51 protein-coding genes and 1 other RNA gene (2 of these 52 cut by a window edge) are annotated in these 56353 nt (G+C 69.0%); 34 read left to right on the top strand and 18 right to left on the bottom strand.

The annotated features are described in order from the left end of the window. The 3 genes from JL101_RS19245 to JL101_RS36540 all read right to left on the bottom strand — a co-directional run. Nucleotides 1–221, bottom strand: the 5' portion of a protein-coding gene (locus tag JL101_RS19245) for an HNH endonuclease (RefSeq protein ID WP_228434976.1). It extends 7 nt beyond the left edge of the window; only the first 221 of its 228 coding nucleotides appear in the window; its start codon is at nucleotides 219–221; its stop codon lies off the left edge, out of view. A 124-nt stretch (nucleotides 222–345) separates the two neighbouring features. Continuing rightward, entirely contained in the window at nucleotides 346–1128 is a 783-nt protein-coding gene (locus JL101_RS19250) for a 3-hydroxybutyrate dehydrogenase (protein WP_201078417.1), read from the bottom strand. Between the two features lie 106 nt (nucleotides 1129–1234). Beyond that, nucleotides 1235–4501, bottom strand: a complete 3267-nt coding sequence (locus JL101_RS36540; RefSeq protein ID WP_203097773.1) for an AsmA family protein — start codon at nucleotides 4499–4501, stop codon at nucleotides 1235–1237. Nucleotides 4502–4761: 260 nt separating this feature from the next. Here JL101_RS36540 and JL101_RS19265 point away from each other — a divergent pair, with 260 nt between their 5' ends. Both JL101_RS19265 and JL101_RS19270 read left to right on the top strand, forming a co-directional pair. Next, entirely contained in the window at nucleotides 4762–4944 is a 183-nt protein-coding gene (locus tag JL101_RS19265) for a DUF4169 family protein (RefSeq protein WP_203097772.1), read from the top strand. A gap of 120 nt (nucleotides 4945–5064) precedes the next feature. Continuing rightward, nucleotides 5065–5868, top strand: a complete 804-nt coding sequence (locus JL101_RS19270; RefSeq protein WP_203097771.1) for a DUF2189 domain-containing protein — start codon at nucleotides 5065–5067, stop codon at nucleotides 5866–5868. A gap of 13 nt (nucleotides 5869–5881) precedes the next feature. Here the strand turns inward: JL101_RS19270 and JL101_RS19275 are convergent, their stop codons facing one another. The 3 genes from JL101_RS19275 to JL101_RS19285 all read right to left on the bottom strand — a co-directional run bounded on the left by JL101_RS19275 (nucleotide 5882) and on the right by JL101_RS19285 (nucleotide 7804). Beyond that, on the bottom strand, nucleotides 5882–6997 hold the full coding sequence (locus JL101_RS19275; RefSeq protein ID WP_203097770.1) for a 5-(carboxyamino)imidazole ribonucleotide synthase: 1116 nt from the start codon (nucleotides 6995–6997) through the stop codon (nucleotides 5882–5884). Then, on the bottom strand, nucleotides 6994–7461 hold the full coding sequence (purE, locus tag JL101_RS19280) for a 5-(carboxyamino)imidazole ribonucleotide mutase (protein ID WP_203097846.1): 468 nt from the start codon (nucleotides 7459–7461) through the stop codon (nucleotides 6994–6996). The genes JL101_RS19275 and purE overlap by 4 nt, the downstream gene beginning before the upstream one ends. Before the next feature lie 142 nt (nucleotides 7462–7603). Next, nucleotides 7604–7804, bottom strand: a complete 201-nt coding sequence (locus JL101_RS19285) for a YdcH family protein (RefSeq protein ID WP_158046558.1) — start codon at nucleotides 7802–7804, stop codon at nucleotides 7604–7606. A 197-nt stretch (nucleotides 7805–8001) separates the two neighbouring features. Here JL101_RS19285 and JL101_RS19290 point away from each other — a divergent pair, with 197 nt between their 5' ends. The 5 genes from JL101_RS19290 (at nucleotide 8002) to JL101_RS19310 (ending at nucleotide 10714) form a co-directional block, all read left to right on the top strand. Continuing rightward, nucleotides 8002–9087: an ATP-dependent 6-phosphofructokinase gene (locus JL101_RS19290; protein WP_203097769.1), complete on the top strand. Its 1086-nt coding sequence runs from the start codon at nucleotides 8002–8004 to the stop codon at nucleotides 9085–9087. After that, complete coding sequence (locus JL101_RS19295; protein ID WP_228434978.1) at nucleotides 9077–9619, top strand: TIGR02444 family protein; 543 nt, start codon at nucleotides 9077–9079, stop codon at nucleotides 9617–9619. Before JL101_RS19290 ends, JL101_RS19295 begins: the two co-directional genes overlap by 11 nt. Nucleotides 9620–9725: 106 nt before the next feature. Next, nucleotides 9726–10028 carry a hypothetical protein gene (locus JL101_RS19300; protein ID WP_203097768.1) on the top strand — a complete coding sequence of 101 codons (303 nt, stop codon included), beginning with the start codon at nucleotides 9726–9728 and terminating at the stop codon, nucleotides 10026–10028. A gap of 75 nt (nucleotides 10029–10103) precedes the next feature. Next, nucleotides 10104–10361 (top strand): type II toxin-antitoxin system VapB family antitoxin, encoded by a 258-nt coding sequence (locus JL101_RS19305; RefSeq protein ID WP_203097767.1) that lies wholly within the window; start codon nucleotides 10104–10106, stop codon nucleotides 10359–10361. Continuing rightward, on the top strand, nucleotides 10358–10714 hold the full coding sequence (locus JL101_RS19310; protein ID WP_228434980.1) for a type II toxin-antitoxin system VapC family toxin: 357 nt from the start codon (nucleotides 10358–10360) through the stop codon (nucleotides 10712–10714). The genes JL101_RS19305 and JL101_RS19310 overlap by 4 nt, the downstream gene beginning before the upstream one ends. Nucleotides 10715–10776: 62 nt before the next feature. Here JL101_RS19310 and JL101_RS19315 read toward each other — a convergent pair whose 3' ends face one another. The 3 genes from JL101_RS19315 to JL101_RS19325 form a co-directional block, all read right to left on the bottom strand. Beyond that, nucleotides 10777–11403 carry a UbiX family flavin prenyltransferase gene (locus tag JL101_RS19315; protein WP_203097766.1) on the bottom strand — a complete coding sequence of 209 codons (627 nt, stop codon included), beginning with the start codon at nucleotides 11401–11403 and terminating at the stop codon, nucleotides 10777–10779. Nucleotides 11404–11409: 6 nt separating this feature from the next. Continuing rightward, a complete protein-coding gene (locus JL101_RS19320) occupies nucleotides 11410–12114 on the bottom strand; it encodes a DUF1013 domain-containing protein (RefSeq protein ID WP_203097765.1) in 705 nt (234 codons plus the stop codon). A 159-nt stretch (nucleotides 12115–12273) separates the two neighbouring features. After that, nucleotides 12274–13281, bottom strand: coding sequence for an NAD(P)H-quinone oxidoreductase (locus JL101_RS19325; RefSeq protein ID WP_203097764.1), 1008 nt, complete (start codon nucleotides 13279–13281; stop codon nucleotides 12274–12276). Between the two features lie 156 nt (nucleotides 13282–13437). On the opposite strand from JL101_RS19325, the gene JL101_RS19330 reads away from it, so the two are divergent. After that, on the top strand, nucleotides 13438–13620 hold the full coding sequence (locus JL101_RS19330; RefSeq protein ID WP_203097763.1) for a DUF1192 domain-containing protein: 183 nt from the start codon (nucleotides 13438–13440) through the stop codon (nucleotides 13618–13620). Nucleotides 13621–13650: 30 nt separating this feature from the next. Here JL101_RS19330 and JL101_RS19335 read toward each other — a convergent pair whose 3' ends face one another. The 3 genes from JL101_RS19335 to fumC all read right to left on the bottom strand — a co-directional run bounded on the left by JL101_RS19335 (nucleotide 13651) and on the right by fumC (nucleotide 16113). Then, nucleotides 13651–14367, bottom strand: a complete 717-nt coding sequence (locus tag JL101_RS19335; RefSeq protein WP_203097762.1) for a DUF599 domain-containing protein — start codon at nucleotides 14365–14367, stop codon at nucleotides 13651–13653. Between the two features lie 17 nt (nucleotides 14368–14384). After that, nucleotides 14385–14615, bottom strand: coding sequence for a ribbon-helix-helix domain-containing protein (locus JL101_RS19340; protein ID WP_203097761.1), 231 nt, complete (start codon nucleotides 14613–14615; stop codon nucleotides 14385–14387). Nucleotides 14616–14712: 97 nt separating this feature from the next. Further along, on the bottom strand, nucleotides 14713–16113 hold the full coding sequence (gene fumC / locus JL101_RS19345; RefSeq protein WP_203097760.1) for a class II fumarate hydratase: 1401 nt from the start codon (nucleotides 16111–16113) through the stop codon (nucleotides 14713–14715). Nucleotides 16114–16449: 336 nt separating this feature from the next. On the opposite strand from fumC, the gene JL101_RS19350 reads away from it, so the two are divergent. Then, on the top strand, nucleotides 16450–19956 hold the full coding sequence (locus JL101_RS19350; RefSeq protein WP_203097759.1) for a PAS domain S-box protein: 3507 nt from the start codon (nucleotides 16450–16452) through the stop codon (nucleotides 19954–19956). 48 nt (nucleotides 19957–20004) lie between these two features. Here the strand turns inward: JL101_RS19350 and JL101_RS19355 are convergent, their stop codons facing one another. From JL101_RS19355 to JL101_RS19370, 4 genes are all read right to left on the bottom strand, one after another. Continuing rightward, nucleotides 20005–21411 (bottom strand): FAD-linked oxidase C-terminal domain-containing protein, encoded by a 1407-nt coding sequence (locus tag JL101_RS19355; RefSeq protein ID WP_203097758.1) that lies wholly within the window; start codon nucleotides 21409–21411, stop codon nucleotides 20005–20007. A gap of 94 nt (nucleotides 21412–21505) precedes the next feature. Next, nucleotides 21506–21823 (bottom strand): c-type cytochrome, encoded by a 318-nt coding sequence (locus JL101_RS19360; protein ID WP_203097757.1) that lies wholly within the window; start codon nucleotides 21821–21823, stop codon nucleotides 21506–21508. A 66-nt stretch (nucleotides 21824–21889) separates the two neighbouring features. Beyond that, nucleotides 21890–23140, bottom strand: coding sequence for a PQQ-dependent sugar dehydrogenase (locus JL101_RS19365; RefSeq protein ID WP_203097756.1), 1251 nt, complete (start codon nucleotides 23138–23140; stop codon nucleotides 21890–21892). A gap of 135 nt (nucleotides 23141–23275) precedes the next feature. Further along, nucleotides 23276–26878: a hydantoinase B/oxoprolinase family protein gene (locus JL101_RS19370; protein ID WP_203097755.1), complete on the bottom strand. Its 3603-nt coding sequence runs from the start codon at nucleotides 26876–26878 to the stop codon at nucleotides 23276–23278. A 101-nt stretch (nucleotides 26879–26979) separates the two neighbouring features. On the opposite strand from JL101_RS19370, the gene JL101_RS19375 reads away from it, so the two are divergent. Together JL101_RS19375 and JL101_RS19380 are read left to right on the top strand one after the other, a co-directional pair. Next, entirely contained in the window at nucleotides 26980–27783 is an 804-nt protein-coding gene (locus tag JL101_RS19375) for a DUF3750 domain-containing protein (RefSeq protein ID WP_203097754.1), read from the top strand. 179 nt (nucleotides 27784–27962) lie between these two features. Next, complete coding sequence (locus JL101_RS19380) at nucleotides 27963–28343, top strand: REP-associated tyrosine transposase (RefSeq protein ID WP_203097753.1); 381 nt, start codon at nucleotides 27963–27965, stop codon at nucleotides 28341–28343. Between the two features lie 93 nt (nucleotides 28344–28436). Here JL101_RS19380 and JL101_RS19385 read toward each other — a convergent pair whose 3' ends face one another. Next, complete coding sequence (locus JL101_RS19385) at nucleotides 28437–29003, bottom strand: GNAT family N-acetyltransferase (RefSeq protein ID WP_203097752.1); 567 nt, start codon at nucleotides 29001–29003, stop codon at nucleotides 28437–28439. 261 nt (nucleotides 29004–29264) lie between these two features. Between JL101_RS19385 and JL101_RS19390 the strand changes: the two genes are divergently transcribed. The 23 genes from JL101_RS19390 (at nucleotide 29265) to JL101_RS19500 (ending at nucleotide 56317) form a co-directional block, all read left to right on the top strand. Then, on the top strand, nucleotides 29265–30005 hold the full coding sequence (locus tag JL101_RS19390) for a TerB family tellurite resistance protein (protein WP_201078381.1): 741 nt from the start codon (nucleotides 29265–29267) through the stop codon (nucleotides 30003–30005). Nucleotides 30006–30064: 59 nt separating this feature from the next. Then, a complete protein-coding gene (locus tag JL101_RS19395) occupies nucleotides 30065–31888 on the top strand; it encodes an ATP-binding cassette domain-containing protein (RefSeq protein ID WP_203097751.1) in 1824 nt (607 codons plus the stop codon). After that, nucleotides 31885–32760 carry a DMT family transporter gene (locus JL101_RS19400; protein WP_203097750.1) on the top strand — a complete coding sequence of 292 codons (876 nt, stop codon included), beginning with the start codon at nucleotides 31885–31887 and terminating at the stop codon, nucleotides 32758–32760. The genes JL101_RS19395 and JL101_RS19400 overlap by 4 nt, the downstream gene beginning before the upstream one ends. Next, nucleotides 32757–33467, top strand: coding sequence for an N-acetylmuramoyl-L-alanine amidase (locus JL101_RS19405; protein WP_203097749.1), 711 nt, complete (start codon nucleotides 32757–32759; stop codon nucleotides 33465–33467). Before JL101_RS19400 ends, JL101_RS19405 begins: the two co-directional genes overlap by 4 nt. Nucleotides 33468–33539: 72 nt before the next feature. Next, nucleotides 33540–33957, top strand: an RNA gene (gene rnpB, locus JL101_RS19410) — RNase P RNA component class A. 513 nt (nucleotides 33958–34470) lie between these two features. After that, nucleotides 34471–34971, top strand: a complete 501-nt coding sequence (locus JL101_RS19415; RefSeq protein ID WP_202684650.1) for a division/cell wall cluster transcriptional repressor MraZ — start codon at nucleotides 34471–34473, stop codon at nucleotides 34969–34971. Nucleotides 34972–34980: 9 nt separating this feature from the next. Then, nucleotides 34981–35940 carry a 16S rRNA (cytosine(1402)-N(4))-methyltransferase RsmH gene (gene rsmH / locus JL101_RS19420; RefSeq protein WP_203097748.1) on the top strand — a complete coding sequence of 320 codons (960 nt, stop codon included), beginning with the start codon at nucleotides 34981–34983 and terminating at the stop codon, nucleotides 35938–35940. After that, a complete protein-coding gene (gene ftsL / locus JL101_RS19425) occupies nucleotides 35937–36353 on the top strand; it encodes a cell division protein FtsL (protein WP_203097747.1) in 417 nt (138 codons plus the stop codon). Before rsmH ends, ftsL begins: the two co-directional genes overlap by 4 nt. Then, complete coding sequence (locus tag JL101_RS19430; protein ID WP_203097746.1) at nucleotides 36350–38098, top strand: peptidoglycan D,D-transpeptidase FtsI family protein; 1749 nt, start codon at nucleotides 36350–36352, stop codon at nucleotides 38096–38098. The genes ftsL and JL101_RS19430 overlap by 4 nt, the downstream gene beginning before the upstream one ends. Then, nucleotides 38085–39554, top strand: coding sequence for a UDP-N-acetylmuramoyl-L-alanyl-D-glutamate--2,6-diaminopimelate ligase (locus JL101_RS19435; protein WP_203097745.1), 1470 nt, complete (start codon nucleotides 38085–38087; stop codon nucleotides 39552–39554). Before JL101_RS19430 ends, JL101_RS19435 begins: the two co-directional genes overlap by 14 nt. Further along, nucleotides 39554–41059 carry a UDP-N-acetylmuramoylalanyl-D-glutamyl-2,6-diaminopimelate--D-alanyl-D-alanine ligase gene (locus tag JL101_RS19440; RefSeq protein WP_203097744.1) on the top strand — a complete coding sequence of 502 codons (1506 nt, stop codon included), beginning with the start codon at nucleotides 39554–39556 and terminating at the stop codon, nucleotides 41057–41059. The genes JL101_RS19435 and JL101_RS19440 overlap by 1 nt, the downstream gene beginning before the upstream one ends. Before the next feature lie 12 nt (nucleotides 41060–41071). Further along, the gene (gene mraY, locus JL101_RS19445) at nucleotides 41072–42157 is read left to right on the top strand and encodes a phospho-N-acetylmuramoyl-pentapeptide-transferase (RefSeq protein WP_203097743.1); all 1086 of its coding nucleotides are present in this window, start codon (nucleotides 41072–41074) and stop codon (nucleotides 42155–42157) included. Between the two features lie 4 nt (nucleotides 42158–42161). Then, on the top strand, nucleotides 42162–43547 hold the full coding sequence (gene murD / locus JL101_RS19450) for a UDP-N-acetylmuramoyl-L-alanine--D-glutamate ligase (RefSeq protein ID WP_203097742.1): 1386 nt from the start codon (nucleotides 42162–42164) through the stop codon (nucleotides 43545–43547). Further along, entirely contained in the window at nucleotides 43544–44668 is a 1125-nt protein-coding gene (gene ftsW / locus JL101_RS19455) for a putative lipid II flippase FtsW (RefSeq protein WP_203097741.1), read from the top strand. The genes murD and ftsW overlap by 4 nt, the downstream gene beginning before the upstream one ends. Next, a complete protein-coding gene (gene murG / locus JL101_RS19460) occupies nucleotides 44665–45837 on the top strand; it encodes an undecaprenyldiphospho-muramoylpentapeptide beta-N-acetylglucosaminyltransferase (protein ID WP_203097740.1) in 1173 nt (390 codons plus the stop codon). The genes ftsW and murG overlap by 4 nt, the downstream gene beginning before the upstream one ends. Beyond that, the gene (murC, locus tag JL101_RS19465; protein ID WP_203097739.1) at nucleotides 45837–47267 is read left to right on the top strand and encodes a UDP-N-acetylmuramate--L-alanine ligase; all 1431 of its coding nucleotides are present in this window, start codon (nucleotides 45837–45839) and stop codon (nucleotides 47265–47267) included. The genes murG and murC overlap by 1 nt, the downstream gene beginning before the upstream one ends. Continuing rightward, nucleotides 47264–48238: a UDP-N-acetylmuramate dehydrogenase gene (gene murB, locus JL101_RS19470; protein ID WP_203097738.1), complete on the top strand. Its 975-nt coding sequence runs from the start codon at nucleotides 47264–47266 to the stop codon at nucleotides 48236–48238. The genes murC and murB overlap by 4 nt, the downstream gene beginning before the upstream one ends. Continuing rightward, nucleotides 48235–49164, top strand: coding sequence for a D-alanine--D-alanine ligase (locus JL101_RS19475; protein WP_203097737.1), 930 nt, complete (start codon nucleotides 48235–48237; stop codon nucleotides 49162–49164). Before murB ends, JL101_RS19475 begins: the two co-directional genes overlap by 4 nt. Continuing rightward, nucleotides 49152–50060: a cell division protein FtsQ/DivIB gene (locus JL101_RS19480; protein WP_203097736.1), complete on the top strand. Its 909-nt coding sequence runs from the start codon at nucleotides 49152–49154 to the stop codon at nucleotides 50058–50060. Before JL101_RS19475 ends, JL101_RS19480 begins: the two co-directional genes overlap by 13 nt. Nucleotides 50061–50195: 135 nt before the next feature. Next, nucleotides 50196–51464, top strand: a complete 1269-nt coding sequence (ftsA, locus tag JL101_RS19485) for a cell division protein FtsA (protein ID WP_201078363.1) — start codon at nucleotides 50196–50198, stop codon at nucleotides 51462–51464. Nucleotides 51465–51653: 189 nt separating this feature from the next. Next, nucleotides 51654–53462, top strand: coding sequence for a cell division protein FtsZ (gene ftsZ, locus JL101_RS19490; protein WP_203097735.1), 1809 nt, complete (start codon nucleotides 51654–51656; stop codon nucleotides 53460–53462). A gap of 296 nt (nucleotides 53463–53758) precedes the next feature. Beyond that, complete coding sequence (gene lpxC / locus JL101_RS19495) at nucleotides 53759–54703, top strand: UDP-3-O-acyl-N-acetylglucosamine deacetylase (protein ID WP_203097734.1); 945 nt, start codon at nucleotides 53759–53761, stop codon at nucleotides 54701–54703. Nucleotides 54704–54805: 102 nt separating this feature from the next. Next, complete coding sequence (locus JL101_RS19500) at nucleotides 54806–56317, top strand: class I SAM-dependent methyltransferase (RefSeq protein WP_203097733.1); 1512 nt, start codon at nucleotides 54806–54808, stop codon at nucleotides 56315–56317. 9 nt (nucleotides 56318–56326) lie between these two features. On the opposite strand, the gene JL101_RS19505 is transcribed toward JL101_RS19500, so the two are convergent. Then, nucleotides 56327–56353, bottom strand: partial view of a bifunctional riboflavin kinase/FAD synthetase gene (locus JL101_RS19505; protein ID WP_203097732.1) — the 3' portion only. The gene runs 918 nt beyond the window's last position; the window shows 27 of its 945 coding nt (coding positions 919–945); the start codon falls outside the window, past its right edge; the stop codon is at nucleotides 56327–56329.

Here is a 56353-nt window from a genome sequence, read left to right on the forward strand (position 1 = left end):
CGCCCGGCCCGGTGTCTCGTCATGAAGGTCGGCGGCTTGCGGGCCACCCATCGGACGAAGCGGGCGATCTCCGGATGCTCCCGCAGCCGTTCGACCGTATGGTAGTGGTCGCGCAGTTCCTTCTCGCTCAGCACCATGTGGATCTTGGCGTGGCAGATCCTGTGCAGGGCCACCGTCTCGGTTCCCTTGTAGGTGCGCGGCACGAGATGGTGGAGGTTCACGCTGGGTCCGGGAACCAGCGGACGGCCGCAGAGAGGGCAGTCGCCCCCGGCATCATTTCCCTCCGTCACCGCGGCCGGGCGAAGGCGCCATGGGCGCCCCCTCCCCCAGCGCGGGCAGGACAGGCTATTGCGCCGTCCACCCGCCGTCCATCGACAGGGAGGTGCCCGTCATGTTGGCGGCGGCATCGGAACACAGGAACACCGCGAGTTCGCCCAGTTGCTCCGGGGTCACGAACCGCTTCGACGGCTGCTTCTCCCCCAGGAGGTCGCGCGCCGCCTCCTCGCCGGTCAGGCCCTTGCGCTCGGCCAGGGCGTCGATCTGTTTCTGGACCAGCGGCGTCAGGACCCAGCCCGGGCAGATCGAGTTGGAGGTGATGCCGGTCTCCGCGTTCTCCAGCGCGATCACCTTGCTGAGCCCGATGACGCCGTGCTTGGCGGCGACATAGGCCGACTTGTTGACGCTGGCGACCAGACCGTGGGCCGACGCGATGTTGATGATGCGGCCCCACCCGCGTTGCTTCATCTGCGGCAGGGCGTAGTGGGCACCGTAGAAGACGGCGGACAGGTTGATCGCGATGACGGCCTCCCAGCGCTCGGCGGGAAACTCCTCCACCGGGGCGGTGAACTGGATGCCGGCATTGTTGACCAGGATGTCGACCTTGCCGAGTTCGGCGGTGGCATGGTCGATCAGCCCCTTGATCTGGTCGGGCTTGCTCATGTCGGCGCCATCATAGCCGACCTTGACGCCGAACCGGTCGGCGATGCCCTTCGTCAGCGAGGCGATGGCGTCGGCATCGCCGAAGCCGTTCAGCATCACGTCGGCTCCCTTGGCCGCCAGGGCCTCGGCGATGCCGAGGCCGATGCCGCTGGTGGAGCCGGTGACGACGGCGGTCTTGCCTTTAAGCATTCTTGATCTCCTTCGAGGGCGAGGCTGCGACAGGAGTGATAGACGCTGGTGCGGAACAGGCCAAGCACTTCGCTGTGCGCCCCGCCTAAACCTCCGCGGCGAAGGATCAGCGGGCGGGTGCCGGCTCCACCGGGACGACCACCGCGCCGGGCGGCAGCGGGCGGGCGTCGGCCGCCTTGCGCCGGCTCGACTCCGCGGCCCGGCTCTCCAGCACTTCGGCCAAATCCCCGGTCTCCAGCGTACGGCGCGGGCGGTCCAGGGGACCGGCGAGCGTCAGGCCGAAAGCCGGCAGCTCGGGATCGGCGAGCAGCTTGACGCCCAGGCCCAGGTCGAGCGACCAGTCGGCCAGGCTGGCCGAGCCGCCGGCGGTGATGTCGGCGTTCGGCGCCGTCATGGCGAGATCGTCCGACCGGACCACGCCCTGGTCGATCTTCAGGGTCCCGGCAAGCCGGTCGAACGGGCTTTCCCCGCCGGCCATGGCCCTGGCGAGCTGGTCGAGCGCCTGCTTCGGCTTGTCGCCCGCGGTCACCGCGGCCAGGGCGCCTTCCAGGTCCATCCCCGAGAGGGTGCCTTCCCGGACCACGACCCTGCCGGTGCCGCCGAGGGCGGCGACCATGGCCGCGGGGCTGTTCCCGACGGTATCGATATCCAGGTCGAGGTTGAGGACCCCGTCCGTGAGGTCGACTCCGGCCGGTCCGGTGCGGAGCCGGGCCAGGTCGGCATCGACGAGCGCCAGCTTGGCCGTGACCCGCGGGGGTGCGTCGGGGGCCGCCGTCAGGCTGCCGGACAGGCCGATCTGCCCCCCGAAAGCGCCGCCGTCGAGCTGTTCGACGGTGAGGGTACCGCCCTCCAGCCGGGCGCGGACGGCGGGGTCCGCCAGACGCCGGTCGCCCTGGACGATCGCGCGGGAGGTCAGCGCGAGCTTGCCGTCGATGGCCCGCAGCCAGTCGAGGGAGATCGGGGCCTCGGACCACAGGGTCCCTTCCGCCGCCAGGGCGGGCTGGATCAGCGAGGGAACGACCAGTGCCCGGGAGGATGCCTGGAGGAACTGGTCGATCACGATCTCGCCGGTCTGGAGGCGGGCGTCGATGACGGCGCGCTCGCCGGCGAGGTCGATCGTGGCTTCCCCCTGGACGCTGACCGGTCCGGCCGTCCCCTGAATCGCCGAGAGCGAGAGCGCCGAGTCGGAGCCCGCCACCTCCGCATAGACGTCGAACCCGCCGAGAGTGCCGGCCGGACGCCAGTCCGGGGCGAACAGCTGCCCCAGCCGGGCCGCGTCCGGATGGGTGGCCCGGACCTTCAGGTCGTAGTTGGGCGCGGTCGCGATCTGGCTGAGGCTGCCGCCCGCCTGGACGGACCCGCCGCCGCCCGCGAAGGTCAGGTCGAGCGCCAGCCGCTCCGGGTCGCCCGCCACCCTGCCCTTCAGGGCCGCCTCGCCCAGGCGGTCGGCGGCCGGCAGCGCCGACGGCCAGGATGCCGGGAAGGCGCGGCTGAGCGGAACCAGGGACCCGGCCTTAAGGTCGACCGAAAGGTCGATGTCGTCGAGCGGCTTCAGCTTCCTGATGCCGCCCTGGACCGTGCCGGACACGCCGGCGGCATCGGCCGCGCGGAACTGCCGGACCGACAGCGCCCCGTTCGACAGGGTGCCGTCGAAGCCGGCCTGCTGCACCGGGACGCCGGCGACGGTCAGGGTGCCGATCTCGGCGTTCAGGTTGGCGTCGAAGCCTTCGAGCCACCCGGCGAGATCGGGCCGGGCGACCCCTTCCGGCCGGACATGGACCTCCCCGGTGTCGGTCACCCCGGTGAGGTCCGGCGCGTAGGCGTCCAGGTTGAGGCGGTCGATCTCCAGCCGGGCGCCGAAGCCGGGGCGCCCGCGGTCCACATAGGCGACGCCGCCGGTCATCCGGGAGGTATCGACCCTGAGGTCCAGCCCGGCGAACTGGAAATTGCCGGGCCGCCCGGTCAGGCGGCTGGTCATGGAGAATTTGCGCAGCCGGTCGGCCGGGACGCGGTCCACCGAGTAGCCCAGCCACTCCAGCAGCGCCCTGAGATTGTCGGCGTTGGCATCGACCGAGACGTCCGCCACGGGCGACCCGCGTTCCGCCGCCAGCGTGCCGGTGACCGCGACGTCGGCGCCACCCGGCAGCAGGGCGGAAAGCCGGCGCAGCGTCATGGAGCCGTTCTCCAGGCCGGCATCCAGCCGCGCCTGCCGGACGATGTTGCCCCGGTAATTGAGCGCGTCGATGTTGAGCGCCAGCTTGGCCGTCAGGCCGGCGGGCAGCCGGAAGGCCGGCACGCCGTCTTCCCCCAGGGCCGCCCAGCTGTCCAGGTCGAACCGGTTGAAGGTCAGCACCAGCTCTCCCTGGGCTGGCCCGGCGGCGGCTCCGCTCGCCGGCCCCTGGGCCGCGCCCGGGGAGGACGCGCCTGCGGGATGGTACTTGAGCGCGCCGGTGCCTCGGGTGTCGCCGACCTGGAGTTCGATCCCGTTCAGCTCGACCAGCCGTGTCGAGGCGTTGACCGCGGTGCGGAAGGCGAAGGGCTGGCGCAGCACTCCCGGCAGTTCGGCCGACGGCGGCTCCCCGGCGGCCTTCAGCACCGCCTCGGTGGCCGGGCGCAGGTCCGGCCCCTCCGCCCGGAGGTCGCCCTGGACCCGCGCCTCCGCGCCAGTGATGACGATACCGGCGAACCGCAGGGTGCCGGCCGCGTCCGGCTGGCGGAGGGCGATCCGGACGGGCAGAGCGCCGCCCTCCCCCATCCTGCCGGCGGTCAGCTCGACCGCGAGCGGAACCCCGCGTGCCAGAACCGAGCCCTGGAGCTGGAACGGGCCGACGAGGCTTCCGGCGACGATCTGGGCATCGACCGACTCGATGCGCTCATGGATCGCGGCGGTCGCGTCGCGGTAAATGACCGTGCCGTTCTCGATCGTGACCTTGTCGAGCTGCACCGCCTCGGCGAGGTGGTTCGACGACAGCGCCGCATTGCCGGCCGGGGTGAAGTCCCAGTTGCGGCGACCGTCGCGCATGACCTCGAGCGCTATGACGGGCTCGATCAACGCGATGCTCTGCACCTGGATGCGTCCGCTCAGCAGCGGCATGAAGGCGACTCGGACATCCAGCTTGCGCAGCCGCGCCATGTCCGGCTCCGCTGCGCCGGGCAGGCTGGCGAGCCGGGCGCCGGCCACCGACAGGGTCGGCCGGGGCAGCAGGGCGAGGTCGATATTGCCGTCCAGGGTGACCGCGCGGCCGGTGGCGGCGCTGATCCTCTCGGCGATGTCCAGCTTGTAGCTGTTCCAGTCGATCAGGCTGGGAATGACGAGGACGGCGCCGACGACCAGCAGCAGAACGGCCAGGAATCCGATGAGAAGCTTCTTCACGAGGGGTCCGCCGATACCATTCGTTCCAGTGGCTCGCAGCGCCGGGGCCGGGTCCCGGTACCGCCGAGGGGGCGCCGTCCGTACTATAGATGCCGGTCCTATCCCGCTGCCGCCCGATTGGGCGAGTATGCGGGACCGGGTACCTGCGCTAAGCTAAAGAAGCAGGCGTGTTTAAGCAAACCACCATTGCTCCAAGTCGCAATTTCGGCTTACGCAAGGCGATTTGTAGGCACAGGCAACCAACAGGACGGGACCATCCCATGGGAGACGTCGTCAATCTGAACCGCTTCCGCAAGGCGCGGGAGAAGAGCGAACGGGAAGCCCAGGCGGCGGCCAACCGGGCGAAGCACGGCCGCACGCGCGAGCAGCGCGCCCGCGAGAAGGACGAGGCGGCACGGCGGACGAAGGAGCTGGAGGGAAAGAAAATAGACGATCCTGTCTAGTTAACGGAAAGCTAAGTTTGCAGAATCACGGCGTTGTGAAAGATTCGCTCTTACCCCAAAGGTAAAATGCGCTACATTGTCGCAGATCGCTGCCCAGTGTGGGCTTTTGGGGAGGCCACGATGACTTACGCTCCTAACAATGCGAACGGCTCGCACGCCGGCTCGTCTCACGCATCCGCTGTTCCGCACATCCGCTCCGTCAGCCTGGACCGCCCCTGGGCATGGCTTTCCGCGGGATGGGAGGACTTCAGCCGCGCCCCCATGGTCAGCCTGAGCTACGGCATCGGCCTGGTGGCCATCAGCTATATGCTCGTCCTCGGACTCTCGTCGGTCGGCCTCTTCTACCTGGTCTTGCCGATGGTGGCCGGCTTCATGCTGGTGGGACCGATCGTCGCGGTCGGCCTCTACGAGGTCAGCCGGCTGCACGGCGAGGGGCGGCCCGCCGGGCTGATGGACGCCTTCGGCGCCTATGCCCGCAACGCCGGCCAGATCGCCGGAATCGGGCTGGCCTTGATGCTGATGCTGCTGTTCTGGGTCCGGGTGGCCCTGCTGGTGTTCGCGCTGTTCTTCAGCTACCAGCCGCCGACCCTCGAAGGCTTCGTCAACACCGTCTTCTTCACCGAGCAGGGCATCCTGTTCCTGATCGTCGGCTCGGCCATCGGCGGCGTGATCGCCTCGGTCGTGTTCGCGGTCACCGCGCTCTCGATCCCGATGCTGCTGGACCGCGACACCGACCTGTTCACCGCGATCACCACCAGCATCGCCGGCGTCATGAAGAACTGGAAGACCATGGCCGGCTGGGCCGGGCTGATCGTCCTGTTCACCGCGGCCGGGCTCGCCACCGCCTTCATCGGCCTCGCCCTGGCGCTGCCGCTGATCGCCCACGCCAGCTGGCACGCCTACAAGGACATCGTCGGCGACTGAGCGGACGGGCCGGTCAGGTTCCGGCCGCGGATCCGAAGGGAACGAGGCGCGTCACATGGCCCATCTTGCGGCCGGGGCGCGCCTCGGCCTTTCCGTAGAGATGGAGCCGGGCGCCGGGTTCGGCCAGGAGTTCCTGCCACCGGTCCACGTCGGCGCCGATCAGGTTCTTCATCACGGCGTCGGCCGTCCGCTCGACCGATCCGAGCGGCAGGCCGCAGACGGCGCGGACCAGCTGCTCGAACTGGCTGGCGGCGCAGGCGTCGATGGTCCAGTGGCCGGAATTGTGCGGCCGGGGCGCCAGCTCGTTGACCAGCACCGCGCGATCGCGGGTGACGAACATCTCCACCGCCAGCACGCCGACGAACTGGAGCGCCTCGGCGATCCGGCAGGCGATCCGCCCAGCCTCGTCCGCGATCTCCGGCGCCACGGCGGCGGGCGCGATCGTCTCGTCCAGGATGTGGTTGGCGTGGCGGTTCTCGACCGCCGGATAGGCCGCCATGGCGCCGTCCTGCCCCCGGGCGACGATCACCGAGACCTCCAGCGCGAAATCGACGAACCCTTCCACGATGGCGTCCACGCCGCCGATGCTTTTCCAGGCGTCCACGGGCGCCACGTCGCCGGTCAGCTTGACCTGGCCCTTGCCGTCGTAGCCCATGCGGGCCGACTTCATCACGCAGGGCGTCCCGATCTCCTGGAAGGCGGACGCGGCCTGGCCGGGGCAGCGGGCCGGCCGCCAGGGCGCCGTGGCGATGCCGAGGCGGTTGACGAAGTCCTTCTCCAGCAGGCGGTCCTGGGCGATGGCGAGCACGCCGGGGCCGGGATGGACCGGGACGAACTTGGCGAGGAAGGCGACGGTCTGGACCGGAATGTTCTCCCACTCCAGCGTGACCACGTCGACCGAGCGGGCGAACCGGGCCAGCGCCTCGTGGTCGCCGTAGCCGGCCACGGTCTCAGCCGCCGAGACCTGGGCGCACGGGCTGTCGGAGTCGGGCGAGTAGACATGGGTCCTGTAGCCCAGCCGGGCCGCCGCCAGCGCCGTCATCCGGCCGAGCTGCCCGCCGCCGAGCATGCCGATGGTGCCGCCCGGGGCGACGGTCCGCACGGGACCTCCCGTCACGGGGCCGGTCATGGCGCGGCCTCCGCCGGGATCTCGGCCACGGCGCCGGTCTGCCGTTCGCGCCATGCGTCGAGCGCCCGGGCGATGCCCGCGTCGGACAGGGCCAGGACGGCGGCCGCCAGCAGGGCTGCGTTGATGGCGCCCGGCTTGCCGATCGCCAGCGTCCCGACGGGAATGCCGCCGGGCATCTGGACGATCGACAGCAGGCTGTCCATGCCTTTCAGGGAATGGCTCTCGATCGGCACGCCGAACACCGGCAGCGGGGTCATCGCGGCGGCCATGCCCGGCAGGTGGGCGGCGCCGCCGGCCCCGGCCACGATCACCTTGATGCCGCGGTCGCGGGCGCCCGAGGCGTATTCGTAGAGGCGTTGCGGCGTGCGGTGGGCCGAGACGATGCGGGCCTCGAACGGGACGCCGAGCGCATCAAGGACATCGGCGCCATGCTTCATGGTCGGCCAGTCGGACTGGCTGCCCATGATGATGCCGACCAGCGGCGCCGGGGCGGAATCGGGGATCGGTGTTGCGTTGGCGCTGGTCACTGTGGGCGGCCCGATGCTCGAAGTTTGGAAAACGGCGATTATAGGAACGCGGGGACGCGGGGCAAGCCCGCCCCGCCCGTCAGGCGATGATGTCGGGCAGCAGCCGGCTTTCCAGCCGGGCGATCTGGTCCTTGAGCAACAGCTTGCGTTTCTTCAGCCGCTGGATCTGGAGCTGGTCGAAGGGGGCCTGCTCGCCGATGCGGGCGATCACATCGTCGAGGTCGCGGTGCTCGCTGCGAAGCGACGCCAGCTTCTGCTGCAATATTTCCTGTTCATTCATCGGTAGGTACGCATCTTCGTGCAAAGCCGGGGCCGCCCGGACCGATCGGGGCCGGGATGTCGAGGGCGCGTTATAACAGAATTCGGCGCCACCCGTGAGACCCTTGCATGGGTGGTTGCGGCATTGGCGCTGTTTGGTAACACTGCCCTGGCCCTCTACGGGGCCTCGACACCGGTCACAGCGAAAGACGGGCGGACATGAAGGGTGAAAAGCGCATCGGCATCCTGACCAGCGGCGGCGACTGCGCGGGTCTCAACGCGGTGATCCGCGCGGTGGTCCACCGGGCGACGCTGACCTATGGATGGCAGGTGATAGGTATCAAGGAAGGCACCATGGGCCTGCTGTCCCGGCCGGTCCAGTACGAGGTGCTCGACCTGGACATGGTCGGAAGCTCCATGATGCGCCAGGGCGGGACGATCCTGGGCACCACCAACCGGGGAAACCCGTTCGCCTTCCCCATGTCCGACGGGACCGTGAAGGACCGCAGCGCCGAGATCGCCGGTGGCTACCGGGAGATGGGGCTGGACGCGCTGATCGGCATCGGCGGCGACGGCAGCTTCGCGATCCTGCGGAAGCTGGCCCAGCAGTGCGGCATGAACCTGGTCGGCGTGCCCAAGACGATCGACAACGACCTCGGCCTGACGGAGGTGTCGGTCGGCTACGACACCGCCGTCGCGGTCGCGACCGAGGCGCTGGACCGGCTCCAGCCGACGGCGGCCAGCCATGCCCGCGTCATGGTGCTGGAGGTGATGGGCCGCGACGCGGGCCACATCGCGCTGGCGGCCGGCATCGCCGGCGGCGCCGACGTGATCCTGATCCCCGAGATCCCGTTCCAGATGGACCGCATCGCCGACAAGATCCGGCAGGTCCGCAACCAGGGCCGGAACTTCGCGCTTGTCGTGGTGTCGGAAGCCGTCAAGACCACCGAGGGCAAGGAGATCCAGAAGGAATACCAGGGCGGCGAGAAGCGTTTCGGCGGCATCGGCAACTATATCGGCGAGCAGATCGCCGCGGCCACCGGCGCCGAGACCCGCGTGACGGTGCTGGGCCATGTCCAGCGCGGCAGCATGCCCAGCCCGCGCGACCGGCTGATCGCCTCCGCCTTCGGCGTCCATGCGGTCGACCTGATCGCCGAGGGCAAGTTCGACCGCATGGTCGCTTGGTCGAACCGCGAGGTGATCGACGTCTCGATCGAGGACGCCATCGCCCGCTACCAGGCGGTCGAGCTGGACGGCGCGCTGGTCAAGACCGCGCGCGGCCTGGGCATATGCCTTGGCGACTGACGGCGCAGGAGAGCCGGCGGCGGACCCCGCCGGTGACCTGTGGCGGTTCGCCCTGGCGCTCTACGGCCGGCCGGGGGTGTCGGGCCACTGCCTGATGCTCCAGGATCGGCACGGATGCGACGTGACGGTGCTTCTGTTCGCGGCCTGGGCCGGGGCCGCGCGCGGCATCGGCCTGTCGGCGCGGGACCTGGGGGCGGCCCGCGCTGCGGTAGAGGCCTGGCACGGCGAGGTGGTCCGGCCGCTGCGCGCGGTCAGGCGCCGGCTGAAGCAGGGTCCGCCGCCCGCCCCGACCGGGCGGACCGGCGAACTGCGCGCCAGGATCCAGACGATCGAGATCGAGGCCGAGCGGATCGAGCTGGAGGTGCTGGCCGGCTGCCTGCCCGTCCCGGCTGCATCGCGGGGACGGCCCTCGCCGGAGTTGGTGCTCGCCAACCTGGAACTCGCGGCCCCCGGCCTGGAGGGGGAAAGCCGGGACGCGCTCCGCGCCGTCGCCGAAACGGCATACTCAATCGGCGGCGCCATCGAACTTTAGGCTCGTCAAGGAGTTTCCTGAAGATATCGAAGCTTCAGCGTCTATTCTGTCATGGGACTGCAATGGATGCGGGCGGGGCGAAATCTTCGAGGAAAGCACCGGCGCGATGATGGAACTGATGTTCACCCTGAAAGGCTGCACTCCGACCGTCGAAGAACGCGCACGGCGCCTGCTGAAGTACGAACTGGGATACGAAGAGGCCGGATCGACGGTGACGGTGGCGACGCTGTTCGCCCGGTGCCACGTGGACCCCGGCGAGACCGCCCAGCACCTGATGCGCATCCCGCCGCACGATGCGGTCGATCATCTGGCCGACTGGATCCACAGTTTCCAGATCGATGGCGAGTTCTGCCCGGAGCCGAAGGCCCTGGCCACAGTGGCGCTCCGCCATGCCGGACGGGCGGTGTGAACCGGCTCCAAGGTAGACGGGGAATGCACGCTCGGGCATAATCGGGGAACGTGCAGGAGACGGCGGAAGGCAGCCATGCCTCTTGATATCAAGGACCCGGAAGCTGACCGCCTGGCCAGCGAGCTCGCGCGGCGGCGCGGAGTGAGCGTCGCCGAAGCCGTGTTGGCGGCCCTTCGGGAGCAGATCAGGCGCGAAGACGAGAAGAGCAATTCGAGCGTCACTGCTGGAGAACTTCTCGAAATCGGCAAACGCTACAGCAGCCTTCCCATTCTGGACGACCGGCCCGAGGAGGAAATCCTTGGCTACGACCAGCAAGGCCTCCCGCGACGATGATCGTAGATACCTCCGCGGTCATCGCGATTCTCGAGCTTGAACCCGAGGCTGCCGACTTCGCGGGTCTCATCGCGAAGGCCGAAACCCCTTGGATCTCTGCAGTTGCCGTAGTCGAGGCTGGTATGCTGGCGGATAGCCGACGTGGCCCGGCGGGTGCCGATGAATTGGACAGGTTTCTCGTCCGGGCCAGGTTTCAAATCGTACCGTTCGACCATGTCCAAGCTCGGATCGCACGTCTGGCATTTCGCCGGTACGGCAAGGGCCGCCACCCGACCAGCCTGAATTTGGGCGATTGCATTGCCTATTCCCTGTCAAAGGCTTCCGGCAAGCCTCTTCTGTCCAAAAGGCAATGATTTCGGCAAAACCGATGTAATCACCTGCTTACCCACGTCCCCGCTCCCCGTACAAGACGAGCCTATGGCATAGGACCCCGCCCGCGCCTGACGCCGCCCTCTTCCGCAGGTTCGCCCCAGCGGCGGACCAGGCCGGCGTCCAGGTCGAACATGTCCAGGACCCGGCCGACGGTGTGGTCGATCAGGGCATCCACCGAGTCCGGGCGCGCATAGAGGGCCGGGACCGGCGGGGCGATCACGGCGCCCATCTCGGCGAGCGACACCAGCGTGCGCAGATGGCCGAGATGGAGCGGGGTTTCGCGGACCATCAGGACGAGGCGGCGGCGCTCCTTCAGGACCACGTCGGCCGCCCGGGTCAGCAGCGTCGAGGTGACGCCGGTGGCGATCTCGCTCATGGTCCGGATCGAGCACGGCGCCACCACCATGCCCAGGGTGCGGAAACTGCCGCTGGAGATGGCGGCGCCGATGTCCTGGATCGGATAGGCCACGGTCGCCAGCGCGCGCACGTCGGCGACCTTCAGGTCCGTCTCGCACGCCAGGGTCACTTCCGCCGACCGGCTCATCACCAGATGGGATTCGACGCCGAGCCGGTTGAGCGCCTCCAGCAGGCGGACGCCGTACATGACGCCGGACGCGCCGCTGATCCCGACGACGAGGCGGAGCGGGCGGCCGGCGGCGATGTCATCCATGGCGGATCAGTCTACCGTCTCGTCCAGGTCGGAGCCGTAGCCGCCGGCATATTTGCCGCGGTCGTGATCGTCGTCGTCGTGGCCGGCCGCGCCGGGCTCGTCGGCGAAGCCGGAGCCGGAGCCGGTCCCGCCTTCGCCCTCGTACTCCTCGTCCTCGCCCTGCTCGTCCGCCATCACGACCGGGGCGCCGCCCGGGCGGCGGATCGTGGCGATCGCCTCCTCCAGCTCGCGCTGGGTGCACAGGCCGAGCAGCACGGGGCTGCGCGGCTTGATGTTGGGCGTGTTCCAGTGGGTCCGGTCGCGCACGGCGGCGATGGTCGGCTTGGTCGTGCCGATCAGGCGGCTGACCTGGGCGTCGGAGAGGTCGGGGAACTGCTTGACGATCCAGGCGATGGCGTCAGGCTTGTCGCCGCGCTTGGTCACCGGGGTGTAGCGCGGCCCCTTGGAACGGGCGACCGGCTGCGGCAGGTCCTGGACGAGCAGCCGGAGCTTGGCGTCGGGATCCTTCTCGCACCGCTCGATCTCCTCCTTGGAGAGCTGGCCGTTGGCGATCGGGTCCAGCCCGACCATGCCGACCGCCACTTCGCCGTCGGCGATCGCCTTGATCTCCAGCGAGTGAAGGCCACAGAAGGCTGCGATCTGCTCGAAGGTGAGCGCGGTGTTCTCGACCAGCCAGACGGCGGTCGCTTTCGGCATCAATGGCAGGGGCATCGGTCCTCCGGAAACTCTCTGGCTGGCTCGTCGTTGCGCAAGCGCGACCCTTGATATCCAATATAGGGTGTCGGGACAGCGTCGGCGAGCAGGTTGGTCGTCTATGGCGTGTATGTATCTATGGCGTGTATGTACTTGAGGCCCGTCCGGGCCTTCAACTCAGGTGTCGAAGGTCAGGACGATCTTGCCGATGTGGCTGCTGGTCTCCATCAGGGCGTGGGCGGCGGCGGCCTCCCGGAACGGGTATGTCTTGTGGATCAGCGGCTTGACCTGGCCCGCCTCGATCAGCGGCCAGACCTTCTCCCGCAGGGACGCGGCGATGCGGCCCTTGTCGGCCACGGTGCGCGGCCGCAGGGTCGAGCCGGTCAGCGTCAGCCGCTTGACCATCACGGGCGTCATGTTCAGCGTGACCTTGGAGCCGCCCAGGAAAGCGATGCTGACATGCCGGCCGTCGGGCGCCATGCAGTCGATGTCGCGCTGGACATAGTCGCCGCCGACCATGTCGAGCACCACGTCCACGCCCTTGCCACCGGTCAGTTCCTTGACGACGGCGGCATAGTCCTCGGTCTTGTAGTCGATCGCCCGGTCGGCGCCGAGCCGCTCGCAGGCCCGGCACTTGTCGGCGCTGCCGGCGGTCGTGAAGACCCGCGCGCCGAACGCCTTGCCCAACTGGATGGCCGTCGTCCCGATGCCGCTGGAGCCGCCATGGATCAGCAGGGATTCGCCCTCCGCCAGGCGACCACGGTCGAAAACGTTGGTCCAGACGGTGAAGAAGGTCTCCGGAACGCCGCCGGCCTCGGTCAGGCTCAGCCCCCGGGGGATCGGGAGCACCTGGGGAGCGGGCGTCACGCAGAACTCGGCATAGCCGCCGCCCGGCGTCAGGGCGCAGACCTGCTGGCCGACCTGGAGGTCCGCGACACCGGAGCCGACTGCCGCGATCTCGCCGGCCACCTCTAGGCCGGGAAGGTCGGAGGCGCCGGGCGGCGGCGGATAGGCCCCCTGGCGCTGAAGCACGTCGGGCCGGTTGACGCCGGCCGCCGAGACACGGATCAGCACCTCGCCCGGCCCGGGCTGGGGAACCGGTCGGGTCGTCGGTCGCAGCACGTCGGGACCGCCGGGGGCGGAGATCTCGATCGCGGTCATGGTGTGCGGCAGGGCGGAGGCCATGGGCTTCCTCTTGTAGGCTTCGATCGATTGCGGGATAGATTGCACATGTACCCCTCGGGGAAGGTCGATACAAGCGGACTCGGGGGGAACGCACCCTGATTTACCCCGGACCGCCCCCTGGGCGGCCCCGGACCAAGCGAAGCGGGAGGACGAGACGTGAACCTGGAAGACCTGGAACCGGCGAAGAAGCCGGCCGCCAAGAAGGACCTGACGGTGATGTCGATCGACGAGCTGAGGGACTACATCGCCACCCTGCAGGGCGAGATCGAGCGGGCGGAAGGCGCCATCGCCGCCAAGCAGGCGCACCGCAGCGGCGCCGAGTCCTTCTTCAAGAAGTAGGAACGCGGGCGGCCGTCATGCGGTGCCCCTTCAGGGGTCCTGTGGAGGGCCGCCCTTCCCGTCCCCGTCCTGGAGCTTTTCGGCGTGGCGGTGCATCGCGCGGAAGGTCCGGGAGACAAACTGGCGGCGCAGCAGGATCATGACGACCCACAGGGTGGCGGCCATGAACAGGTATGGACCGATGAACCAAGTCAGCGCCGCCAGCGCGAAGTAATAGGCCCGCAGCCCGCCGTTGAAGCTGGCCCCGGCCAGGCTCAGCACGGTGCCGATCTCCTCCGCGTAGGCGTCGCGGTCGGCCGGGGTCAGCGGCGGCATCGGCGCGCTGCCCATCATGGCGCAGCAGTAATTGTACTGGCGGATCGCCCAGGTGAACTTCATGAAGCCGAAGATGAAGATGCCGAACAGCAGCAGGATCTTCATCTCGAAGAACTCGCGGCTGACCGGGCTGGCGAAGCTGAGCTGGCTGAGCATGCCGTGCGCCGCGTCGACCGAGCCGAGAAGCCCGACGAGGCCGGCCAGCACCAGCATCGAGGTGGAGGCGAAGAAGGTCACGGAATGGATGGTGTGCCCGACCAGGGCGGTATCCATGATCCGGTTCTCGCGGTCCAGCATCCGGCGCATCCATTCGCCCCGGAGCAGCTTGAGGTGCTGGTTGACGCCCCAGAGGCCGCTGGCGAGATGGTCCATGACCAGCGTGTAGCTGCACCACGCGGCCAGGAACAGGCCGAACGCGGCCAAGTCGGGCATCGAGACGTCCTGCGGCATCATGGCCCTTCGGGGGATCGGAGCCTGGAGAATTCGGCGAGGACGAAGACGCGGATGGCACTGGACAGGTTGCCGGAGCGGCCCTCGTCGATCTGCTCGATCAGGGCGTTGACCGAGACGCCCCGGGAAGCCGCGATGTCCTTGAGCGCGTCCCAGAAGGCGGCCTCGAGCGAAACGCTGGTCGAGTGTCCGGCGATGGTGACCGAGCGTTTCCTGATCGCGCTGTCCATGAACCTTCCGAGATTGCCGTCCAGGGAGGCCGGAGGGTGCCGCCCGCCGGTCCCTTCCCCGCGGGGAGAAGGTGCCGGCGGGCGGGTGCGAGTGCCGTCAGCGCGGACCGATCATGTCCAGGGGGCGGACCCACTGGTCGAACTGCTCCGGCGTCAGCAGGCCGAGCGCCACGCCGGCCTCGACCAGGGTGGTGCCTTCCTTGTGCGCCTTCTTGGCGATCTTGGCGGCATTGTCGTAGCCGATATGCGGGTTGAGCGCCGTCACCAGCATCAGCGACTCGTTCATCAGCTTGGTCACGCGGTCGATGTTGACCTCGATCCCGACCACGCAGTTGTCGGTGAAGCTGCGGGCGGCATCGGCCAGCAGCCGGACCGACTGCAGGAAGTTGTAGATGATGACCGGCTTGAAGACGTTCAACTCGAAATGGCCGTTGGCGCCGGCGAAGGTGACCGCGGTGTGGTTGCCCATGACGTGGGCGCAGACCATGGTCATGGCCTCCGACTGGGTCGGGTTGACCTTGCCCGGCATGATCGACGAGCCGGGCTCGTTCTCCGGCAGGCTGATCTCGCCGATGCCGCAGCGCGGGCCCGACCCCAGCAGGCGGATGTCGTTGGCGATCTTGAACAGCGACACCGCGACGGTGTTGAGCGCGCCCGAGCCTTCGACCAGCGCGTCGTGGGCGGCCAGCGCCTCGAACTTGTTCGGCGCGGTGACGAAGGGGAGTCCGGTGATCTGCTCGACGTTCTTCGCGAAATCCTCGGCGAAGCCCTTCTTGGCGTTGAGGCCGGTGCCGACCGCGGTGCCGCCCTGGGCCAGCTGCAACAGGCGCGGCAGCATGGCCTTGACCCGCTCGATGCCGTAGGCGACCTGGGTCGCGTAGCCCGAGAACTCCTGGCCGAGGGTCAGCGGCGTCGCGTCCTGGAGATGGGTGCGGCCGATCTTGACGATCTCGGCGAATTCCTTCGCCTTGGCGTCCAGGGCCGAATGCAGGTGCTCCAGCGACGGCACCAGCTCGTGGTGGACCTGCTCGACCGCGGCGATGTGCATGGCGGTCGGGAAGCTGTCGTTGGACGACTGGCCCATGTTGACGTGGTCGTTGGGATGGACCGGCTTCTTGGAGCCCATCTCGCCGCCCAGGATCTCGATCGCGCGGTTCGAGATCACCTCGTTGGCGTTCATGTTGGTCTGGGTGCCGGAGCCGGTCTGCCAGACCACCAGCGGGAAATGGTCGATCAGCGTGCCGTCGATCACCTCCTCCGCCGCGTCGAGCATGGCCTGGCCGATCTTGGCGTCGAGCACGCCGAGCGACATGTTGGCCATCGCCGCGGCCTTCTTCTGGATGCCCAGGGCCCGGACCAGGGGAGCCGGCATGCGCTCGCCGCCGATCTTGAAGTTCTGCAGCGACCGCTGGGTCTGCGCGCCCCAGTAGCGGTCGGCCGGTACTTCGATGGGACCGAAACTGTCGGATTCGGTGCGAAACGCTGGCTTGTCGGCCATGGACTGGTTCCCCCGGGAGATGGTGTCTTCGATTGACCGGGGTTTTACCACAGCCTCGCCCCGGAACAAGCGGCGAGGGAGCGGTGGCGGCGGCGGGTCAGCTTATGCCGCACCCGGGCGGCTGGGCCGTCGCCAGTTTGATATTGACAGTATGTTGGTAGATCTATCTCGGCCTTGGCCTTTTGAGGTACCATCGCGCTCGGCACGGGGGCGCCAAACGGAACAGGCCGGCGTTGGGGCTGCCTGTCCCGCGATTCCTTGACTGGGTTTCCACTCTCCGGCGGTTCATTATCCCGCAATCGACCATCGAGCAGTTCCGGGGCAAACCTGCAGAAGATGCATACGCTAGAGTCGAAAGATCCGAAGAACGGCATCGCTCCCGACGAGAGGCACTATGCGCGCCTGCTCCAGGGCATGCTCGACAGCGCGTTCATCGGGCTGATGGCCTTCCGCTCGGTCCGGGACCCGGAGGGGCGCATCATCGATTTCGAATGGGTGCTGGTCAACGCCGCGGCGGAAGCGATGATCGGCCGGCCGGCGCTCACCCTGATCGGCCAGCGGCTGCTCGAGGAAATGCCCGGCAACCGCATCGACGGCCTGTTCGACGCCTATGCCGGCGTGGTGGAGAGCGGCGACCCCTGGGAAGGCGAGCGCTGGTACGACCATGACGGCATCCGGAGCTGGTTCACGATCCGGGCGGCGCGGCTGGAGGACGGCTTCGCCGTGACCTTCGCCGACATCACGGAGGCCAAGCGGGTCGAGCGCGAGCTGCTGGACAGCCGGGAACTTCTGACCCTGGCCCTCCAGGCCGGGCGCGACGGCATCTGGGACTGGGACCTGCGGACCGGGCGGATCTGGTTCTCCCCCCAGTGGAAGGCGCAGCTGGGATATGCCGACCACGAGATTCCGAACACGCTGGAGGCCTGGGGCAAGCTGATCCTGCCCGAGGACAAGGCGGAAGCGCTCCGGCTGGTCGAGGACTACAATTCCGGCCGGGTGGACGGCTTCGAGACGGTCCAGCGGTTCCGGCACAAGCGCGGGCATATCGTCTATATCTACAGCCGGGCGATCCATGTGCTCGATGCCGGCGGCAAGGCAGTGCGCATGGTCGGCGCGCACACCGACATCACCCAGCAGAAATCCTCGGAGGAGGCGGCGCGGCGGGCCGAGCAGCGCCTGCGCGAGGCGATCGACGCGATCCCCGACGGCTTCGTCCTGTTCGACGCCGACGACCGGCTGGTGATCTGCAACGAGCGCTACTGCACCATCTACGGCATGGCGCCGGACGCCTTCCGGCCCGGCATGAGCTTCGCCGAGATCCTGAGGCTCTATGCCGAGGAGGTCAGGCCGGACGAGGCGACCGGGCATCCCGGCGGGATCGACGGCTGGATCCGCGACCGCATGGAGGTCCACGAGAACCCCGGCACCCTGATCGAGCGCCGGCTGGACGACGGCCGCTGGCTGCGGATCGAGGAGCGTCGCACGCGCGACGGCGGCATCGTCGGGACGCGGAGCGACATCACCTGGATGAAGGACCAGGAACGCAGGCTGCGCGAGCAGGCACAGCTTACCGAAGCGATCCTCGACGCGATCCCGGTGAACGTCTTCGTCAAGGACGAGGCCCGGCGCTTCGTGCTGTTCAACCGCCACTTCGCCAACTACATCCAGCGCGACAAGGACTCGCTGATCGGGCGGACGGCCTACGACATATTCGACGCGCAGACCGCCGAGCGGCTCGACGCGGAGGACCGGCAGGTGCTCCAGGAGGGCGCCCTGCTGAATTCGGTCATCGACCTGGAAATCGGCGGGAAGGCCCGCACCCTGCTGGCCCACAAGCATGTCGAGTTGCTGGGCGAACGCCGCCTGCTGATCGGCTCGTCGGTGGACATCACGCACCGGCGGGAGGCCGAGAAGGCCCTGGCGGAGAGCGAGGCCCGGTTCCGCGACCTGATCGAGGGATCGATCCAGGGCATCGTGATCCACCGCGGCTTCCGCCCCCTGTTCGTCAACGGCGCCTTCGCGCGGATGCACGGCTACGGGTCGGCCGACGAGGTCATGGCCCTGCCCTCGCTGCTCTCCCTGCTGACGGAGGAGCGCCGCGCCGAGGCGGCCGCGGGCCTGGCCAGCCTGATGGACGGTTCCGATACCGACGCGCTGGGCGCGCGCGAGCCGCACCTGCGCAAGGACGGCGCGCTGATCTGGGTCGATGTCCAGGGCCGGGTGGTCGACTGGATGGGCGAGCCGGCGCTCCAGGTCACCGTGATCGACGTGACCGACCGCAAACGGTTCGAGGACGAGCTGGAGCGCGCCCGGCGCGACGCGGACGAGCAGCGCGAGCGGGCGGAGGCGGCCAACCGGGCGAAGTCCCAGTTCCTGGCGATGATGAGCCACGAGCTTCGGACTCCCATGACCGGCGTGCTGGGGATGATCGACCTGCTGCTGGGCGGCGACCTGCCGGAAGAGCAGCAGGGCTTCGTCGAGGTGCTGCGCACGTCGGCCGGCACGCTGATGAACATCCTGAACGACATCCTGGACTTCTCGAAGATCGAGGCCGGGCAGCTCCGGCTGGAGACGATCGAGTACCGGCCCCGGGACGTGATCGACGAGGTGGTCCGGCTGTTCGCGGCGCGGGCGTCGGCGAAGGGCGTCGGGCTCCATGTCACGGTGGGCAGCAGGATGCCGGCCGTCGTCCGGGGCGACCCGACGCGGCTGCGCCAGGTGCTGTTCAACCTGGTGGGCAACGCGATCAAGTTCACGGAGCGCGGGCGGATCACCGTGCTGGCCGACCGGGAGGGCGCGCCGGAGCCCGGCGGCGGGCCGGAACTGTCCTTCGAGGTCGTCGATACCGGCATCGGCATGACGCAGGAGGAGCAGGCGCGCCTGTTCGAGGCCTTCGTCCAGGCCGACAGCTCGACCACCCGGCGGTTCGGCGGGACCGGGCTGGGGCTCGCGATCTGCCGCCGCCTGGTCACGGCCATGGGCGGGGAGATCGGGGTCCGGAGCAATCCCGGCAGCGGCTCCGCGTTCCGGTTCACCATCCGGGCGGAAGCCGCGGTGCTGCCGGCGGCGTCCCCGCGGCCGTCGCGGACGGTGCCGGAGGCGTCGCGGACCTGCCGGGTGCTGCTCGCGGAGGACAGCGACATCAACAGGATGATGATTTCGACCGGGCTCCAGCGCATGGGGCACTCGGTCGAGGCGGTGGCGAACGGGCAGCTGGCCCTGGAGGCGGCGGCGCGCGAGCGGTTCGACATCGTGCTGATGGACATGCAGATGCCGGTGATGGACGGCCCGGCGGCGGCGCGGGCGATCCGCGAGCTGGACCCGCCGTTCCGGTCGGTGCCGATCGTGGCGCTGACGGCGGACGCGATGCCGGAGAACCGCGAAACCTATGCCGCGGCCGGGCTGGACGGGTTCCTCACCAAGCCCATCGAATGGGCGAGGCTGTCCGCCGTCATCGTCGATCTGGTCGACCGCTGCGAGGCGGCAACGCCGGCCGCGGAACTCGGCGCGGCGGCCGGCATGGCGGCGAAGCTCAACGAGCTCGCCCGGGCGGTGGGCCGGGAGAACCTGGACACGATGCTGGCGGTGGTTCCCGACGCGGCCCGGCGCGAACTGGCGCGCCTGCGCGGGGCGGGCGACAACCGTGCCGAGGCCGTGGGCGCCGCCCACAGCCTGCACGGGCTGGCCGCCAATTTCGGCCTGGAGCGGCTGCGCCGGCTGGCCGAGGCGGTGGAGTCCGGACGGATGCCGGCGGACGGCGCGGGCGACCAGATCGCGGAGGCGATCGACGAGTGCGAGGCGACGATCGCCGGATGGCGGGAGACCTCGCGGGCGGCCTCATAGCGGTTCGCCCGGGGCCGACCCGCGGGATCCAACCGGGATCGCGGGAACTCAGACCCGGATCACCTTGCCCGGGTTCATGATGTTCTTCGGGTCGAGCGACTGCTTGACCATGCGCATGACGCTGACCGCCTCGCCGTGCTCGGCGGGCAGGAAGTGCATCTTGCCGTAGCCGACGCCGTGCTCTCCGGTGCAGGTGCCGCCCATGGCGAGCGCCCGCATCACCATGCGCTCGTTCAGCTCCGCGGCTTCCGCGAGTTCGGCCGGGTTGGCGGGATCGACCAGGTAGACCAGGTGGAAATTGCCGTCGCCGACATGGCCGACCAGGGGCGCCGTCAGGCTGGACGCCGCGATGTCCGCCTTGGTGTCGACGATGCACTCGGCGAGGCGGGAGATCGGCACGCAGACGTCGGTAGGCCAGCCCTTGGAGCCGGGACGGAGCGCCAGCGCCGCGTAGTAGGCTTCGTGCCGGGCCTGCCATAGGCGGGAGCGGTCCTCCGGGCGCGCCGCCCACTGGAAGTCGGTGCCGCCGAACTCCTCCGCGATGGCGGAGACCATCTCGGCCTGCTCCTTGACGCCGGCCTCGGTCCCGTGGAACTCGAAGAACAGGGTCGGGGCGACCTTGTAGTCCAGTTTGCTGTAGGCGACGACCGCGCCCATCTGGACCTCGTCCAGCAACTCGATGCGGGCCACGGGAATGCCGGACTGGATCGTCGCGATGACGGTATCGACGGCGTCCTTGATCGTCGGGAACGGGCAGACCGCGGCGGAGACCGCCTCCGGGATGCCGTAGAGGCGCAGGGTCACCTCGGTGATGACGCCCAGCGTGCCCTCGGCGCCGACGAACAGGCGGGTCAGGTCGTAGCCGGCGGCGGACTTGCGGGCGCGCCCGCCGGTCCTGACGATGCGGCCGTCGGCCATCACCACGGTCAGCCCCAGCACGTTCTCCCGCATGGTGCCGTAGCGCACCGCGTTGGTGCCGCTGGCCCGGGTCGATGCCATGCCGCCCAGCGAGGCGTCGGCGCCGGGATCGATCGGGAAGAACAGGCCGGTGTCGCGCAGATGCTCGTTGAGCTGCTTCCGGGTCACGCCGGCCTGGACCGTCACGTCCAGGTCCTCCGGGCTGACGCGCAGCACGGCGTTCATGCCGGAAAGGTCGATGCAGACGCCGCCGCGCAGGGCCGCGACGCCGCCCTCCAGCGAGGTGCCGGTGCCGAACGGGATGACCGGGGTATCGTGCCGGGCGCAGGCCGCGACGACGGCCGCGACCTCCTCCGTGCTCCGGACGAAGGCGACCGCGTCGGGCGGGACGACGGGATGGTAGGACTCGTCCTTGCCATGGTGCTCCCGGACCGCGGCCGAAGTGCTCAGCCGCTCGCCGAGCAGGGCTCGAAGCTCCTCGATCAGGGCTGCGTCGGCGGGAGCGCGGGACTCCACGGCATGCGCGGGGGCGGTCATGGCGATTTCCTCAAGCTGGCGTTTTCCGGCAGCCTAAGGGAGCGGGCCTGCCGCCGCAAGGGCATGTGGTGATACCAATTCCCGGAGCGGATCCTCACTTGCCGGGATCCAGCCCCTCGTAATAGGCCGCCAGCGCCTCGATCTCCGCATCGGTCAGCGGTTTGGCGACGACGTTCATCACCTCGCTCTTGCGCGCTCCGCTGCGGAAGAGCTCGAGTTGCTGGACCATGTAGAGGGATTTCTGGCCGGCCAGGTTGGGGAACACCGGCGACGTCCCGATGCCGTCGCGGCCGTGGCAGGTGACGCAGGTGCCCAGTTTCGGGACGTTTGATGTCTGGGCCGGAGCCTGGGCGGCGGCGACGAGGGGAGTGAACGCGATGGTGGAGGCCAGCACGGCGGCAGGCAACTTCATGACGACCCCGGAAACTGCTTCAGGAAATCCCGGGGCGCGGACCGCCGCGCCCCGGGGTGGCAGGCGTTACTGGCCTTCGTAGGAGATGCGGTAGATCGCGCCGGCCGTGTCGTCCGAGACCAGGAGCGAGCCGTCCAGGTATTGCTGGACGTCGACCGGGCGGCCGAGATACTCGCCGGTTTCCTCGTCCAGCCAGCCCGACGCGAACACTTCCGTGCCCGCCGCCTTGCCGTCGGCGCCGATCCGGGTGAACATGATCCGGGCGCCGATCGGGGTGGTGCGGTTCCAGGAGCCGTGCTGGGCGCTGAAGATGCCGCCCCTGTACTGCGCCGGGAACATCTTGCCGCTGTAGAAGGTCAGCCCCAGGTCGGCCGCGTGGGCATCCATCTCCACTTCGGGGAAGACGAGATCGGCCGGCGGCTCGTCCTTCGACCAGTCCTCCGTGCGGACCTTGCCGCCGCCGTACCAGGGATGGCCGAAATTCTGGCCGGCCTGGGTTACCCGGTTGATCTCGCCCGGCGGGATGTCGTCGCCCATGCCGTCCACCTGGTTGTCGGTGAACCAGAGGATCTTGTCGGCGGGATTGAAGGCGATCCCGACCGAGTTTCGGATGCCGCGGGCATAGGTCTCCTGCGCGGTGCCGTCCCGGTTCATGCGCTGGATGGTGCCGTAGGGGTCCATGTTCGACCCCTTCTCGTTGGGCCACACGTTGTAGGGCTGCCCCAGCGAGACGTAGAGCTTGTTGTCGGGGCCGATCGTGCAGACCCGGGCGCCGTGGTTGAAGTGCTCCTCCTCCTTGGGCAGGAACTGCTCCTTGACGACCTGCACCGCGACGTCGGGACCCTCGTAGAAGAATTCGACCGCCGGGAAGGCCAGCACGCGGTTATGCTCGGCGACATAGAGGATGCCGTCGGGGCTCATGCACATGCCGTTGGGGATCTTGAAATTGACGCTGGGCGCGAAGCGCTTGACCTCCTCGGCGTGGCGGTCCTTGTCGCGATCGGTCACCGCCCAGACGTCGGTCTTTCGTGTCCCGACATAGACGGCGCCGACATTGCGGCCGACCGCCATATGCCGGGCGTCGGGCACGATCGCGTAGACGTCGATCTTGAATCCGGGAGGAAGCTTGATCTTCTCCAGGTTCTTGCGGAGTTGAGCCACTTTGGCCGGGTCCTGGGGCACCGTCTTGAGCGTCAGGTCCGTCCCGGTGGTCCGGAAATCCTGGAGGCGGTTCAGATTCTCCTGGGCCAGCGCGGGCGCGCCGGCAAGGCAGGTTCCAAGCAGAAGGCAGCCGACGAAAGTCCTTAGACCAGGCATAAGTGTCTCCTCCCGATTGTTTCACCTGGAACTTCTTGAGAGTCCCATGGCTTGCTTGAACTTAATTCCTAGAATACTTGGTCAAGGGCCGGCCGGGTATGCGCGCAGGTGGTAGTACCAGGGAGAAGACAGGATTCACCCTGCCCGCCCGAAGCCTCCGCCGCTCGGCGTTTCGATCACCATGACGTCACCGGCCCCCATCTCGACCTTTTCGGTCGGTCCGAGGGCCTGGATGGCGCCGTCGGCACGCTCGACCCGGGCGCTGCCCGGCTCGCCCGGCTCGCCGCCCTCCAGCCCGAAGGGCGGCACCACGCGGTGGTTGGACAGGATCGCGGCGGTCATGGGTTCCAGGAAGCGCATCCGCCGCACGGTGCCGTCGCCACCCCGGTGCCTCCCCCGGCCGCCGGATCCCTTCCGGATCTGGAACGACTCCAGCAGGACCGGGAAACGCCATTCCAGCACCTCCGGGTCGGTCAGGCGGGAATTGGTCATGTGGGTGTGGACGGCGTCGGTGCCGTCGAAATCCGGCCCCGCGCCCGACCCGCCGCAGATCGTCTCGTAATACTGGTAGCGGTCGTTGCCGAAGGTGAAGTTGTTCATGGTGCCCTGGGCCGCGGCCATCACGCCGAGCGCCCCGTACAGCGCGTCGGTCACGCATTGCGAGGTCTCGACGTTGCCGGCGACCACGGCGGCGGGATAGCGCGGCGCCAGCATGGAGCCTTCGGGAATGACGATGCGCAGCGGCTTCAGGCAGCCGTCGTTCATCGGGATGTCGTCGTCCACCAGCGTCCGGAAGACGTAGAGCACGGCCGCCCGGCAGACGGCCGAGGGGGCGTTGAAATTGTCGTCGAGCTGGGGGCTGGTCCCGGTGAAGTCGATGACGGCGCTGCGTTCCTCCCGGTCGATGGAGATCCGGACATGGATCTCGGCGCCGTTGTCCAGGCGCTGCACGAAGCTGCCGTCCTTCAGCACGCCGAGCACACGGCGGACCTGCTCCTCCGCGTTGTCCTGGACATGGCCCATATAGGCGGTCACCGTCTCAAGGCCGAAATGATCCACCATGCGGCGGAGTTCCTGCACGCCCTTCTCGTTGGCGGCAAGCTGGGCCTTGAGGTCGCCGACATTCTGGACCGTGTTGCGGACTGGATAGCGTCCCGAGGTCAGGAGTTCGTGCAGGGCGTCCTCCCGGAAGGTGCCGCCGTCGACCAGCATGAAATTGTCGATCAGCACCCCCTCCTCCTCGATCGTCCGGCTGTCGGGCGGCATGGAGCCGGGGGTGATGCCGCCGACGTCGGCATGGTGGCCGCGCGAGGCGACGTAGAACAGGACCTCGCGGCCGGCATCGTCGAACACGGGAGTGACCACCGTGATGTCCGGCAGGTGGGTGCCGCCATTGTAGGGATCGTTCAGCATGAAGGCGTCGCCCGGCTTCATGCCCCTGGCTTCGCCCGACTTGCCCGGAGCGCCGCGGCGGCGGATGATCGCGCGCACGCTCTCGCCCATGGAGCCCAGGTGGACCGGCATGTGGGGCGCGTTGGCGATCAGGCCGCCTTCCGCGTCGAACAGCGCGCAGGAGAAGTCGAGCCGTTCCTTGATGTTGACCGAATAGGCGGTGTTCTCCAGCGTCACGCCCATCTGTTCCGCGATCGACATGAACAGGTTGTTGAACACCTCCAGCATGACCGGATCGACGCGCGTGCCGATCGCGACGCGCGACGGCAGGGCCTGGACGCGGGTCATGACGAGATGGTCGCGCTTGGTGACCTCGGCCCTCCAGCCGGCTTCCACCACGGTGGTCGCGTTGGTCTCCCGCAGGATCGCCGGCCCGTCGATCCGGTCGCCGGGGCGGAGCGCGGTCCGGTCGAACACGGGCGTGCCGTTGAGCGTGGCGAGCGGCCGGAGCGGAACCTGGCGGGATTCGGACGCCAGTTCCGGATCGTCCGCCGTCGCGGTGGAGCCGATCACCTCGACCGATACCGCCTCGACCACCAGCGGCTTGCCGGCCATGGCGAAGCCGTAGCGCTGCCGGTGGGCCGTCTCGAAGGCGTAGTGGATGGTCTCGGCATCGCCGAAATCGACCGCCAGGGCGGTGTCGGTACCCTGGTACTTCAGGTGGACCGTCCTGACCGCCCGGATATCCGCCCCGCCCAGGTCCTGGAGCGAAAGCTCGTGGCGGCCGTCGGCCTCCAACTCGTCCAGGGCCGCGGACAAGGCCTCCATCAGGCCGGGTTCCAGCGGAGCCTCCACCGCCCGCTCGCGGATCGTCACCGTGTCGGCGAGCCCCATGCCGTAGGCCGACAGCACGCCGGCATGGGGATGGATGAACACCCGCCTCATGCCCAGCGCGTCGGCCACCAGGCAGGCATGCTGCCCACCGGCCCCGCCGAAGCAGGTCAGGGTGTAGCCGGTGACGTCGTAGCCGCGCTGGACCGAGATCTGCTTGATGGCGTTCGCCATGTTCTCGACCGCGATCTTCAGGAAGCCTTCGGCGACCTCCTCCGGCGTGCGGGCGTCGCCGGTGACCCGGCGGATCTCTTCGGCAAGGGCCGCGAACTTCTCCCGCACCACGTCGGCGTCCAGCGGCTGGTCGGCGTCCGGCCCGAACACCCGGGGGAAGAAATCCGGGTGGAGCTTGCCGAGCATGACGTTGCAGTCGGTCACCGTCAGCGGCCCGCCCCGGCGGTAGCAGGCGGGGCCGGGATTGGCACCGGCGCTTTCCGGGCCGACCCGGTAGCGGCTGCCGTCGAACACGCAGATCGACCCTCCGCCGGCGGCGACGGTATGGATGCGCATCATCGGCGCCCGCATCCGGACGCCGGCCACCTGCGTCTCGAAGGTCCGCTCGAACTCGCCGGCATAGTGGGACACGTCGGTCGAGGTGCCGCCCATGTCGAAGCCGATGATGCGGTCGAAGCCCGCCATGGTGGACGTCCGCACGGCGCCGACGATCCCGCCGGCCGGGCCGGACAGGATCGAGTCCTTGCCGTGGAACAGGCGCGCGTCGGTCAGGCCGCCGTTGGACTGCATGAACATCAGCCGGGTGCCGCCGAGCTGGGCCGCCACCCGGTCGACATAGCGGCGCAGGATCGGCGACAGGTAGGCGTCGACCACGGTGGTGTCGCCCCGGCCGACCAGCTTCATCAGCGGGCTGACCTCATGGCTGACCGACACCTGGGTGAAGCCGACCGAGCGGGCGACCTCGGCGACGGCGCGCTCGTGCTCCGGATAGCGGTAGCCGTGCATGAAGACGACGGCGCAGGATCGGATGCCGGCCTCGAAGGCGCGGGTCAGCCCGGCCCGCGCGGCGGCGAGATCGACCGGAACGATCACTTGCCCGTCGGCGGCCACGCGTTCAGGAACCTCTACCGTGTGCGCGTAGAGCTGTTCCGGCAGGACGATGTGGCGGGCGAAGATCCTTGGCCGGGCTTGGTAGCCGATGCGCAACGCGTCGGCGAAGCCCCGGGTGGTGACCAGGACGGTGGGTTCGCCCTTGCGCTCCAACAGGGCGTTGGTGGCGACCGTCGTCCCCATCTTGACCGCGTCGATTCGGTCGGCCGGGATCGGCGCCCCGGCCGGAACGCCGAGCAGGTCGCGGATGCCCTGTATGGCGGCGTCGGCGTAGCGCTCCGGATTGTCGGACAGCAGCTTGTGCGTCACCACCGCGCCGTCCGGCCTCCGAGCCACCACGTCGGTGAAGGTGCCGCCGCGATCGATCCAGAATTGCCATTTGCCGGTCATGCCCTGCCCGCTCCCCTGATTTCCGAATTGGTTTCGCATCGCAACAATATTGAGGCACACCCGCTTGGAATGTGCCACCCCCCAGGATTATCTTCTATGTCATGAAAGCCATGATCGTTTCGATGGCGGTCCTGTTGTTCCTGCTGACCGGTCCGATGCTGGTGGTGGCGATGGGGACCGTGACGCTGGGGGGCCACTGGTCCACCGCCAGCCGACAATCCTCCAATCAGGCTCCCGATCCAGCGACGACACCCGAGGCGGTCGTGCAGGTCTATGCCGCGCGCGCCTTCTCCTGGCGGGGAGCCTTCGGCACCCATCCCTGGTTCGCCGTGAAGCCGGCGGGAGCCTCGGACTATGTCGTATACGAGAAGATCGGCTGGCGTGTCATGCGGGGCCTGCCGGCTATCTCGATCGCCCGGCGCACGCCCGACGGCTACTGGTTCGGCCAGAAGCCGACGATCCTGGCCGAACTGCGCGGCCCGGCGGCGGAAGCGGCCATCGCCAAGCTGGATGCCGCCGCCAAGGCCTACCCGTACAACGATACCTACCGGATCTGGCCCGGCCCCAACAGCAACACCTTCGCCGCGTTCGTCGGCCGGGCGGTGCCGGAACTGCGCCTCGACCTGCCGCCCACAGCCCTGGGCAAGGATTACCTGGCGCCATGGAGCCTGTTCGCGCCTGCGCCCAGCGGGACCGGCTGGCAGCTTTCGATCTTCGGCTTGGCCGGCGTGCTGGTCGCGGTGGAGGAAGGGATCGAGTTCAACGTGCTGGGCCTGACCGTCGGCATCGACCCGCTCGACCTCGCGATCAAGCTGCCAGGCCTGGGGCGCCTGGGACCGGGTCCCGGCGCCGAAGTGGACGAGGAGATCCTGGAGCGCGGCCGGGATCGCCAGCCGCCGGGATAACGGTATCGGAGGCGGATTATCGTAGGTCGGCCTTGGCCCGAAGGGCCAACGCCGACATGACGGCCGGAGCATTGGCGTGTGGCGTCGGCGTTCGCCTTCGGCGAAGGCCGACCTACGGTTGACGGCCGTCAGCTAGAATGTCGCGGAGCAAGCATTCGGCCGCATGCTATCGTGGACGCATGAGATACCGACGCGACCGCACTGCGGGCGGAACCTACTTCTTTACCGTGGTCACACACGAACGGCTGCCGATTCTTGCCAGTCCGGAGGCGGTCAATGCCTTGCGGTCGGCTTTTCGCAAGGTTCGAACCGACCGCCCATTCAAGATAGAAGCGATCGCGGTCCTGCCGGATCACCTGCATACCTTGTGGACGCTGCCGGAAGACGACGCCGATTATTCCATGCGGTGGCGGCTGATCAAACGTACCTTCTCGGCGGCTGTCGGCGCTCGGTCACGCGTCTGGCAGAACCGCTTCTGGGAACATCGGGTTCGTGACGAGACCGACTGGTGCCGTCACATCGACTATATCCACTGGAATCCGTCAAGCGCGGCATCGTGAATGAAGCTTGGGAATGGCCCTATTCAAGCTTCAAGATCCATGTGCAGCGTGGCACCGATCCAGCGGATTGGCACCCGATCATCGTACCGACCCTCACGCCGCCGCCGGCTCCGGCTCCGGACCACCGTTCCACTGGTCGAGCATGCCGTTGACCATGGCCGTGCCGCTGTCCAGCGCCTCCTGGAGCAGGCTCATCTGGTTGGGCCAGGGGAGCTCGATGCGGCCGGTGACTTCGCCGCACTCGCTTTCCAGGTTGCCGAGGAACTTGCGGACGATCGACTGCATGCGGCGATTGCTGATCAGGCAGATCAGCACGAGGCGGCGAACTGTCCGGTTGCGCGCGACGGTGAGGATGCGCTGGATGACGCCCGACCCGAGCCCCTGGTTCTGGAAGCCCGGCTCGACGCTGACCGCCAGCTCGCCCTCGCCCGGCCAGACCTTGGGCTCGGTCCGCAGCTCGGCGACCGCGCGCAGCTCGCCGCGCACGAAACAGCCGACCATGATGGTGAAGCGCCAGTCGATGCCGCGACAGTAGCCGGCGATCGCCTCGTCGGTCTTGAACCCGCAGAAGCGGGCGTACCGGTCATTGGCCGAGAGCCGGAGAAGGTGGTCGCGATAGGCGTTCAGATCGGTTGGAAGGAGCTTGCGATAGACCGTCATGGACGTGGTACTTCCGTGGAATCATAGCGGTTAACGCCTTCATCCCTGGAGCTTCCTTCCCTCGGTCGCACGTCGCGGCCGTTGCCGGCCGATCGGTACGATCACTGCCACTATATTGCACTGCAGCAAACGGTTTGGAAGGAGGATGGTTGCCGCGTTGCGAAAAAACAGCAGCGGATGACGTCGATGTCACAGTTGGCGCGGACCCGATCGGTGGCTATGCTCAGCCCCCTCTCCATTGCCGGACCTGTCGCGAGCATCATGAGTATCTGGGGGAAAGTTCTGGGCGGAGCCGCAGGCTTCGCCATCGGCGGCCCGATCGGGGGTCTTCTCGGGGCGGTCGCCGGCCATGCGGTCGATCTGTACCGCGAGGACGAGGAGGGCGAGACCGATGCGACGCAGCAGATCGCCTTCACCATCGGCGTGATCGCGCTGGGCGCCAAGATGGCCAAGGTCGATGGCGTGGTGACCCGCCACGAGGTCAACGCCTTCAAGCAGGTGTTCAAGATCCCGCCCGACGAGATGAAGAACGTCGGGCGCATCTTCGATCTGGCGCGCCGCGACAGCCAGGGCTGGGAGCCATACGCCAATCAGATCGCCAAGCTGCTGGCCGACCGCCCCGCGGTGCTGGAGGACCTGCTGGACGGGCTGTTCCACATCGCGCGGGCCGACGGCGAACTGCGCGAGGCCGAGATCGGCTACCTGGAAGGCATCGCGAAGGTGTTCGGCTTTTCCGACCGGGACTTCCTGCGAATCCGGGCGAGCAACGGCTGCGCGCCCAAGGACGATCCCTACGCCGTGCTCGGCCTGACGCCCGACGCCTCCGACGAGGAGATCAAGGCCGCACACCGCGGGCTCGTCCGCGACCACCACCCGGACAGGCTGATCGCCCAGGGGCTGCCGCAGGATTTCGTCGACATCGCCAACGACAAGCTGGCGGCGATCAACGCCGCTCACGACCGCATCCGCAAGGAGCGGGGTGCCGTGATGGAAACCGCGTGACCGCCCTGCGGAGTTAGCGCTTGCCGAGACCGGGGTGATCTCCTTTATAGCTTCGGATCATGGCACCTAATCCTCCTTTGGTCGCGCTGATGGGCGCCACGGTCACCTTCGGCGGTCTGCCGGTGTTCGAGAAGATCGATCTCGGCATCGCGCGGGGCGACAAGGTATGCCTGGTGGGACGCAACGGCAGCGGCAAATCCACCCTCATGAAGCTGTTGGCGGGGCAGATCGCCCCGGACGACGGTGAACGTTTCCTCCAGCCCGGCGCGCGCGTCGCCTATCTGGCGCAGGAACCCTCGTTCGAGGGTTACGCGACGGTCCACGACTTCGTCGCCGAAGGGCTGCCGCCGGACGACCAGGACTCGCTCCACCGGGTCGACGCGGTGCTCGACCGGCTAGCGCTGGCGGTCGACCGGTCGCCCATGGAGCTGTCCGGCGGCGAGGCGCGCCGCGCGGCGCTGGGACGGGCGCTGGTCTCCGCCCCCGACGTGCTGCTGCTGGACGAGCCGACCAACCATCTGGACCTGCCGACGATCGAGTGGCTGGAAGGCGAGCTCCAGTCCTATCGCGGCGGGCTGCTGCTGATCAGCCACGACCGAGCCTTCCTGTCGAAGCTCTCGCGGCGGACCCTGTGGCTCGACCGCGGCGGCATCCGCGAGACGGAGCGCGGGTTCGCGGAGTTCGAGACCTGGCAGCAGGAGGTCTTCGCGTCCGAGGAGATCGCGGCCCACAAGCTGGACCGCAAGATCGCCGCCGAGACCCAGTGGATGCGGGAGGGCATCAGCGCCCGCCGGACCCGCAACATGGGCAGGGTCCGGGCCTTGCAGCAGCTGCGCACCGACCGCGCCGAACGGGTGCGCGGCGGCCAGCAGGTCAAGCTGGGGGTCGCCGAGGGCGAGGCCAGCGGGCGCATGGTGATCGAGGCGGAGCACGTCGCCAAGGGCTTCGATGCGCCGGAGGGCCGGCGGGAAGTCGCGAAGGATTTCTCGACCCGCATCCTGCGCGGCGACCGGGTCGGGCTGATCGGTCCGAACGGCGCAGGCAAGACCACGCTTCTGAAGATCCTGACCGGCCAGATGCCGCCCGATTCGGGGACGGTGCGGCTGGGCGTGAACCTGCAGCCGGTCTATTTCGACCAGCGGCGCGCCTCGCTCGATCCCAACGCCACGATCCACCAGACGCTCTGCCCGTTCGGCGGCGACAGCGTCTCGGTCGGCGGGCAGTCGCGGCACGTCGCGTCCTACATGCGGGATTTCCTGTTCGATCCCAAGCTGAAGGACACGCCGACCCGGGCGCTGTCCGGCGGCGAGCGGAACCGGCTGCTGCTGGCGACGCTGTTCGCCCGGCCGTCGAACCTGATGATCCTGGACGAGCCGACCAACGACCTGGACATGGACACGCTGGACCTGCTGGAAGAGGTGCTGAGCGACTATGACGGCACGCTGCTGCTGGTCAGCCACGACCGCGACTTCCTGGACCGGCTGGTGACCTCGGTCATCGCGGTGGAGGGGGCCGGCGAGGTCCAGGAATATGTCGGCGGCTATTCGGACTATGTCACCCAGCGCCCGGACCGCGCCGCACCGGACGCGGCCAAGGCCCGGAAGAAGGACGCGGGCCCGCCGGCCGAGGCCAAGCAGCGCCGCAAGCTGAGCTACCAGCAGCAGCGCGAGTTGGACCAGCTGCCGAAGCGGATGGAGGATCTGGGCGGGAAGATCAAGGCGGCGGAGGCGAAGCTGGCCGACGCCGACTTCTTCAGCCGGGACCCCGCCGGGTTCCAGAAGACCAGCGAAGGCCTGGGCAAGCTCCAGGCGGAGCTGGAGGCGGCGGAGGAACGCTGGCTCGAACTGGAGGCATTGCGGGAAGAACTGGAAGCCTCCTCTTGAGCCCCCGCGATATCGCCGCCGCCCTGGTCGTCATGGTGATCTGGGGCCTCAACTTCGCCGTGGCCAAGTACGGCCTGCGCGAATTCTCGCCCATGCTGCTGATGAGCCTGCGGTTCGCCATGGTGGCGGTGATGCTGCTGCCGTTCGTGGCGGTGCCGTGGGGACGCATGAAGGAGATCTTCGTCCTGTCGGTGCTGCTGGGCGGCCTGCATTTCCCGCTGATGTTCACCGGGCTGACCCGGGTGGACGCGGCGGCAGCCTCGATCGCGATCCAGCTCCAGGTGCCGTTCTCCTCCATCCTCGCGGCGATCCTCTACAAGGACAAGCTGGGCTGGCGGCGCGGCCTGGGCATGGCGATCTCGTTCGGCGGCGTGATCGTGATCGCCGGCGAGCCCCGGGCCATGGACGGCAGCTGGTACCTGGGGCTGGTGGTGGTGGCCGCGCTGATCTTCTCCATCGTCAACATCCAGATCCGCCGGATCGGCTCGATCAACGGCTTCTCGCTCAATGCCTGGATGTCGGTGATGGCGGCGCCCCAGCTGATCGCCGTCTCGCTGCTGATGGAGAGCGGGCAAATCGAGCAGATCAGGGCGGCGTCCTGGCTGGGCTGGGGCAGCATCGCCTACATGGCGATCATGGTCACCATCGTGTCCTACGCGTTCTGGTATCCTCTGGTCCGCCGCTATCCGGTCAACCAGACCATGCCCTGGACGCTGCTGGTGCCGGTGTTCGGCGTGCTGTCCGGCGTCCTGCTGCTGGGCGAGCCGCTGACGCCGCCGATGGTGGTCGGCGGGTCGTTGACGCTGGTGGGAGTCGCGGTGATCATGATCCGGAAGGCGCCCAAGCAGAACCAGAACCAGTCGGCGACATGACGCTCTCCCCCAACCATGGCCCCCGCCCAGACGGCGTGCCGGTCGATATCCTGCTGGTCCACTATACCGGCATGCCGACGGGCGCCGAGGCCCTGGAGCGGCTGTGCGACCGGGCCTCCCAGGTCAGCGCGCACTATCTGGTGGACGAGGACGGGACGGTGACCCCCCTGGTGCCGGAGGAGCGGCGGGCCTGGCATGCCGGCGTCGGCTGCTGGCACGGCGAGCGCGACATCAACAGCCGCTCGATCGGCGTGGAGCTGGTGAACCCCGGGCACGAATGGGGCTACCGCCCCTTCCCGCCGGCCCAGATGGAGGCTTTCGCCGCCCTGGCGCGCGGCATCCTGGATCGGCATGGGATTTCGCCCCACCGGGTGCTCGCCCACTCCGACGTGGCGCCGGCCCGCAAGGAAGATCCCGGCGAATTGTTCGACTGGCGGGGACTGGCGGCGCGGGGCATCGGGCTGTGGCCCGAACCGGACGCGCGCGACGACGGACCGGGCCATGCGGTGGCGGAAGCGCAGGACTTGTTGGGCCGGTTCGGCTACGACGTCGCGGCATCGGGCGTGCTGGACGCCCCGACCCGGATCGCGGCGACGGCCTTCCAGCGGCATTTCATCCCCGACCGCGTGGCCTTCGGCCTGGACCGGAGCTTCATGCGCGTGCTCCGGGCGGCGGTGCGGCAGGCGGAAGCCCTCGCTTCCCGCTGATTTCCCCTCTTTGCACCGTCGGCATTGCAATTCTGTTGCATCGCACCCGCCCAGTGCCTAAGTTCCCGGCCGCCAGGTGGCTGGATGGCCGCTTCCCATGGAATCCCATGGGGAGAGGAAAGTCCGGGCTCCACGGAAATACGGTGCCGGGTAACGCCCGGCGGGGGCGACCCCAGGGAAAGTGCCACAGAAAGAAAACCGCCTGCCCACCCCCGGAGTTCGCCTCCGGAGTCGGCAGGCAAGGGTGAAAGGGTGCGGTAAGAGCGCACCGCGGCTCCGGCAACGGAGACGGCATGGTAAACCCCACCGGGAGCAAGACCGAATAGGGGCGGCTTGGCCACGAGCCTAGCGCATTTCCGCGCCGTCGCCCGGGTTGGTCGCGTGAGGCGTCCGGTAACGGGCGTCCCAGATGAATGGTCATCCACCGTCCCCTTCCGGGCAACCGGATCGCGGGCGGGGACAGAACCCGGCTTACAGGCCACCTGGCACCCAATAATTAAGTTTTTCCTAATTCAACTTTCAGGATGTTCCTGCCGCTCGTGGGTTTTCATGGCCCGGAACCTGAGACAATGATGGGACGTATCGGGATAATCCTGTGGACAAGCTGTTGATCACTATTCCGCACGGTTTCCGAGGCCGGTTTTCCCGATCCGAGTCGTTCAATGATTCAAAGACTCGTCATTTGAATTCGCCCGATCGTTATAAGAACGAAAAGGGAACAAACTTCAGAAACGCTCTTAGGATTAACTTGATGTTTAGGTTCTCGCTAAAAAGCGTGGCATCCACAATCCAACCTTGAGGAAAGACGAACGCAGCCGCGAAATTTCTTGATTCCAAAGGCCAATTACTGGCAACGGCATTGACGGCCCATGAAATCCCATGTTATCCCATACTCACCCAAGCTGCTGGGGCGGTACCCTTAAGGTCTAACCCCGAGGGCAAACCTAACCAAGGCGAAGGTGGTGCGGGGCCGATGGCTCGGACCGCAGGGCTTGAGGGTTAAATGGCCATCTTCTTGTCCTCTTTCTTGAATAAGGTCGACAAGAAGGGCCGCGTGTCGGTGCCGGCTTCCTTTCGGGGCGTGCTGGCCAAGGACTCCCCTGAAGGCGTTGCGTCCAGCGTGATCGTGTTCCGCTCCCTACAGTTTTCTGCACTCGAAGCGTGTAGCCCGGAGCATATGGACAGGCTGGCCGAAACACTGGATCAAATGGACATCCCGCCGGAAGAGAAGGACCTCTTCCAGGCGACGATCTTCGCCGGCTCGATCCAGCTGGGGATCGACGCCGAGGGCCGGATCCTGATCCCCCAGGACATGCTCGATTTCGCCGGGATCACCGAGCAGGCCTCGTTCGTGGCCAACAACAAGACTTTCCAGATCTGGGAGCCGGCGGCCCACGCCGCGCGCATGGAAGAAGCGCGCAAGCTCAGCCGCGCCGCCGGGCTGTCGCTCAGCAGCATCAGCCTGGCGGGCCGCCGGCCCGCCGCCGCCCCGGCGAAGGAATAGGAGCGCGGCATGGCGACGACCTACGAACATGTCCCGGTCCTGCTGGAAGAGGTGGTGGCGGCCCTGGCCCCCCGGGACGGCGGCGTCTACGTGGACGGCACCTTCGGCCGCGGCGGCTACGCCCGCGCGATCCTGGCCGCCGCGGACTGCACCGTCTGGGGGATCGACCGCGACCCGGCGGCGGTCGCCGCGGGCTCGGCCCTGGCGGAGGAGTTCCCCCGTCGGTTGAACGTCATCGAAGGCCCGTTCGGCCGGATGGACGCGCTGCTGCGCGAGGCCGGGGTCGAGGAAGTCGACGGGGTCACGCTGGACCTGGGCGTCTCGTCGCCGCAGATCGACGACCCGGCGCGCGGCTTCTCGTTCCGCGCCGACGGGCCGCTCGACATGCGCATGGGAAATCATGGGATGACGGCCGCCGACGCGGTCAACTCCCTGGGCGAGACCGAACTGGCCGACGTGATCTACCGGCTGGGCGAGGAGCGGATGTCGCGCCGGGTCGCCCGCGCGATCGTGGCCGCCCGCGCCGAGGAGCCGATCGACCGGACCGCCCGGCTGGCCGACATCGTCCGGCGGGTGGTCCCGAAGAGCCGCGACGGCATCGATCCGGCGACCCGGACCTTCCAGGCGCTCCGGCTCTACGTCAACGACGAGCTGGGCGAGCTGGACCGCGGCCTCGCCGCGTCGGAGCGGCTGCTGCGTCCCGGCGGGCGGCTGGCGGTGGTCTCCTTCCACTCGCTGGAGGACCGTCAGGTCAAGGAATTCCTGCGGCGCCGGTCGGGCAACAGCCCGGCCCCGTCGCGTCACGCACCGGTGGAACGGACGGCCGAAGCGGCGCCGACGTTCCGCCTGATCTCCCGCAAGCCGGTGACCCCCGGCGACACGGAACTCGTCAACAATCCCCGCGCCCGGTCAGCCCGGCTGCGCGCGGCCGAACGCACGAAGGCACCGGCCTTCGAGGAGGCAGCATGATCAGCAAGTCCACGGTGATCTGGCTCGGTCTGGCGGGCCTGGCGAGCGGGGCATTGTTCCACACGAGCTACCGGGTGCAGGCGCTCGGCGAGGATCTGGCCGGGTTGAACCGCGCGATCATCCATGAGCAGGAAGCCATCCAGATCCTGAAGGCCGAGTGGAGCTACATGAACGATCCGACCCGGATCGAGGAAATGGCGCGCCGGCACCTGGTGCTCGGCCCGACCGCCGCCGGGCAGATGATCGCTTCGGTCGAGAGCATCCCGGCGCGGCTGCATCCGGCCGATCCCAACGCGCCAGCGGGTTCCGCCCTGGTCGCCGGGACGACGGTGCCGATGCCGTCGCGCAAGCCGGGCGGCAGCGGCGTGCCGGCCGGCTCCGTGGTGCTCGCCACCTACAAGGTGACGCAATGACCGACATCCACGCGTCACGCCACTGGCACACGGACCGCCCGGAAGCGGCGCCGGCTCCCCGCGCCGCCGAGCGGCGCACCGGGAGCCGAGCCGCTCAGGCGCTGGACCAGGCGCGCAGCCGGCTGATGGTGACCGTCGCGGTCTTCGCGCTCGCCTTCGGCGCGGTCGGCGTCAAGCTGGTCGACGCCACCGTGATGAGCCAAGGGGGTGACACGGGGCTGGCGCAGGCCGCTTCCGCCCACGCCATCCCGGCCAGCCGCGCCGACATCGTGGACCGCAACGGCGTGCTGCTGGCGAGCTCGCTGGCGACCGCGTCGCTGCACGCCGACCCCAAGCTGGTGATCAACCCGCTGGAGGCGACGCAGAAGCTGACCTCGGTGCTGACCGACCTGGACTACCAGGACACCCTGGCCAAGCTGAAGAGCGACAAGCGGTTCGTCTGGATCCGGCGGAACCTGTCGCCGCGCGAGCACTACGAGGTCAACCGGCTCGGCATCCCCGGCCTCTACTTCCAGCGCGAGGAGCGACGGGTTTATCCGAACGCCAACCTGACCGCCCATGTCGTGGGCTTCACCGGCGTCGACAACAACGGCCTGATGGGGATCGAGCAGTCGTTCGACAGCCGCCTGAGGTCGTCGAGCGAGCCGGTCCAGCTCTCCCTCGATGTCCGCCTTCAGCACCTGGTCAAGCGCGAGCTCCAGAGCGCCGTGGACGAGTTCCAGGCCCTGGGCGGCGCCGGGATGATCATGGACGTCAAGACCGGCGAGGTCCTGGCGATGGTCTCGCTGCCGGACTTCGACCCCCACGCCCCGACCAACGACGAGAACGCGCGTTTCAACCGCAACACTCTCGGCGTGTACGAGATGGGCTCGACGTTCAAGATCTTCAATTCGGCCCTCGCCCTGGAGTCGGGCAAGATCCGCATGGGCGACAGCTTCGATGCGACCAAGTCGGTGCGGGTCGGGCGGTTCACGATCAGCGACTACCACGGCAAGAACCGCTGGCTGACCGTCCCCGAAGTCTTCATGTACTCGTCCAACATCGGCTCCGTCCGGATGGCGATGGAGGTCGGCACGCCGGCCCAGCGCGCGCTGATGGACAAGCTCGGCCTGCTCAAGCGGTCGCCGATCGAGATTCCCGAGGTCGGAGCGCCGATGGTGCCCAATCCCTGGCGCGAAGCCAGCACCATGACGATCTCCTTCGGCCATGGCCTGTCCGTCAGCCCGATCCAGATGGCCTCGGCCACCGCAGCCTCGGTCAACGGCGGCCTGCTGCACCCGCCGACCCTTCTGAAGCGGAACCCCGGCGACCCGATACCCGCGGAACGCGTAATTTCGCCACAAACCTCGGACCAAATCCGCCGGCTGATGCGCCTGGTCGTGACCCAGGGCACGGCGACCGGAGCGGCCGCCCCCGGCTACGTGGTCGGCGGCAAGACGGGCACCGCGGAGAAGACCAGTGGGCGTGGCTATGCGAAGAAGGCCTTGTTGTCGTCGTTCATCGGCGCCTTCCCGATCCAGGATCCCCGCTATCTGGTGATGGCCATGGTCGACGAGCCGAAGGGCAACAAGCGCACCTACGGCTACGCCACCGGCGGCTGGGTCGCGGCACCGCTGGCCGGCAGGATCATCCAGCAAATGGGTCCGCTGATGGGCATCAGCCCGATCGACGAGAACCGGCCCGACATCCGCACGGCAACGGAAATCCATCTCAACCCCCGGGGAAGCACCCTTGCGTCTTACTGACCTCGCCTCCTCCGACACCACCCCGGCCGCGCCGCTCCAGGCCCGCGATCCCCTGATCGCGGGCCTGACGAGCGATTCGCGCGCGGTCAAGCCGGGTTTCCTGTTCGCGGCGCTGCCGGGAAGCAAGGCCGACGGGCGAGCCTTCGTGGCCGACGCGGTGGCGCGCGGCGCGGTGGCGGTCCTGGGCCCGGCCGGCACGGTGCTGCCGGACGGGGCGCCCGACGGCGTCGCCGTGATCGAGGACGAGAACCCCCGGCGCCGGCTGGCGCTGATGGCGGCCCGCTTCTACGGGCGGCAGCCGGCCCACGTCGCGGCGGTGACCGGCACCAACGGCAAGACCTCGACCGTGCAGTTCGCCCGCCAGCTCTGGTCCCTGCTCGGCCACCGGGCGGCCAGCCTGGGTACCCTGGGCATCACGGCGCCAGGGCTGGAGCGCTACGGTTCGCTGACCACGCCGGACACGGTTTCCCTGCACCAGGCGCTCGCCGAGCTTGCCGACGCCGGGATCGACCATCTCGCTATGGAGGCGTCGAGCCACGGACTCGACCAGTACCGCCTGGACGGCGTGACCATCGAAACCGCAGGTTTCACAAATTTGTCACGCGACCACCTGGATTACCACGGCAGTATGGAGGCTTACCTCGCGGCGAAGTCGATGCTGTTCGACCGCGTCCTGCCCCCCGGCGGGACGACGGTGCTGAACGCGGACGCGCCCGAGTTCACCCCTCTGTCAGAGCTGTGTTCGCGGCGTGGTCATCGCCTGATCGGCTATGGCACACAGGCGAAGGAGCTTGTCTTGCACGACCTGATCCCCCTGCCCCACGGACAGCGGCTGAAGCTGACCGTGCTCGGCCGGGACCACGACATCGACCTTCCGCTGGCCGGGCGCTTCCAGTGCATGAACGCGCTGTGCGCGCTGGGCATGGCGATCGGCACCGGCGCCGACCCGGACGAGGCGGCGGCCGCGCTCGAACGGCTTGGCGGCGTCCGCGGCCGGCTGGAGCTGGTCGCCCACCACCCCTCGGGCGCCCCGATCTACGTGGACTATGCCCATACGCCCGACGCGCTGGAGACGGTGCTGCGGGCATTGCGCCCCCATGCGGCGAAGCGGCTGGTGGTGGTGTTCGGCTGCGGCGGCGACCGCGACCGGGGCAAGCGGCCGGTCATGGGCGAGTTGGCCGACCGGCTGGCCGACCGGGTCATCGTGACCGACGACAACCCCAGGACCGAAGCGGCGGAGGCGATCCGGCGCGAGGTCATGGTGGGCTGCCCGGCCGCCGAGGAGATCGGCGACCGCGCCGCGGCGATCCGCGCCGCTGTCAGGGACCTGGCCGAGGGCGACGTGCTGGTGATCGCCGGCAAGGGTCACGAGCAGGGCCAGACAGTCGGCACCGTGGTACGGCCGTTCGACGATGCCGACGAGGCGCGCGCCGCCCTGCGGGAGGCTCTGGTCTGATGGCCCGCCCCACCGTTCTCTGGACCGCCGACGATGTCGCGGCGGCGACCAACGGCACCCTGCACGGCTCCGCCGATGCCCTGGACTGGCAGGCGACCGGCGTGTCGATCGACAGCCGCACGATCCAGCCGGGCGACCTGTTCATCGCGCTGAAGGGCCCGAACTTCGACGGCCACGGATACGTGGCGCAGGCCCTGGCGGCCGGCGCGACCGCCGCCCTGGTGTCGCACCGGCCGGACGGCGTCGGGCCGGATGCTCCGCTGGTCATGGTCGAGGACACCTTCGCCGCCCTCCAGGACCTGGGCTCGGTGGCGCGGCTGCGCACCGGCGCGAAGATCGTCGCGGTGACCGGGTCGGTCGGCAAGACCAGCACCAAGGAGGCGCTGGGCACCTGCCTGTCCGCGCTGGCGCCGACCTTCGCCACGGCAGGGAGCCTGAACAACCATTGGGGCGTGCCGCTGAGCCTGGCGCGCATGCCGCCGGACTGCACCTACGCCGTGTTCGAGTTGGGCATGAACCATGCCGGCGAGATCGGCCCGCTGTCCCGCCAGGTCCGCCCCGACGTCGCGGTGATCACCACCGTCGAGGCGGTCCACCTGGAGCACTTCCCCTCGGTCGAGGCGATCGCCGACGCCAAGGCGGAGATCTTCGAAGGCATGGCGCCCAACGGCGCCGTGGTCCTGAACCGCGACAACCCGCACTATGCCCGGCTGGTCGCCGCGGCCCGGACCCGCGGGCTGTCGCGCATCCTGGGCTTCGGCAAGGCCGAGGACGCCGCGGCACGCCTGACCGACTGCTCGATCCATGCGACCTGCAGCGCGGTCAACGCGGTGATCAAGGGCGAGGCGCTGCAATACTGCCTGGCGCTTCCCGGCCGCCACCACGTGATGAACAGCCTGGCCGTGCTGCTGGCGGTCCGCGCGCTGGGCGGCGACGTCGCCGCGGCGGCGCGGGCCATGGCGACGCTGAAGCCGATCAAGGGACGGGGTGCCCGCCGGCGCGTGCGGCTGGCCCAGGGCGCCCTGACCGTGATCGACGAGAGCTACAACGCCAGCCCGGTCTCCATGGAGGCGAGCTTCCAGGTGCTGGCCAAGGGCGATCCGGGCGTCGGCGGGCGGCGCATCGCCGTGCTGGGCGACATGCTGGAGCTGGGCGAGCGGTCGCCCCTGCTGCACGCGGCCCTGGCCGAGCCGCTGAAGGCCGCCTCGGTGGACCTGGCGTTCTGTGCCGGCCCCAACATGAGGCGCCTGTTCGACAAGCTGCCGGCCTCCCTGCGCGGCGGCTGGGCCCCGGACAGCGCGGCGCTGGCTCCCCTGGTGGCCGGGGCGGTGCGCGCCGGCGACGTCCTGATGGTCAAGGGCTCCGCCGGCAGCCGCATGGCCGCCGTGGTCGACGCGGTCGCGGCCCTCGAATCCGGCGCCGCCGGAACTTCCGATTCAAACTCCCGAACGACTCCCGACGAAATTCCCGACGACAAGGCGCCACGCGCCGTACGGCAGGGCTGAGGCGATTCCACGATGCTTTATCACCTGCTGTTTCCCCTGGCGGATGATTTCATCATCTTCAATCTGTTCCGGTACATCACGTTCCGGACGGGCGGAGCGATCCTGACCGCGTCCGTGATCAGCTTCGTCTTCTTCCCGACCCTGATCCGCTGGCTGAAGTCCAAGCAGGGCGAGGGCCAGCCGATCCGCAGCGACGGGCCGGAAACCCACCAGAAGAAGAAGGGCACGCCCACCATGGGCGGCCTGATGATCCTGATCGCGGTGATGATCAGCACGCTGCTGTGGGCCGACCTGACCAACCTGTTCGTCTGGGTCGTCCTGCTGGTCACCGTGGGCTTCGGCCTGATCGGCTTCGGCGACGACTTCCTGAAGCTGACCAAGCGCAACACCAAGGGCCTGTCGGGCAAGCTGAAGCTGGCCGGCCAGATCGGCACCGGCGGGGTTGCGGCCCTGATCATCGCGGTGTTTGGCCAGGACACCGTGTCCCACGGCTTGGCCGTCCCCTTCATGAAGGACCTGCTGATCGACCTCGGCTGGTTCTTCGTGCCGGTGGCGGTGTTCGTCATGGTGGGGGCCAGCAACGCCGTCAACCTGACCGACGGGCTGGACGGGCTGGCGATCGTGCCGGTGATGATCGCGGCGAGCTGCTTCGGCCTGATCGCCTATCTGGTCGGCAACACGGTCTTCGCCAACTACCTGCAGATCCACCACGTGCCGGGAACCGGCGAGCTGGCGGTGTTCTGCGGCGCGATGGTCGGCGCCGGCCTCGGCTTCCTGTGGTTCAACGCGCCGCCCGCCATGGTCTTCATGGGCGACACGGGATCGCTGTCGATCGGCGGCGCGCTGGGCGCCATCAGCGTCATCACCAAGCACGAGCTGGTGCTGGCGATCATCGGCGGCCTGTTCGTGCTGGAGACCGTGTCGGTGATCGTCCAGGTCACCTCCTACAAGCTGACCGGCAAGCGGGTCTTCCGCATGGCGCCGCTGCACCATCACTTCGAGAAGAAGGGCTGGGCCGAGCCGACCGTCGTCATCCGGTTCTGGATCATCGCCGTGGTGCTGGCCCTTGTCGGCCTGTCCACCCTGAAGCTGCGGTGACGCCATGATCGACCTCAAGCACCTCCGGGGGAAACGCTACGCGGTCATGGGCCTCGCCAAGTCAGGGCTCGCCACCGCCAGGGCGCTGGCCGATGCCGGCGTGGAGATCCTGGCGTGGGACGACGGCGAGGCCGGCCGCGCCGCCGCGGCCACCGCCGGCATCGCGCTGACCGACCTGAATACGGCCGACCTCTCCGGGGTCGAGGCGCTGGTGCTGTCGCCCGGCATCCCGCACAGCTTCCCGAAGCCCAATGCGGTCGCGGCACGGGCCAGGGAAGCCGGCCTGCCCATCATCGGCGACATCGAGCTGCTGTACCGGGCGCAGCCCAAGGCGGCCTATGTCGGGATCACCGGGACCAACGGCAAATCCACCACGACGGCGCTGATCGGGCACATCCTGGCGCTCGCCGGCCGGAGGATCCAGGTCGGCGGCAATCTCGGCACGCCGGTCCTCAGCTTCGAACCGCTGGGCGAGGACGGCATCTACGTGCTGGAGATGTCGTCATACCAGCTGGAGCTGGTGCCCTCCGTCGGGTTCAACGTCGCGATCCTGCTGAACGTCACGCCCGACCATCTCGACCGCCACGGCGGCATGGACGGCTACGTCGCCGCCAAGCGCCGCATCTTCCAGCACCCGAAGCGCTCGCACACGGCCATCGTCGGCGTGGACGACGCGCATTGCCGGGCCGTGTTCGACGACATGGAGCATACCGTCCCGTGCGCCGTGGTCCCCGTCTCGGCGGAGCGGCCGACCAAGGGGATCTATGTCCTGGACGGCAAGCTGTTCGACGGCGGCGCCGAGCCGGTGATCGACCTGTCAGGGATCGCCGCCCTGCCCGGCCGGCACAACTGGCAGAACGCGGCGGCGGCCTTCGCCGCGGCGCGGGCCTGCAGCGTGCCGCTCGACACCATCCTCGAAGGACTCCGCAGCTTCCCCGGGCTGGCACACCGCCAGCAGCTGGTGGCCGACCGGGACGGCGTCCGGTTCGTCAACGACAGCAAGGCGACCAATGCCGACGCGGCGGCCAAGGCCCTGGCCTGCTACGACCCGATCTACTGGATCATCGGCGGCCAGCCCAAGGAAGGCGGCCTGGACGGGCTTGAACCCTTCATGCCGCGCATCCGCCGCGCCTTCCTGATCGGGCAGGCGGCGGAACAATTCGCCGCGTGGCTCGACGCCCGGGGCGTCGCCTATACCCGGTGCGGGACCCTGGAAACGGCCGCGCCGGCGGCGGCGGCGGCGGCGCGGGCGGAGGCCCTGCCCGGCGCCACCGTTCTGCTGTCGCCGGCCTGCGCCTCGTGGGACCAGTTCAGGAGTTTCGAGCACCGCGGCGAGGTTTTCGCGGCCCTGGTCAACGATTCGTTGGTGAAGAAGGAAATCGCGGGATGACCGCTTTCGCCCGGACCGACCATTCCATATTCGGCAAGTGGTGGTGGACGGTGGATCGCTGGACGCTGGCGGTGGTGGCGGTCCTGATGGGACTCGGCATCGTGCTGGTCCAGGCGGCCAGCCCCGCGGTGGCCGAGCGCATCGGGCTGGACAATTTCCACTTCGTCCAGCGCCATATCCTGATGCTGGTGCCGGCCTGCATGGTGATGGTCGGCGTGTCGCTGCTGAGCCTGCGCGGGGTCCGGCGGACGGCCGTGGTCGCCTTCGTCCTCTTCACCATCCTGCTGGCGCTCACCATGGTCATCGGCTTCGAGATCAAGGGTGCGCGCCGCTGGATCCATATCCCCGGTCTGTCGATCCAGCCGTCGGAGTTCGTCAAGCCGGCCTTCGCCGTGGTCGCCGCCTGGCTGTTCGCCCACGGCAAGACCAGCGAGCGGTTCCCCGGGGCGACCATCTCCATCATGCTGTACCTGATGATCGTCGGGTTGCTGATGATGCAGCCGGACCTGGGCATGACCTTCGTCGTCTCGGTGGTGTGGTTCTGCCAGTTCTTCCTGGCGGGGCTGCCGATCGTCCTGGTCGCCATCCTGGGCGTGCTCGGCATCACCGGCCTGGTCGGCGCCTACATGCTGTTCCCGCACGTGTCGAGCCGCATCGACCGCTTCCTCGACCCGGCGGCGGGCGACAACTACCAGGTGACCCGGTCGCTGGAGGCGTTCCAGAACGGCGGCGCCTTCGGCACCGGCCCCGGCCAGGGCAGCATCAAGATGATGCTGCCCGACGCCCATGCCGACTTCATCTTCGCGGTCGCCGGCGAGGAGCTGGGCCTGTTCTGGTGCCTGGTCCTGATCACGCTGTTCGCCTTCATCGTGATCCGCGGCTTCCTGCGGGTGATGCGCGACGACAACCTGTTCGTCGTCCTGGCGGTCACCGGGCTGCTGACCCAGTTCGGGCTCCAAGCCTGGATCAACATGGCGTCCAGCCTGCACATGATGCCGACCAAGGGCATGACCCTGCCCTTCATCAGCTACGGCGGGTCGTCCCTGCTGGCGCTGGGCTTCGGCATGGGCATGGTGCTGGCGCTGACCCGCAAGCGCTTCGGCGGAGGAGACGGGACATGACGCCCACCGAGACCCAAGGCCCCGTCGTCCTGGCCGCGGGCGGCACCGGCGGGCACATGTTCCCGGCGGAGGCGCTGGCCCGCGAGCTGCTGGCGCGCGGCCACCGGGTGGTGCTGGTCACCGACCGGCGCGGCAAGGCGTTCGGCGATGCCCTGCCGGAGGTCGAGGTCCACCGCATCCGCGCGTCGAGCTTCGGCAGCGGCATGATGGGCAAGCTGCGCGGCGCCGTCGAACTGTGCCTGGGGGCACTCCAGGCGCGGCGCCTGATCGCGGCCCTGCGGCCGTCCGTCGTGGTGGGCTTCGGCGGATACCCGTCGGTCCCGACGGTGCTGATGGCCCAGCGGGCGGGCGTGCCGACCGTGCTTCACGAACAGAACGCGGTGCTCGGCCGGGCGAACCGGATGCTGGCGTCGGGCGCCGCCCGGATCGCCACCTCCTTCGCCACCGTGTCGGCGGTCAAGCCGGCGGACCGGTCGAAGCTGGTGGTGACCGGCAACCCCGTGCGCCCGGGCGTCACGGCGATGCGCGACCTGCCCTATCCGGCGCTGGAGCCGGGCGGCGAGCTTCGGCTGCTGGTGGTCGGCGGCAGCCAGGGGGCTCGGATCTTCAGCGAGATCGTGCCGGAAGCCCTGGCGCTGCTGCCCGGCATGCTGCGGGGGCGCATCCGCATCGCCCAGCAGTGCCGGCCGGAGGACCTGGAGGCGGCGAAGGCCGCATTCGCCAGGGCCGGGATCGATGCCGAGCTGTCCAGCTTCTTCCGCGACGTGCCCGACCGGCTGGCAGCCTGCCATCTGGCCATCTGCCGCTCGGGCGCCTCGACCGTCGCCGAGCTGGCCGTGGCCGGCCGGCCGGCCGTGCTGGTGCCCTACCCGTTCGCCATGGACGACCACCAGACCGCCAACGCGCAGGCCGTCGCCGATGCCGGCGGCGCCTGGCTGATGCCCCAGCCGGCCTTCACGCCGAAGGCGCTGGCCGATCGGCTGGAAGCCCTGCTCGACCTGCCCGCCACCCTGGCCAAGGCGGCCGAGGCGGCCCGCGCGCGCGGTGCCGCCGACGCGGCCTCGCTCCTGGCCGACATCGTCACCGGCGCCGCCAAGGGCGCCGCATCACCCCAAAGCGACCGGCCGAAGGCCGGCGCGGACCGTTACTCCACCGAGGCCGCCGAATAATGAGAGCCCTGCCCCTGTCCATCGGGACGATCCACTTCGTCGGTATCGGCGGGATCGGCATGAGCGGCATCGCCGAGGTGCTGCGGAACCTGGGCTATTCCGTCCGCGGGTCCGACATCGCCGACAGCGCCAACGTCAAGCGCCTGCGCGCCCTGGGGATCCCGGTCGAGATCGGCCATCGCGGCGAGAACCTGGCCGACGCCTCGGTCGTGGTGATCTCCTCCGCGGTCAAGAAGGACAATCCCGAGGTCGTCGCGGCCCGCACCGCCCTGATCCCGGTGGTCCGCCGGGCCGAGATGCTGGGCGAGCTGATGCGGCTTAAATGGTCGATCGCGATCGGCGGCACGCACGGCAAGACCACGACCACCAGCATGGTCGGCACCCTGCTGGAAGGCGCCGGGCTGGACCCGACCGTGATCAACGGCGGCATCATCAACGCCTACGGCACCAACACCCGCCTGGGCGCCGGCGACTGGATGGTGGTCGAGGCGGACGAGAGCGACGGCACCTTCACCAAGCTGCCGGCGCTGATCACCGTCGTGACCAATATCGACCCGGAGCACCTGGACCATTACGGCACCTTCGACGGCGTGCGCTCCGCCTTCGACAGCTTCGTGCAGAACATCCCGTTCTACGGCTTCGCGGCGCTGTGCATCGACCATCCCGAGGTGCAGGCGATGATCCCGCGCGTCGCCGACCGCCGGATCGTGACCTACGGCTTCAGCCCGCAGGCCGACGTGCGCGCGGTGGACGTGGTGACCGGGACCGACGGCGCCCGCTTCGACGTGGCGCTCAGCGATCGCGTCGCCGGGGAGCCGCGCGTGATCGAGGACATTCACCTGCCGATGTTCGGACTGCACAACGTGCAGAACAGCCTGGCCGCCATCGCGGTCGGCAACGAGATGGGCATCGACGGCGACAAGATCCGGTCCAGCTTCGCCCGCTTCTCCGGCGTCAAGCGGCGCTTCACCAAGACCGGCGAGAGCAACGGCGTGACCGTGATCGACGATTACGGCCACCATCCGGTGGAGATCGCCGCCGTGCTGAAGGCGGCCCGGACCGCCGGGACGGGACGCACCATCGCGGTGGTCCAGCCGCACCGCTACAGCCGGCTGCACAGCCTGTTCGAGGATTTCTGCGCCTGCTTCAACGACGCCGACACCGTCCTGGTCGCCGACGTCTATGCCGCCGGCGAGCAGCCGATCGAGGGCGCCGACCGCGACGGCCTGGTCGAGGGGCTGCGCATGCGCGGCCACCGCCAGGTGCTGCCGCTGCCGTCGGCGGATGCCCTGCCCTCGATGGTCCGCGACCTCGCCCAGCCCGGCGACTTCGTGGTCTGCCTGGGCGCCGGCAACATCACCGCCTGGGCCAACGCCCTGCCGGGCGAGCTGGACAAGCTCTACGGCACCGAGGGAGGCAATAAGCGATGACGGCGGCCGCCCCCATGCACCACCACGAGCCCCACCTGATCGACCGCCTGCCGGCGGTGCGCGGACGGCTGACCGCGAACGCGCCGCTGGCGAACGTCACATGGTTCCGCGTCGGCGGCCCGGCGGAGGTGATGTTCAAGCCGGCCGATGCTGAAGATCTGGCCGCGTTCCTGGCGGGCTGCCCGGCCGACGTGCCGGTGACCGTCATCGGCGTCGCGTCGAACCTGCTGGTGCGGGACGGCGGCGTGCCCGGCGTCGTGGTCCGGCTGGGCCGCGCCTTCGCCGAGATAGCCGTGGACGCCGGGACGGCGGATGGCATGCAGATCCGCGCCGGCGCCGCCGCGCTGGACCTGAACGTGGCCGTGGCGGCGCGCGACGCCGGCATCGCCGGGCTGGAGTTCCTGTCGGGCATCCCGGGCACGATCGGCGGCGCGCTCCGCATGAACGGCGGCGCCTATGGCCGCGAACTGTCGGACGTGGTGGTCTCGGCCACCGCCCTGGACCGCGAGGGGCGGGAGCACGCGCTGGACCGCGGAGCGCTGGGCCTGACCTACCGGCACTGCGCGGTGCCGGAGGACTGGATCTTCACCGGCGCCACGCTCCGCGGGCATCCCGGCGATCCTGCCGGGATCGGCCACCGCATGCACGAGATCTCGTCGGCGCGGGCCGACAGCCAGCCGGTGCGGGCTCGGACCGGCGGCTCGACCTTCGCCAACCCGCCGGGCGAGAAGGCCTGGGCGCTGATCGACCGCGCCGGCTGCCGGGGCCTGATGATCGGCGGCGCGCAGGTGTCGGAGAAGCACTGCAACTTCCTGCTCAACCTGGGCTCCGCCACGGCGGACGACCTGGAGTCCCTGGGCGAGGAGGTCCGCCGCCGCGTCTACGAGACGTCGGGCATCGAGCTGCGCTGGGAAATCCGCCGCATCGGCGTTCCCGCGCCGGGCAAGACCATTCCGGGGAGCACGCCATGACCGCGAAGCCGCAGCATGTCGCCGTCCTGCTGGGCGGCTGGTCGGCCGAGCGGGAGGTGTCGCTGGTCAGCGGCGCCGCCGCGGCCAGGGCGCTGCGGGAGAGCGGCTACCGGGTCACCGAGATCGACGTGAGCCGCGACCTGGGCGCGCTCATGGCCGCCCTGACGCCCCGCCCCGACGTGGTGTTCAACGCGCTGCACGGCCGCGGCGGCGAGGACGGGACGATCCAGGGCGTGCTGGACATCCTGGGCCTGCGCTACACCCATTCCGGCATGGTCGCCTCCGCCATCGCCATGGACAAGACGCTGACCAAGCGGCTGCTGGAGAGCGTCGGCGTCCGCTCGCCCAAGGGGATGGTGGCGACGCGGGAGCAGGTGCTGGCCGGCGACATCATGCCCGCCCCCTATGTGCTGAAGCCCAACAACGAAGGATCGAGCGTCGGTATCCAGATCGTCCGCCCGGGCGACAACCGCGACCCGGTGGACGCCGAGAGCTGGAACCATGGCGAGACGGTCCTGATCGAGCAGTACATCCCCGGCCGCGACCTGACCGTCGCGGTGATGGGCGACCGTGCCCTGACCGTGACCGAGATCCGGCCCCATTCCGGCTTCTATGACTATTCGGCGAAGTATACCGACGGTCGGGCTACGCACCTCGTCCCGGCCCCCGCCCCGCAGGCCGTTTTGGACGAGGCCATGCGGATGGCCCTGCTCGCGCACCGGACTTTGGGCTGTGCCGGAGTGAGCCGCAGCGACTTCCGTTGGGACGATGCAATTAAGGATAGCGGCGGAGTTTATTTCCTAGAAATTAACACACAGCCCGGTATGACCCCCCTGTCCTTGGTTCCCGAACAGGCGGCACATCTGGGTATATCGTTTGCCGAACTGGTCGTCTGGATGGTGGAGAACGCCGCATGTCACGTGTGAACAAGCCGACCCTCTGCGCGCCCCGCGACCTTCGCGCCCGCACGGCGGAGCGCGCGCGGAACGCCACCCAGAAGGCCACGGAGAAGGCGAACCGCCGCCGGTCCTGGCCGCGCTGGACCGAGAAGGCGATGCGCCTGGGCCTGATCGCGTTCCCGATCCTGCTGGCCGGCGGCGCCGGGGCCTGGGCCTATCAGACCGGGTGGTTCGGCACGATGGCCGACCGGACGACCGCCGCCCTGATCGACCTGACCGTCGATGCCGGGCTGGAGGTCCAGGAGGTGCTGGTCGAAGGCCGGGTCGAGACCGACCGGAACGCGGTGATGGCGGCGATCCAGGTCAAGCGCGGCGACCCGATCCTGCAGTTCGACCCGGAGGCGGCGCGCGCCGGCCTGGAACGGCTGCGCTGGGTCGCGACCGCCACGGTCGAACGCCGCCTGCCCAACACCGTGTTCGTCAAGCTGGACGAGCGCAGGCCGATGGCGCTGTGGCAGCGCGACGGGAAGCTGGCGCTTATCGACCGGGACGGCGAGGTGCTGACCGAGCGCGAGCTGGGCCGCTACAACGACCTGCTCCAGATCATCGGCACCGATGCGCCGAAACACGCGCCGGAACTGCTGGGGCACCTGGCGACCGTGCCGGCGCTGTTCGAGCGGGTCAATGCCGCCAGCCGCGTCGGCGGTCGGCGCTGGGACCTGCATCTGGCCAACGGCGTCGTGGTCCGTTTGCCGGAGAGCGACATCGGCGGCGCCCTGAAGCATCTGGCCGAACAGGAATTGAAACAACCGGTGCTTGACCGCGACATAGTCGCCGTCGACCTCCGCCTGCCGGACCGGCTGGTGATCCAGACTTCGACGGCTGCGGCACAACGTCGCCGTGTGCCCGAGGAAAAGATCTAAAGCCGTATCAGACTATCCGAAATAGGTAATACATACCAAATGCAGTAAGGCAATCGCCGTTTGAAATACTGTATCTTGGGATGATAAAGTGATTACTGCGTTAGGCCGAGGCCTGAGGGGACTGCGAGCGAAACGATGGCCTTCAACGGGAGCAAGAGAGTGAAGCGACCGGTGCGCGGCGGGGTAATCGCCGCGCTGGACGTCGGCACAACCAAGGTCTGCTGCTTCATCGCGCGGGTCGAGGACGGCGGCGCGTTGCGGATCATCGGGATCGGCCATCAGGTTTCACGCGGCCTGCGGGCCGGCACCATCGTCGACATGGACGCGGCGGAACAGGCGATCGGCACGACCGTCCATGCCGCGGAGCAGATGGCGGGCGAGACGATCCGCGAAGTGCTGGTCAACATCTCCGGCGGCCAGCCGGTCTCCCAGACGACCAACGTCGAGATCCCGATCGGCGGGCACGAGGTCGGCGACGCCGACGTGCGCCGGGCGCTCGCCCAGGCCCGCCAGTTCCAGGGCAACGCCGACCAGGAGCTGATCCACTCCATCGCGGTCGGCTATTCGATGGACGGCAACCGCGGCATCCGCGACCCCCGCGGCATGTTCGGCGAGAAGCTGGGCGTCCAGCTCCACACCGTGACGGCGGGATCGAGCGCGGTCCGCAATCTCGCCACCTGCGTCGCCCGCTGCCACCTGGACATCGAGAGCTTCGTCGTCTCCCCCTTCGCCAGCGGCCTCGCGGCCCTGGTCGAGGACGAGATGGAGCTGGGCTGCACCCTGATCGACATGGGCGGCGGCACCACGACCATCTCGGTCTTCTTCGACGGCAAGTGCGTCTATACCGACTGCGTGCCGGTCGGCGGCAGCCACGTGACCAACGACATCGCGCGCGGCCTGACCACGCCCGTGGCCCACGCGGAGCGCATGAAGACCCTGTACGGCAGCGCCATCGCCAACGTCGCCGACGAGCGCGAGATCATCGACGTGCCCCAGGTCGGCGAGGACGAGCCGGCCCAGGCGAACCACGTTCCCAAATCGCTGCTGGTCGGCATCATCCAGCCCCGGCTGGAGGAGATCTTCGAGCTGGTCCGCGCCCGCCTGGAAGTCAGCGGCATGGGCAAGGTGGCCGGCCGCCGGGTCGTGCTGACGGGCGCCGCCAGCCAGCTGCCGGGCACGCGCGAGCTGGCCCAGCTCATCCTGGACAAGCAGGTCCGGCTCGGCCGGCCGATGCGGATCGACGGGCTGGCGGAAGCCACCGGCGGTCCCGCCTTCTCGACGGCGGCGGGGCTGCTGGCATTCGCGGTGCAGAGCCACGCGGAGCTGCCGGGCTTCAGCGCCGAGGCGGAACCGCCGAAACATCTTTGGGGACGCGTGAGCCTCTGGCTGAAGGAGAACCTATGAGCCGGGGCCAGGAACAGTCGACAAAGCGGAACAGCGCGCCGCGCGGATGCCGGGATAGAGATGCCCGCATCCGTGAAAGCGATCGGACACGACGGGCGATATGCAGGCCGGCACTGACCGGCGGTGTGAAAACCAACATGAATTCATGGAATTGAATTCGGGCGAATTCGAAGGGAACTGGAGGCTGTCATGATCAATCTCAGCATGCCGGAAATCGAAGTGGATCTGCGGCCGCACATCACGGTGTTCGGCGTCGGCGGGGCTGGCGGCAACGCCGTCAACAACATGATCAAGTCCAACCTGGAAGGCGTCGAATTCGTCGTCGCCAACACCGACGCGCAGGCGCTGAAGGGCGCCCTGGCGGAGAAGCGCCTCCAGCTCGGCACCACGATAACGCGCGGCCTTGGTGCCGGTTCCCGGCCGGACGTCGGCCGCGCCGCGGCGGAAGAGCAGCTCGCCGAGATCATGGGCTACCTGGAAGGTGCCAACATGGTCTTCATCACCGCCGGCATGGGCGGCGGCACCGGCACCGGTGCCGCCCCCGTGATCGCGCGGGCCGCCCGGGAGCAGGGCATCCTGACCGTCGGCGTGGTGACCAAGCCGTTCCACTTCGAAGGCGCGCACCGCATGCGCCTGGCCGAGACCGGGATCAACGAGCTCCAGCAGTTCGTCGACACCCTGATCATCATCCCGAACCAGAACCTGTTCCGCATCGCCAACGAGAAGACCACGTTCGCCGACGCCTTCAAGATGGCCGACGACGTGCTGCATTCCGGCGTGCGCGGCGTGACCGACCTGATGGTGATGCCCGGCCTGATCAACCTAGACTTCGCCGACATCCGGTCGGTGATGACCGAGATGGGCAAGGCCATGATGGGCACCGGCGAGGCGTCGGGCGAGCGCCGGGCGATCGACGCGGCCGAGGCCGCGATCAGCAACCCGCTGCTGGACGACGTGTCCATGAAGGGCGCGCGCGGCGTGCTGATCAACATCACCGGCGGCATGGACATGACGCTGTTCGAGGTCGACGAGGCGGCCAACCGCATCCGCGACGAGGTCGATCCCGACGCCAACATCATCTTCGGCTCCACCTTCGACCAGGACCTCGACGGCCGCATGCGCGTGTCGGTGGTCGCCACCGGCATCGAGGCCGAGAAGATCGCCCATCCCCGCCCGGCCACGGCGACCAACGGCCTGAGCGTGGTCAGCGGCGGCCGCAAGACCGTCGCGCCGGCTCCGGGACCGGCGGGCCTCGTCGCGCGCGCCGACCAGGCCCGCCAGCCGACCGACTACCACCACACGCTGGTCGCCGCCCCGATCCATCCGGGTGCGGCCCAGGGCCATGGCGGCCAGGGCCAGGGCGGTCCCCAGGGTTATGCGCCCCAAATGCATGCGCCGCAGGGCCACGCCGCGGTCGGCAACACCGTCCGGTCGTTCCCCATCGAACCGCAGCAGTACCAGCACCCCGAGCCGGCGCCCGCCGCCTATGCGCCGCCGGCCGAGCAGCAGGCCCCCCAGCCGCAGCAGCATGCGGAAACCCAGCCGGCGCATCACCAGTCGGAGCTGGCCGCCCCGCCGCGCGGCCGCGAGCCCGAGCGGGTCAGCGGCCCGCTGCGCGGCCAGAACCAGGACGGCGTGTTCATCGCCCCGCGTCCGGCCGACTCCGGTCCGCGCCCGCAGAGCCAGAACCTGAACACCGAGCGCTATCTCGCCCCGACGGCGGCCCTGCCCGAGGCGGCGCCAAAGAAGCGCGGCAGTTCCCTGTTCGAGCGGGTCACCGGCCTGGGCCGGCGGATCATGGAAGGCTCGGAGCCTGAGCAGCAGGCCCGCCAGGCACCGCAGCCTCCGGCCCCGCCGGCGGGCGTCAAGCAGGCTCCGGGCGGTGCGCCGCAGGCGCCGCGCCCGGCAGCCGAGCCGATGGACCGTCCGGCCAAGCTGAGCCACGCGGAAGAGGAAATGCTGGACATTCCGGCCTTCCTGCGCCGCCAGGCCAACTGACCCTGAAGCCGCGGGCACCGCGCCGGTCGCGGTGCCCGCCGGCCTGCGGAACAAGTATCGGAGAAAGCTCCCTGCCCGCGCGGCCGGGGGCTTTTTTCTTGGCCCAATGCTTTGAAGAAGAGGATGTGGGTGTGATGACCGTCACTCGATGACTATCCCGCACCTGCGTAACAATCCGTAACAAAGAGTGATTTGTGCTGTGGCGTGGGACTTGTTAGGTATTAGTCGTGGGTAACGCCCACGGCAGCCTAGTGCTTATCGAAGTATTGCCCACACGACGCATAGCAGGTAATCAAGTGTCCGAGCAAAGCCAGAGTAACGAGACGAAGTTTCAGCAGACGCTGAAGAGCCCGATCAATTGCACCGGCATCGGTCTGCATTCCGGGTCCAAGGTCTCCATGCGCCTGATGCCGTCGGATGCGAATACCGGCATCGTGTTCGTGCGTACCGACCAGCCGGCCGATCGCGCGACCATTCGGGCCGACTGGGACCGGGTGACCGATACCAAGCTGTGCACCGTGATCGCCAACGACGCCGGGGTGTCGGTCGGCACGATCGAGCACCTGATGGCAGCACTTCGCGGCTGCGGCATCGACAATGCGGTGATTGAGCTGAACGGCCCGGAAGCGCCGATCATGGACGGCAGCTCCGCTCCCTTCGTGTTCCTGATCGAATGCGCCGGCATCCGGCAGCAAGAAAAGCCGCGCCGCCTGATCAAGGTCCTCAAGCAGGTGACGGTCGGCGACCAGACCCGCTTCGCCAGCCTGTCGCCCTCGCCGGTGACCGGCTTCAGCTTCGAGATCGACTTCGCCAGCGCCGCGGTCGCCCGCCAGGAGACCTATGTCAAGCTCGGCAGCGGCACCTTCAAGGCCGAACTGGCCCGAGCCCGCACCTTCGGCTTCCTGCACGAAGTCGACCAGATGCGAAAGCTGGGTCTGGCGCGCGGCGGTTCGCTGGACAACGCCATCGTCATCAGCGGCGACAAGGTGCTGAACGAGGGTGGCCTGCGCTACACGGACGAGTTCGTGCGCCACAAGATCCTGGACAGCATCGGCGACCTGTATCTGGCCGGCGCCCCGATCGTCGGCCATTTCCACGGCTGCCGCTCGGGCCACGCGCTGAACAACCAGCTGCTGCATGCCATGTTCGCAGACCAGACCGCCTGGTGCTATGTCGATGCCGACGACGTCGGTGCGACGCCGGCGGAATGGGCCCGGGAGAAGATCGCGGCCGTCGCCTGATCGGCGTCCGAAACCGGACCGACCATCCCGAAAGGCACCGGAGGGCTTCCCTTCCGGTGCCTTTTTCGTTCTGATGGAGCCCTCAGCGGGAGGGGGCGGGCCATGTCCGGGGATCGCGCGTCGGGCTACGTGACCGAGATCGAGTATACCGGCGGATTCTATCCCGAACTGGGGCCGGTGCGGCTCGGATTCGCGGCGCAGGCCGCCGGCCTCGGCGGTCCCGATCCCGGACTGCCCTTCACCTATCTGGAACTGGGCTGCGGCCAGGGACGCTCGACGGCGCTTCATGCCGCATCCCTGCCCCACGGCCGGTTCTTCGCCGCCGACCTGAACCCCGCGCACATCCGGAACGCCCGGGCGCTCTCCGAATCGGCCGGCCTCGCCAACGTAACCTGGCTGGAACGGAGCTTCGCCGAGTTGCTGGACGAGGATCTGCCGGATCTCGACTTCATCACGCTGCAAGGCGTCTATTCCTGGATCAGCGCGGAAAACCGCCGGCATGTGGCCGAACTGGTCCGGCGGCGGCTCAAGCCGGACGGCCTGGTCTATCTGAGCTACAACGCCCTGCCCGGCTGGACCGCGGCGGCGCCGCTCCGCCGGCTCATGGCCGACCATGCCGCCCTCGGCACCGGGCCGCTGGAAGGCCGTATCCGCGACGCGGTCGGGTTCGCCGACGCCCTGCGCGACGCCGGAGCCCGCTATTTCCAGCGCAATCCCGCCGCGGCGTCCCGCCTCGACCAGATCGCGGAGAAATCGCCGGCCTATCTGGCCCACGAATACTTTAACCGGGACTGGACGCTGTTCTACTTCGCCGACGTCGCGGCGGAGATGGCGGAGGCCGGGCTGGGCTTCGCCGGATCGGCCCACCTGATGGACCGGGTCGAAGCCCTGACGATCCCGGCGGCGGCACGGCCGGCCTTGGCCGGTATCCACGACCCGATATTCCGCGAGACGGCGAAGGACTTCATCACCGGTCAGCCGTTCCGGCGCGACGTCTTCGTCCGGCCAGGAGCCCGGCCGGCCCCGGACCCCATCCTGGCCCTGGTCACGCCGCGCGAGGCCTGCCCTGGCCGCGTCGCGGTCCCGGCCGGCGATTTCCGGATGGACGGGGCGGTCCATGGCACCGTGCTGGACACCCTCGCGGGGGAACCGCAGCCGCTTTCGAGCCTGCTCGCCCTGCCGGCCCTGGCCGAACGGGGACATGGCATGCGGCTGGACGCGGTCATGACGCTGGCGGGGCTGGACCTGATCGGCCCCGCGCTGCCGCGGGCGGGCCTGCCCGGACGGCTGGCCTCGACGCGCCGCTTCAACGCGGCGATGCTGGACAGGCAGAGGGCCGGCCTGGAAAGCTCGGTCCATCTGGCGTCGCCGGTGCTGGGGACCGGCGTCGAGGTCAACCTGCTGGAAGGCCTGACCCTGTCGGCATGGCGGGACGGGGCCGGGGATCCGGCCCGATTCGTCTGGAACGTGCTGGCCGGACGGGGCCAGCGCCTCGTCAAGGATGGCAGGACGCTGGAGAGCGAGGCCGGGAACCTGACGGAGATCGCGGAGCGTATCGAAGCCTTCGCGGCGGAGCGCCTGCTGGTGCTGAGCCAACTGGGCGTCGCCGAGTGACGCGCGTCGTCAGGCTTCCGCAGCCAGCAGCCGGCG

Origin of the sequence: Skermanella rosea (assembly GCF_016806835.2) — a bacterium.
In the GTDB taxonomy this organism is placed as follows: Bacteria; Pseudomonadota; Alphaproteobacteria; order Azospirillales; family Azospirillaceae; genus Skermanella; species Skermanella rosea.

What these genes read in the sequence shown, in the direction of transcription:
- JL101_RS19250 (WP_201078417.1), bottom strand. Translation starts at nt 1,128, where the DNA reads ATGCTTAAAGGCAAGACCGCCGTCGTCACCGGCTCCACCAGCGGCATC.
- JL101_RS19265 (WP_203097772.1), top strand. Translation starts at nt 4,762, where the DNA reads ATGGGAGACGTCGTCAATCTGAACCGCTTCCGCAAGGCGCGGGAGAAG.
- JL101_RS19270 (WP_203097771.1), top strand. Translation starts at nt 5,065, where the DNA reads ATGACTTACGCTCCTAACAATGCGAACGGCTCGCACGCCGGCTCGTCT.
- JL101_RS19275 (WP_203097770.1), bottom strand. Translation starts at nt 6,997, where the DNA reads ATGACCGGCCCCGTGACGGGAGGTCCCGTGCGGACCGTCGCCCCGGGC.
- purE (WP_203097846.1), bottom strand. Translation starts at nt 7,461, where the DNA reads ATGGGCAGCCAGTCCGACTGGCCGACCATGAAGCATGGCGCCGATGTC.
- JL101_RS19285 (WP_158046558.1), bottom strand. Translation starts at nt 7,804, where the DNA reads ATGAATGAACAGGAAATATTGCAGCAGAAGCTGGCGTCGCTTCGCAGC.
- JL101_RS19290 (WP_203097769.1), top strand. Translation starts at nt 8,002, where the DNA reads ATGAAGGGTGAAAAGCGCATCGGCATCCTGACCAGCGGCGGCGACTGC.
- JL101_RS19300 (WP_203097768.1), top strand. Translation starts at nt 9,726, where the DNA reads ATGATGGAACTGATGTTCACCCTGAAAGGCTGCACTCCGACCGTCGAA.
- JL101_RS19305 (WP_203097767.1), top strand. Translation starts at nt 10,104, where the DNA reads ATGCCTCTTGATATCAAGGACCCGGAAGCTGACCGCCTGGCCAGCGAG.
- JL101_RS19310 (WP_228434980.1), top strand. Translation starts at nt 10,358, where the DNA reads ATGATCGTAGATACCTCCGCGGTCATCGCGATTCTCGAGCTTGAACCC.
- JL101_RS19315 (WP_203097766.1), bottom strand. Translation starts at nt 11,403, where the DNA reads ATGGATGACATCGCCGCCGGCCGCCCGCTCCGCCTCGTCGTCGGGATC.
- JL101_RS19320 (WP_203097765.1), bottom strand. Translation starts at nt 12,114, where the DNA reads ATGCCCCTGCCATTGATGCCGAAAGCGACCGCCGTCTGGCTGGTCGAG.
- JL101_RS19325 (WP_203097764.1), bottom strand. Translation starts at nt 13,281, where the DNA reads ATGGCCTCCGCCCTGCCGCACACCATGACCGCGATCGAGATCTCCGCC.
- JL101_RS19335 (WP_203097762.1), bottom strand. Translation starts at nt 14,367, where the DNA reads ATGCCCGACTTGGCCGCGTTCGGCCTGTTCCTGGCCGCGTGGTGCAGC.
- JL101_RS19340 (WP_203097761.1), bottom strand. Translation starts at nt 14,615, where the DNA reads ATGGACAGCGCGATCAGGAAACGCTCGGTCACCATCGCCGGACACTCG.
- fumC (WP_203097760.1), bottom strand. Translation starts at nt 16,113, where the DNA reads ATGGCCGACAAGCCAGCGTTTCGCACCGAATCCGACAGTTTCGGTCCC.
- JL101_RS19350 (WP_203097759.1), top strand. Translation starts at nt 16,450, where the DNA reads ATGCATACGCTAGAGTCGAAAGATCCGAAGAACGGCATCGCTCCCGAC.
- JL101_RS19355 (WP_203097758.1), bottom strand. Translation starts at nt 21,411, where the DNA reads ATGACCGCCCCCGCGCATGCCGTGGAGTCCCGCGCTCCCGCCGACGCA.
- JL101_RS19360 (WP_203097757.1), bottom strand. Translation starts at nt 21,823, where the DNA reads ATGAAGTTGCCTGCCGCCGTGCTGGCCTCCACCATCGCGTTCACTCCC.
- JL101_RS19365 (WP_203097756.1), bottom strand. Translation starts at nt 23,140, where the DNA reads ATGCCTGGTCTAAGGACTTTCGTCGGCTGCCTTCTGCTTGGAACCTGC.
- JL101_RS19370 (WP_203097755.1), bottom strand. Translation starts at nt 26,878, where the DNA reads ATGACCGGCAAATGGCAATTCTGGATCGATCGCGGCGGCACCTTCACC.
- JL101_RS19375 (WP_203097754.1), top strand. Translation starts at nt 26,980, where the DNA reads ATGAAAGCCATGATCGTTTCGATGGCGGTCCTGTTGTTCCTGCTGACC.
- JL101_RS19380 (WP_203097753.1), top strand. Translation starts at nt 27,963, where the DNA reads ATGAGATACCGACGCGACCGCACTGCGGGCGGAACCTACTTCTTTACC.
- JL101_RS19385 (WP_203097752.1), bottom strand. Translation starts at nt 29,003, where the DNA reads ATGACGGTCTATCGCAAGCTCCTTCCAACCGATCTGAACGCCTATCGC.
- JL101_RS19390 (WP_201078381.1), top strand. Translation starts at nt 29,265, where the DNA reads ATGAGTATCTGGGGGAAAGTTCTGGGCGGAGCCGCAGGCTTCGCCATC.
- JL101_RS19395 (WP_203097751.1), top strand. Translation starts at nt 30,065, where the DNA reads ATGGCACCTAATCCTCCTTTGGTCGCGCTGATGGGCGCCACGGTCACC.
- JL101_RS19405 (WP_203097749.1), top strand. Translation starts at nt 32,757, where the DNA reads ATGACGCTCTCCCCCAACCATGGCCCCCGCCCAGACGGCGTGCCGGTC.
- JL101_RS19415 (WP_202684650.1), top strand. Translation starts at nt 34,471, where the DNA reads ATGGCCATCTTCTTGTCCTCTTTCTTGAATAAGGTCGACAAGAAGGGC.
- rsmH (WP_203097748.1), top strand. Translation starts at nt 34,981, where the DNA reads ATGGCGACGACCTACGAACATGTCCCGGTCCTGCTGGAAGAGGTGGTG.
- ftsL (WP_203097747.1), top strand. Translation starts at nt 35,937, where the DNA reads ATGATCAGCAAGTCCACGGTGATCTGGCTCGGTCTGGCGGGCCTGGCG.
- JL101_RS19430 (WP_203097746.1), top strand. Translation starts at nt 36,350, where the DNA reads ATGACCGACATCCACGCGTCACGCCACTGGCACACGGACCGCCCGGAA.
- JL101_RS19440 (WP_203097744.1), top strand. Translation starts at nt 39,554, where the DNA reads ATGGCCCGCCCCACCGTTCTCTGGACCGCCGACGATGTCGCGGCGGCG.
- mraY (WP_203097743.1), top strand. Translation starts at nt 41,072, where the DNA reads ATGCTTTATCACCTGCTGTTTCCCCTGGCGGATGATTTCATCATCTTC.
- murD (WP_203097742.1), top strand. Translation starts at nt 42,162, where the DNA reads ATGATCGACCTCAAGCACCTCCGGGGGAAACGCTACGCGGTCATGGGC.
- ftsW (WP_203097741.1), top strand. Translation starts at nt 43,544, where the DNA reads ATGACCGCTTTCGCCCGGACCGACCATTCCATATTCGGCAAGTGGTGG.
- murG (WP_203097740.1), top strand. Translation starts at nt 44,665, where the DNA reads ATGACGCCCACCGAGACCCAAGGCCCCGTCGTCCTGGCCGCGGGCGGC.
- murC (WP_203097739.1), top strand. Translation starts at nt 45,837, where the DNA reads ATGAGAGCCCTGCCCCTGTCCATCGGGACGATCCACTTCGTCGGTATC.
- murB (WP_203097738.1), top strand. Translation starts at nt 47,264, where the DNA reads ATGACGGCGGCCGCCCCCATGCACCACCACGAGCCCCACCTGATCGAC.
- JL101_RS19475 (WP_203097737.1), top strand. Translation starts at nt 48,235, where the DNA reads ATGACCGCGAAGCCGCAGCATGTCGCCGTCCTGCTGGGCGGCTGGTCG.
- JL101_RS19480 (WP_203097736.1), top strand. Translation starts at nt 49,152, where the DNA reads ATGTCACGTGTGAACAAGCCGACCCTCTGCGCGCCCCGCGACCTTCGC.
- ftsA (WP_201078363.1), top strand. Translation starts at nt 50,196, where the DNA reads ATGGCCTTCAACGGGAGCAAGAGAGTGAAGCGACCGGTGCGCGGCGGG.
- ftsZ (WP_203097735.1), top strand. Translation starts at nt 51,654, where the DNA reads ATGATCAATCTCAGCATGCCGGAAATCGAAGTGGATCTGCGGCCGCAC.
- JL101_RS19500 (WP_203097733.1), top strand. Translation starts at nt 54,806, where the DNA reads ATGTCCGGGGATCGCGCGTCGGGCTACGTGACCGAGATCGAGTATACC.